Source organism: Streptomyces spirodelae, from assembly GCF_017676385.1.
Taxonomy (GTDB): domain Bacteria; phylum Actinomycetota; class Actinomycetes; order Streptomycetales; family Streptomycetaceae; genus Streptomyces; species Streptomyces spirodelae.
Window position 1 is genome coordinate 1 of record NZ_JAFFZN010000018.1, and the last position, 56,705, is coordinate 56,705.

At 71.2% G+C, this 56,705-nt stretch carries 48 protein-coding genes, 5 pseudogenes and 3 riboswitches (1 of these 56 running past the window's edge); of the genes and pseudogenes, 20 read left to right on the forward strand and 33 right to left on the reverse strand.

All coding sequences use genetic code 11. The annotated features are described in order from the left end of the window. A partial coding sequence (locus JW592_RS19420) for a Gfo/Idh/MocA family protein (protein ID WP_209266428.1) occupies positions 1-1,405 on the reverse strand: 1,405 nt, incomplete at its 3' end. A gap of 345 nt (positions 1,406-1,750) precedes the next feature. On the opposite strand from JW592_RS19420, the gene JW592_RS19425 reads away from it, so the two are divergent. Continuing rightward, a complete protein-coding gene (locus JW592_RS19425; protein WP_209266429.1) occupies positions 1,751-3,145 on the forward strand; it encodes an alpha-amylase in 1,395 nt (464 codons plus the stop codon). Between the two features lie 106 nt (positions 3,146-3,251). Here the strand turns inward: JW592_RS19425 and JW592_RS19430 are convergent, their stop codons facing one another. Next, positions 3,252-6,221 carry an FAD-binding and (Fe-S)-binding domain-containing protein gene (locus JW592_RS19430; protein WP_209266430.1) on the reverse strand — a complete coding sequence of 990 codons (2,970 nt, stop codon included), beginning with the start codon at positions 6,219-6,221 and terminating at the stop codon, positions 3,252-3,254. 148 nt (positions 6,222-6,369) lie between these two features. Beyond that, positions 6,370-6,816, reverse strand: coding sequence for a MarR family winged helix-turn-helix transcriptional regulator (locus JW592_RS19435; RefSeq protein WP_209266431.1), 447 nt, complete (start codon positions 6,814-6,816; stop codon positions 6,370-6,372). 139 nt (positions 6,817-6,955) lie between these two features. Here JW592_RS19435 and JW592_RS19440 point away from each other — a divergent pair, with 139 nt between their 5' ends. Continuing rightward, positions 6,956-8,818 carry an ABC transporter ATP-binding protein gene (locus tag JW592_RS19440; protein WP_372446543.1) on the forward strand — a complete coding sequence of 621 codons (1,863 nt, stop codon included), beginning with the start codon at positions 6,956-6,958 and terminating at the stop codon, positions 8,816-8,818. A gap of 18 nt (positions 8,819-8,836) precedes the next feature. Here the strand turns inward: JW592_RS19440 and JW592_RS19445 are convergent, their stop codons facing one another. Then, the gene (locus JW592_RS19445) at positions 8,837-10,138 is read right to left on the reverse strand and encodes an exo-beta-N-acetylmuramidase NamZ family protein (protein ID WP_209266432.1); all 1,302 of its coding nucleotides are present in this window, start codon (positions 10,136-10,138) and stop codon (positions 8,837-8,839) included. Between the two features lie 240 nt (positions 10,139-10,378). Between JW592_RS19445 and JW592_RS19450 the strand changes: the two genes are divergently transcribed. After that, the gene (locus JW592_RS19450) at positions 10,379-10,888 is read left to right on the forward strand and encodes an O-acetyl-ADP-ribose deacetylase (protein ID WP_209266433.1); all 510 of its coding nucleotides are present in this window, start codon (positions 10,379-10,381) and stop codon (positions 10,886-10,888) included. 55 nt (positions 10,889-10,943) lie between these two features. Here JW592_RS19450 and JW592_RS19455 read toward each other — a convergent pair whose 3' ends face one another. The 4 genes from JW592_RS19455 to JW592_RS19470 all read right to left on the reverse strand — a co-directional run bounded on the left by JW592_RS19455 (position 10,944) and on the right by JW592_RS19470 (position 14,575). Further along, complete coding sequence (locus JW592_RS19455) at positions 10,944-12,056, reverse strand: questin oxidase family protein (RefSeq protein WP_209266434.1); 1,113 nt, start codon at positions 12,054-12,056, stop codon at positions 10,944-10,946. A 130-nt stretch (positions 12,057-12,186) separates the two neighbouring features. Continuing rightward, positions 12,187-12,993 (reverse strand): ABC transporter ATP-binding protein, encoded by an 807-nt coding sequence (locus JW592_RS19460; RefSeq protein ID WP_209266435.1) that lies wholly within the window; start codon positions 12,991-12,993, stop codon positions 12,187-12,189. Between the two features lie 77 nt (positions 12,994-13,070). After that, positions 13,071-13,814: an MBL fold metallo-hydrolase gene (locus tag JW592_RS19465; protein WP_209266436.1), complete on the reverse strand. Its 744-nt coding sequence runs from the start codon at positions 13,812-13,814 to the stop codon at positions 13,071-13,073. Positions 13,815-13,984: 170 nt separating this feature from the next. Beyond that, on the reverse strand, positions 13,985-14,575 hold the full coding sequence (locus JW592_RS19470) for a hypothetical protein (RefSeq protein WP_209266437.1): 591 nt from the start codon (positions 14,573-14,575) through the stop codon (positions 13,985-13,987). A 189-nt stretch (positions 14,576-14,764) separates the two neighbouring features. Here JW592_RS19470 and JW592_RS19475 point away from each other — a divergent pair, with 189 nt between their 5' ends. Beyond that, complete coding sequence (locus JW592_RS19475; protein WP_229376425.1) at positions 14,765-15,880, forward strand: LysR family transcriptional regulator; 1,116 nt, start codon at positions 14,765-14,767, stop codon at positions 15,878-15,880. Positions 15,881-15,961: 81 nt separating this feature from the next. Here JW592_RS19475 and JW592_RS19480 read toward each other — a convergent pair. Beyond that, positions 15,962-16,225, reverse strand: a pseudogene (locus tag JW592_RS19480) (LUD domain-containing protein); the annotation flags it as partial. Then, positions 16,226-16,370: pseudogene (locus JW592_RS19485) on the reverse strand (L-rhamnose isomerase); the annotation flags it as partial. Between the two features lie 246 nt (positions 16,371-16,616). Between JW592_RS19485 and rhaS the strand changes: the two are divergent. Beyond that, positions 16,617-17,702 carry a rhamnose ABC transporter substrate-binding protein gene (gene rhaS, locus JW592_RS19490; protein WP_209266438.1) on the forward strand — a complete coding sequence of 362 codons (1,086 nt, stop codon included), beginning with the start codon at positions 16,617-16,619 and terminating at the stop codon, positions 17,700-17,702. A 139-nt stretch (positions 17,703-17,841) separates the two neighbouring features. Further along, the gene (locus JW592_RS19495) at positions 17,842-18,861 is read left to right on the forward strand and encodes a LacI family DNA-binding transcriptional regulator (protein WP_209266439.1); all 1,020 of its coding nucleotides are present in this window, start codon (positions 17,842-17,844) and stop codon (positions 18,859-18,861) included. A 155-nt stretch (positions 18,862-19,016) separates the two neighbouring features. Here the strand turns inward: JW592_RS19495 and JW592_RS19500 are convergent, their stop codons facing one another. Then, positions 19,017-20,183, reverse strand: a complete 1,167-nt coding sequence (locus tag JW592_RS19500; RefSeq protein WP_209266440.1) for an NAD(P)-binding domain-containing protein — start codon at positions 20,181-20,183, stop codon at positions 19,017-19,019. Positions 20,184-20,282: 99 nt separating this feature from the next. Here JW592_RS19500 and JW592_RS19505 point away from each other — a divergent pair, with 99 nt between their 5' ends. Together JW592_RS19505 and JW592_RS19510 are read left to right on the forward strand one after the other, a co-directional pair. Continuing rightward, positions 20,283-20,705, forward strand: coding sequence for a secondary thiamine-phosphate synthase enzyme YjbQ (locus tag JW592_RS19505; RefSeq protein ID WP_209266441.1), 423 nt, complete (start codon positions 20,283-20,285; stop codon positions 20,703-20,705). A 545-nt stretch (positions 20,706-21,250) separates the two neighbouring features. Then, entirely contained in the window at positions 21,251-21,793 is a 543-nt protein-coding gene (locus JW592_RS19510) for a class I SAM-dependent methyltransferase (RefSeq protein ID WP_209266442.1), read from the forward strand. Positions 21,794-22,796: 1,003 nt separating this feature from the next. On the opposite strand, the gene JW592_RS19515 is transcribed toward JW592_RS19510, so the two are convergent. The 8 genes from JW592_RS19515 to JW592_RS19550 all read right to left on the reverse strand — a co-directional run bounded on the left by JW592_RS19515 (position 22,797) and on the right by JW592_RS19550 (position 31,125). Further along, the gene (locus JW592_RS19515) at positions 22,797-23,597 is read right to left on the reverse strand and encodes an ABC transporter ATP-binding protein (protein WP_209266443.1); all 801 of its coding nucleotides are present in this window, start codon (positions 23,595-23,597) and stop codon (positions 22,797-22,799) included. Continuing rightward, complete coding sequence (locus tag JW592_RS19520; protein ID WP_209266444.1) at positions 23,594-24,709, reverse strand: FecCD family ABC transporter permease; 1,116 nt, start codon at positions 24,707-24,709, stop codon at positions 23,594-23,596. The genes JW592_RS19515 and JW592_RS19520 overlap by 4 nt, the downstream gene beginning before the upstream one ends. Further along, positions 24,706-25,749 carry an ABC transporter substrate-binding protein gene (locus JW592_RS19525; protein WP_209266445.1) on the reverse strand — a complete coding sequence of 348 codons (1,044 nt, stop codon included), beginning with the start codon at positions 25,747-25,749 and terminating at the stop codon, positions 24,706-24,708. Before JW592_RS19525 ends, JW592_RS19520 begins: the two co-directional genes overlap by 4 nt. 30 nt (positions 25,750-25,779) lie before the next feature. After that, a riboswitch (cobalamin riboswitch) is annotated at positions 25,780-25,980 on the reverse strand. Positions 25,981-26,019: 39 nt separating this feature from the next. Then, complete coding sequence (locus JW592_RS19530; RefSeq protein ID WP_209266446.1) at positions 26,020-26,769, reverse strand: class I SAM-dependent methyltransferase; 750 nt, start codon at positions 26,767-26,769, stop codon at positions 26,020-26,022. Next, entirely contained in the window at positions 26,738-28,006 is a 1,269-nt protein-coding gene (locus JW592_RS19535; RefSeq protein ID WP_209266447.1) for an MDR family MFS transporter, read from the reverse strand. Before JW592_RS19535 ends, JW592_RS19530 begins: the two co-directional genes overlap by 32 nt. Further along, positions 27,999-29,246, reverse strand: a complete 1,248-nt coding sequence (locus JW592_RS19540) for an ATP-grasp domain-containing protein (RefSeq protein ID WP_209266448.1) — start codon at positions 29,244-29,246, stop codon at positions 27,999-28,001. Before JW592_RS19540 ends, JW592_RS19535 begins: the two co-directional genes overlap by 8 nt. After that, on the reverse strand, positions 29,243-30,265 hold the full coding sequence (locus tag JW592_RS19545; RefSeq protein WP_209266449.1) for a cysteine synthase family protein: 1,023 nt from the start codon (positions 30,263-30,265) through the stop codon (positions 29,243-29,245). The genes JW592_RS19540 and JW592_RS19545 overlap by 4 nt, the downstream gene beginning before the upstream one ends. Beyond that, a complete protein-coding gene (locus JW592_RS19550; RefSeq protein ID WP_209266450.1) occupies positions 30,262-31,125 on the reverse strand; it encodes a GHMP family kinase ATP-binding protein in 864 nt (287 codons plus the stop codon). Before JW592_RS19550 ends, JW592_RS19545 begins: the two co-directional genes overlap by 4 nt. A 128-nt stretch (positions 31,126-31,253) precedes the next feature. Further along, a riboswitch (cobalamin riboswitch) is annotated at positions 31,254-31,499 on the reverse strand. 210 nt (positions 31,500-31,709) lie between these two features. Between JW592_RS19550 and JW592_RS19555 the strand changes: the two genes are divergently transcribed. Together JW592_RS19555 and JW592_RS19560 are read left to right on the forward strand one after the other, a co-directional pair. Next, positions 31,710-32,699, forward strand: a complete 990-nt coding sequence (locus JW592_RS19555; protein ID WP_209266451.1) for a ferric reductase-like transmembrane domain-containing protein — start codon at positions 31,710-31,712, stop codon at positions 32,697-32,699. Between the two features lie 70 nt (positions 32,700-32,769). Then, a riboswitch (cobalamin riboswitch) is annotated at positions 32,770-32,894 on the forward strand. Between the two features lie 125 nt (positions 32,895-33,019). Beyond that, positions 33,020-33,361: a (2Fe-2S) ferredoxin domain-containing protein gene (locus tag JW592_RS19560; protein WP_209266548.1), complete on the forward strand. Its 342-nt coding sequence runs from the start codon at positions 33,020-33,022 to the stop codon at positions 33,359-33,361. A gap of 87 nt (positions 33,362-33,448) precedes the next feature. On the opposite strand, the pseudogene JW592_RS19565 reads toward JW592_RS19560, so the two are convergent. Further along, positions 33,449-33,790 (reverse strand): annotated as a pseudogene (locus tag JW592_RS19565) (ATP-binding cassette domain-containing protein); the annotation flags it as partial. 446 nt (positions 33,791-34,236) lie between these two features. Here JW592_RS19565 and JW592_RS19570 point away from each other — a divergent pair. From JW592_RS19570 to JW592_RS19580, 4 genes and pseudogenes are all read left to right on the forward strand, one after another. Next, positions 34,237-34,653 (forward strand): PGPGW domain-containing protein, encoded by a 417-nt coding sequence (locus JW592_RS19570; protein WP_209266452.1) that lies wholly within the window; start codon positions 34,237-34,239, stop codon positions 34,651-34,653. 309 nt (positions 34,654-34,962) lie between these two features. Further along, positions 34,963-35,121: pseudogene (locus JW592_RS33410) on the forward strand (helix-turn-helix domain-containing protein); the annotation flags it as partial. A 9-nt stretch (positions 35,122-35,130) separates the two neighbouring features. Then, positions 35,131-35,613, forward strand: coding sequence for a hypothetical protein (locus tag JW592_RS19575; protein ID WP_307805478.1), 483 nt, complete (start codon positions 35,131-35,133; stop codon positions 35,611-35,613). Positions 35,614-35,739: 126 nt separating this feature from the next. Continuing rightward, entirely contained in the window at positions 35,740-37,227 is a 1,488-nt protein-coding gene (locus JW592_RS19580; protein ID WP_209266454.1) for an MFS transporter, read from the forward strand. Between the two features lie 266 nt (positions 37,228-37,493). Here the strand turns inward: JW592_RS19580 and JW592_RS19585 are convergent, their stop codons facing one another. Together JW592_RS19585 and JW592_RS19590 are read right to left on the reverse strand one after the other, a co-directional pair. Beyond that, positions 37,494-38,033 carry an HAD domain-containing protein gene (locus JW592_RS19585; protein WP_209266455.1) on the reverse strand — a complete coding sequence of 180 codons (540 nt, stop codon included), beginning with the start codon at positions 38,031-38,033 and terminating at the stop codon, positions 37,494-37,496. Positions 38,034-38,328: 295 nt separating this feature from the next. Continuing rightward, the gene (locus JW592_RS19590) at positions 38,329-39,027 is read right to left on the reverse strand and encodes an HAD family hydrolase (protein WP_209266456.1); all 699 of its coding nucleotides are present in this window, start codon (positions 39,025-39,027) and stop codon (positions 38,329-38,331) included. A gap of 80 nt (positions 39,028-39,107) precedes the next feature. Between JW592_RS19590 and JW592_RS19595 the strand changes: the two genes are divergently transcribed. Continuing rightward, positions 39,108-40,727 carry an FUSC family protein gene (locus JW592_RS19595; protein ID WP_209266457.1) on the forward strand — a complete coding sequence of 540 codons (1,620 nt, stop codon included), beginning with the start codon at positions 39,108-39,110 and terminating at the stop codon, positions 40,725-40,727. Between the two features lie 141 nt (positions 40,728-40,868). Next, on the forward strand, positions 40,869-41,966 hold the full coding sequence (locus JW592_RS19600) for a lactonase family protein (protein WP_209266458.1): 1,098 nt from the start codon (positions 40,869-40,871) through the stop codon (positions 41,964-41,966). A gap of 271 nt (positions 41,967-42,237) precedes the next feature. Here JW592_RS19600 and JW592_RS19605 read toward each other — a convergent pair whose 3' ends face one another. The 4 genes from JW592_RS19605 to JW592_RS19620 all read right to left on the reverse strand — a co-directional run bounded on the left by JW592_RS19605 (position 42,238) and on the right by JW592_RS19620 (position 46,321). Next, positions 42,238-43,221, reverse strand: coding sequence for a sirohydrochlorin chelatase (locus JW592_RS19605; protein WP_209266459.1), 984 nt, complete (start codon positions 43,219-43,221; stop codon positions 42,238-42,240). A 102-nt stretch (positions 43,222-43,323) separates the two neighbouring features. Beyond that, the gene (locus JW592_RS19610) at positions 43,324-44,478 is read right to left on the reverse strand and encodes an N-acetylglucosamine kinase (RefSeq protein WP_209266460.1); all 1,155 of its coding nucleotides are present in this window, start codon (positions 44,476-44,478) and stop codon (positions 43,324-43,326) included. After that, positions 44,475-45,152, reverse strand: coding sequence for a uracil-DNA glycosylase (locus JW592_RS19615; RefSeq protein WP_209266461.1), 678 nt, complete (start codon positions 45,150-45,152; stop codon positions 44,475-44,477). The genes JW592_RS19610 and JW592_RS19615 overlap by 4 nt, the downstream gene beginning before the upstream one ends. 59 nt (positions 45,153-45,211) lie before the next feature. Continuing rightward, positions 45,212-46,321, reverse strand: a complete 1,110-nt coding sequence (locus tag JW592_RS19620) for a WD40/YVTN/BNR-like repeat-containing protein (RefSeq protein WP_209266462.1) — start codon at positions 46,319-46,321, stop codon at positions 45,212-45,214. Between the two features lie 262 nt (positions 46,322-46,583). Between JW592_RS19620 and JW592_RS19625 the strand changes: the two genes are divergently transcribed. Next, on the forward strand, positions 46,584-47,342 hold the full coding sequence (locus JW592_RS19625) for a DUF6214 family protein (protein ID WP_209266561.1): 759 nt from the start codon (positions 46,584-46,586) through the stop codon (positions 47,340-47,342). Positions 47,343-47,686: 344 nt separating this feature from the next. On the opposite strand, the pseudogene JW592_RS32860 reads toward JW592_RS19625, so the two are convergent. The 6 genes and pseudogenes from JW592_RS32860 to JW592_RS19655 all read right to left on the reverse strand — a co-directional run. Further along, positions 47,687-47,806 (reverse strand): annotated as a pseudogene (locus tag JW592_RS32860) (DUF305 domain-containing protein); the annotation flags it as partial. An 83-nt stretch (positions 47,807-47,889) separates the two neighbouring features. Beyond that, a complete protein-coding gene (locus JW592_RS19635) occupies positions 47,890-48,597 on the reverse strand; it encodes a TetR/AcrR family transcriptional regulator (RefSeq protein WP_209266464.1) in 708 nt (235 codons plus the stop codon). A 325-nt stretch (positions 48,598-48,922) separates the two neighbouring features. Beyond that, on the reverse strand, positions 48,923-49,621 hold the full coding sequence (locus JW592_RS19640; protein WP_209266465.1) for a phosphatase PAP2 family protein: 699 nt from the start codon (positions 49,619-49,621) through the stop codon (positions 48,923-48,925). A gap of 58 nt (positions 49,622-49,679) precedes the next feature. Further along, a complete protein-coding gene (locus JW592_RS19645) occupies positions 49,680-50,618 on the reverse strand; it encodes a M56 family metallopeptidase (RefSeq protein ID WP_209266466.1) in 939 nt (312 codons plus the stop codon). 197 nt (positions 50,619-50,815) lie between these two features. Further along, complete coding sequence (locus tag JW592_RS19650) at positions 50,816-51,448, reverse strand: DUF5134 domain-containing protein (RefSeq protein ID WP_209266467.1); 633 nt, start codon at positions 51,446-51,448, stop codon at positions 50,816-50,818. Between the two features lie 94 nt (positions 51,449-51,542). Continuing rightward, the gene (locus JW592_RS19655; RefSeq protein WP_209266562.1) at positions 51,543-52,082 is read right to left on the reverse strand and encodes a hypothetical protein; all 540 of its coding nucleotides are present in this window, start codon (positions 52,080-52,082) and stop codon (positions 51,543-51,545) included. Positions 52,083-52,781: 699 nt separating this feature from the next. Between JW592_RS19655 and JW592_RS19660 the strand changes: the two genes are divergently transcribed. The 3 genes from JW592_RS19660 (at position 52,782) to JW592_RS19670 (ending at position 56,256) form a co-directional block, all read left to right on the forward strand. Next, entirely contained in the window at positions 52,782-54,407 is a 1,626-nt protein-coding gene (locus JW592_RS19660) for a hypothetical protein (RefSeq protein ID WP_209266468.1), read from the forward strand. Between the two features lie 161 nt (positions 54,408-54,568). Beyond that, on the forward strand, positions 54,569-54,754 hold the full coding sequence (locus JW592_RS19665; RefSeq protein ID WP_209266469.1) for a hypothetical protein: 186 nt from the start codon (positions 54,569-54,571) through the stop codon (positions 54,752-54,754). A gap of 257 nt (positions 54,755-55,011) precedes the next feature. After that, complete coding sequence (locus JW592_RS19670) at positions 55,012-56,256, forward strand: cytochrome P450 family protein (RefSeq protein WP_209266470.1); 1,245 nt, start codon at positions 55,012-55,014, stop codon at positions 56,254-56,256. Positions 56,257-56,278: 22 nt separating this feature from the next. Here the strand turns inward: JW592_RS19670 and JW592_RS19675 are convergent, their stop codons facing one another. Beyond that, positions 56,279-56,705 carry the end of a DUF4232 domain-containing protein gene (locus JW592_RS19675; protein ID WP_209266471.1) on the reverse strand. 461 nt of this gene lie beyond the right edge of the window, so 427 of the gene's 888 nt are visible here — the last part of the coding sequence; the start codon falls outside the window, past its right edge; it ends in the stop codon at positions 56,279-56,281.

Sequence of the window (56,705 nt, forward strand, 5' to 3'; positions counted from 1 at the left end):
GCTTCTCCGAGTCGACGCCCGGCCGCTTCTTCCGCCACAGGCCGCGGGTGAAGTCGGGGATCTCCTGCGGTGTGCCCTTGGCCTTGATCGAGGCGTGGCTGAGCGGCACAGGTGAGGTCCATGTGGCGGCGTCGTAGACGTCGAAGTCGGGCACGAGTCCCAGACGCATGCACTGCACCAGCCGGAACAGCATGATGTAGTCCATACCGCCGTGTCCGCCGGGCGGATCGGCGTGTTCCTTCCACAGCCAGTGGTCGTGGCTCTTGTACTTGTCGAAGTCGCCCCACTGGTCCCCGGACATGTCCGGCTCCAGGTAGATCCGCGGCGGGTAGTCCTCGAAGACGCCTTTGGTTCCGCCGAGGATGTTGAGGCGGGAGTAGGGGTGCGGATTGGAGACATCATGCTCCAGACGGACAACTCTGCCCTTGGCCGTCTGGACGAGGCTGATCGACATATCGCTTTCGATGTATGTCTCCTTCCAGCTCTCGTGGCCGGGCGGCATGTGCTCCTCACGGTAGGCGGCCAGGCCGAGCGCCGGTGAACCGAAGGTGGCGATGCGGACCGCGCGGTCGCCGCGGTTGATGTCCATGTAGTTGGCGGCCGGGCCGAATCCGTGATTCGGGTAGAGGTCACCCTTCAGCCGGGTGTGCCACTTCCGGCGCCAAGGCCCCTCGTAGTAGTCCGGATCGAACATCAGCCCGCGCAGGTCGTGAAGGTAGGCGCCCGCACTGTGCAGCAGGTCGCCGAAGAGCCCCTCGTGCGCCATCCGCAGCACGCGCATCTCGTTCCGCCCGTAGACGCAGTTCTCCAACTGCATACAGTGCTTGCGGGTCTGCTCGGAGAGGTCGACCAGTTCCCACAACTGATCCAACTCCATGGCGATGGGGCACTCGACGCCGACATGTTTTCCGCCCTTCATCGCGGCTTTGGCCATCTCGAAGTGCCAGTCCCACGGGGTGGCGACGTATACGAAGTCGAGATCACCGCGTCTGCACAGCTTCTCGAAGTCGTGGTCGCCCTTGGCGTAGAGGGCGGGCGCAGGCTGCCCGGCGTCGGTGACCTTCTTCGCGGCGCGTTCGGTCTTCTCCCGAACCGGATCGCACAGCGCGACAACGCGCACGCCCTCCAGCGCGAGGAACAGGTCGATCATGCTGCCGCCGCGTTGCCCCAGCCCGATCATGCCCACCCGGACGGTGCCGCGCTCCTCGAAGGGCACGCCGATCATCGTTCTGCCGCGGCGAGGTGGCGTCTTCGCGATGGCCCCGCTCTCCTGTGCTGCCGAGGCGGCACCGGGCTGTGCCGCCTCGGCTCCTGGGCCGCCCAGTGCGCCGATGCCCAGCCCGGCGCCCGCGACGCCGGCGGTCCGCAGGACCGAACGGCGGCTGAATCCTTGGTCGTCACTCATCGGGTCTCCCGCAGCTCTGTGCACGCCGGCTCGCAGCTCTGTGTGCACGTCGGATGGGTGAACTCGGCTCAGGACCTTCGTGGTTGAGACCTGTGGTGCGCAAGAGCGCGGACTTGGACTCTCGTTGCCCGTGGATGGACTTCCGTTCTCGCAAAGACTTGCTGCAACTCACTGGAAATTTTTGCGGCACCTCTTGACGGCGCCTCCGCGCGGCGGCAGGCTCCCGGCCGTAACCCCCATGAAGGTGCCGTATCCGGCGGCGCGTTCCCTCTCCCCCCACGGTGGCCCAGGCGCCTGGCTGCCTTCCCGGGCACTCCTGTGCCCGCACACCGAAGGAGCCGCACGATGAAGAAGCGACTGCTCAGCGCCAGTACGGCGGCAACGCTGGCGGCAAGCGGCCTGATCGCGGCGACGCCCTGGCACGCCCAGGCGGCCCCGCCCGGCGAAAAGAGCGTCACCGCAACGCTGTTCGAGCGACCGTTCACCTCGGTCGCGAAGGAGTGCACGAACACTCTTGGTCCGGCTGGATACGGCTACGTCGAGGTCTCGCCCGCCACCGAGCACATCCAGGGCGACCAGTGGTGGACGTCGTACCAGCCGGTCAGTTACAAGATCGCCAGTCGGCTCGGTGGTCGCGACGAGTTCGCGAAGATGGTCGAAACCTGTGAGGCGGCAGGTGTCAAGGTGATCGCCGACGCGGTCATCAACCACATGACCTCCGGCTCCGGCACCGGTACCGGGGGCACCCGGTACACCAAGTACGGCTATCCGGGCCTCTTCGAGGACGCCGACTTCCACGGCTGCCGCAAGGACATCACCGACTACACCAACCGCGACAACGTCCAGAACTGCGAACTCCTCGGCCTGGCCGACCTGGACACCGGCAGCGAGAAAGTGCGCGGCGCCATCGCCGGCTACCTCGACGACCTGCGCTCGCTCGGAGTGGCGGGCTTCCGTATCGACGCGGCCAAGCACATGGCCGCCGCCGATGTGGCGGCCATCAAGGCGAAGATGACCCAGGACCCCGGCTTCTGGGTCAGCGAGGTCATCCACGGCGACGGCGAGGCCGTGCAGCCCGGGGAGTACACCGGCATCGGCGACGTGGACGAGTTCCGCTACGGCCGCCGGCTCAAGAGCGCTTTCCAGAGCGGCGATCTCGGCTCACTTCGGACCATCGGCGACGGCATGCTGGGCAGCGGCGCAGCCCGTACGTTCGTCGACAACTGGGACACCGAACGCAACGGTTCCACTCTCACCTACAAGGACGGTGCGGCCTACACGCTCGCCAACGTCTTCAAACTGGCCCATCCCTACGGTTCACCGAACATCTTCTCCGGCTACACCTTCAGCGAGCCCGACGCCGGGCCGCCCAGCGGTGCCGAGGGATGGACCAACACCCATGCGAGGCCCGAGATCACCGGCATGGTCGGCTTCCGCAACGCGGTCGGTACGGCGGAGCTGACGAACTGGTGGTCCGAGGGACAGGCTCTCGCCTTCGGCCGCGGTGACAAGGGTTTCGTGGCCCTGAACAACGGCGACGGCGAGCTGAACAGGACCTTCCAGACCTCACTGGCCCCCGGTGCGTACTGCAACGTCGCCGCCGCGCAGGGCGGCTGCGCGCAGAAGGTCACCGTCGATGCCGACGGGAGGGCGCGGATGACGGTCCCCGCGCGCGGGGCAGTCGCCCTGCACGTGAACGCGACGGCGAAGACGACAGGCACGGCACACGGGAGGCGGTGACGCGCACGGGGCGGGCCGCTCCCGGCGGCCCGCCCACCGGTCACCGCAGACCGCCCGCCCCCGAGGCATCGCGGACGTGGTCGTGGGGGCCCGTCGGCCTGGCGGGCTACCGCGGCCGGGTGGCCGATTCCAGCTCCTGTAGCACCGAGTGGTAGCTCCGGTTGCCGGTCGCATGGTCGAGACCGATCTCGCACGTCCGGTTGGCTGACAGATAGGTGTCGTAGGAGCGTGCCGTCACCTCCGCCGCCTCACGGGCCGTCGCCGAGGCGGTGAGTTCCTGGTGCAGCAGCCCGCGGTCGCCCGCGAAGGCGCAACAGCCCGCGTCCAGCGGCACCACGACCTCTGCGGCGCACGCCTCGGCCACCTCGCGCAGTTCCGCTTCGTCCCCCAGATGACGCATGGAGCACGTCGGGTGGAGCACGGCCGAGCCGACACGTCGCTCGACCGTGAGGTGGGGCAGCAGCTCCCGGGCAGCCCATACGAGCGAGTCGAGGACGGTCAGCCCGTCGTGGAGTTTGCGATTGGCCTGTGTCAGGTAGGGCACCACCTCTTCCGCGATGCCCAGAGTGCAGGAGGAGGCGTCCACGACGAGGGGGAGTTCGCCGCCGCCCGTCCACCGCCACGCCGCCTCGACCATGCGGTTGGCCATCAGGGTGTTGCCCGCCTCGTACCCCTTGGAGTGCCAGATCGTCGCACAGCAGGTACCGGTGACATCCTCCGGGATCCACACCGGGCGGCCGGCCCGGGCTGAGACGGTGACCATGGCCTCCGGCAGTGACAGCCCCGCGTAATCGTCCGGGTCGCCGAAGATGCGGTTCACACACGCCGGGTAGTAGACGGCGACGGCCTGCTGTCTGCTCGTCGCCGGGAGCCGCTTGGCGGCGGGTGCGGGAATCTCCGGCAGCCACTCGGGCACCAGGTCAGGACGGATCGCTCTACGGGCAGCGCCGGTGGCCGCGCCCAGCAGCCGGTCCCCGAGGTCGCCACGGCGTCCCCTGAGCCGTCGGCGGAGCTGGTCCGCAGCGGCCACGGCGAGCCTTGCCGAACGTTCCACCTGTGCGAAGTGCCGTGCGGTGCGCTCCGCGTTGCGCTCCTCGCGGGGCGAGTGCCGGGCGTGCCGGAGCTTCTTCATCAGTGCGCCTGTGTCGATGCCGACGGGGCAGTCCAGCTTGCAGGTGGAGTCGCCCGCGCAGGTGTCCACGGCGTCGTAGCCGTAGCTGGCCAGCAGATTCTCGCCCACGAGTGAGCCGGGGGGCTGGCGTGTCATCTCGCGGCGCAGCACGATCCGCTGGCGCGGAGTGGTGGTCAGGTCCTCGCTCGGGCAGGTCGGCTCGCAAAAGCCGCACTCGATGCACGGGTCGGCGAGCGCTTCGACGGCCGGGATCGACTTCAGGCCGCGCAAGTGCGCCCGCGGGTCCCGGTCCAGCAGCACCCCTGGGGCCAGCACTCCGGTCGGGTCCAGCAGACGCTTGACGCGCCACATCAGCTCCGTGGCCTTGCTGCCCCACTCGAGCTCCAGGAAGGGCGCAATATTGCGCCCGGTGGCGTGCTCGGCCTTGAGGGACCCGTCGAAGCGCTGGACGGCCATCTGGCAGAACTCGTCCATGAAGGCCGCGTAGCGCTGTACGTCGCCCGGGTCGGCGGCGTCGAAGGCCAGCAGGAAGTGCAGGTTGCCGTGTGCCGCATGGCCCGCGACAGCTGCGTCGAAGCCGTGCCGCTCCTGGAGCTCCAGCAGGGCCTCGCACGCCTCGGCGAGCCGGGAGGGCGGTACGGCGAAGTCCTCGGTGATCAGCGTGGTGCCGGAGGGGCGGGAGCCGCCGACCGCGGTGACGAACGCCTTGCGGGCCTTCCAGTAGGAGGCGATCGTGGCGGGGTCGCGGGTCAGCTGGTTCGTGACCGAGGCAACGGGTGCCACCAGCTCCAGTTCGGCCAGCAGTTCGCATGCGGCCTGCTCACGCTCCGCGCGCGTGGCGTCGTCGGGGGAGCGGAACTCCACCAGCAGCGCCGTGGTTTCCTTCGGGAGCTGTGCCCAGTCCTGGGGTACTCCGGAGACGCTGACCGAGGCCCGCAGCGTGTTGCCGTCCATCAGCTCGACGGACATCGCACCGGCCTCGTTGAAACGTGGTACGGCGGCGGCCGCGGCTGACAGGGAGGGGAAGAAGAACAGCCCGGTGGAGGTGTGCCGGTGCAGCGGAAGGGTGTCGAAGACGAACTCGGCGAGGAAGCCGAGAGTGCCCTGGGAGCCCACCATCAGCCCGCGCAGGATCTCGACCGGGGTCGTGCCGTCCAGGAAGGCGTCCAGGCGGTAGCCGTTGGTGTTCTTCAACTCGTGCTTGGCCCGGATGCGGGCCACCAGCTCTCGGTCGGCCTCGATCTCCGCCTTGAGGGCCAGCAGCCCGGCACACAGCTCCGGTTCGGCGTGGGCCAGTTTCTCGTCCGCCTCGGGGTCGGCCGTGTCCACGACCGTGCCGCTGGGCAGCACGCAGGTGAGGGAGGCCACAGTGCGGTAGGAGTTCCGGGTGGTGCCTGCTGTCATCCCGGAGGCGTTGTTGGCGACCACTCCGCCGACCGTGCAGGCGATGGCGCTGGCCGGATCGGGGCCGAGCAGCCGCCCGTGTGCCGCGAGCGCGGCATTGGCACGGAAGACGGTGGTCCCCGGCCGGATCCGGGCCTGCCGACCCTGTGCCAGCACGTCGACGCCCGCCCAGTGCCGCCTGACGTCCACCAGGATGTCCTCACCCTGGGCCTGTCCGTTCAGCGACGTTCCCGCGGCGCGGAAGACGACGTCCCTGCCGTTCGCTCTGGCGTATCCGAGCACGGCTGCCACATCGGCCACGTCCTCGGCCAGTACCACGACTTGCGGGATGAAGCGGTACGGGCTCGCGTCGGAGGCGTAGCGCACCAGGTCGGAGACTTTGGTGAGCACCTTCTCGGCGCCCAGCAGCCGCTCCAGGTCACCGCGCAGCGGCTGCGGGGTTCCCTGCGCCCGCGCCTCGGGAACCCGGTCTGCGGCCGGGGAGTGGTCCTCGCCGGTCCGCGGACGCAGCGCGCCGGCCTTGGGTTCGAGCAGCGGCATGGCATCTCCAGGGGCGCCAGGGGGCACGGACGGGCGGGGAGGGAGTGCGGGTGTTTGTGGGCCACATGCTAGTTCGGCCCACCGACACCGGCCCCGAGGGTCGTCCTGGCCGGGTAATGCTCAGCCGGCGCAGTGGAGCGCCGCCGCCTCAGCAGTGGCCCTGGTGCGCGTCGAGCAGTGCCAGCAGTCTGCTGAGCTCCTCGCGCTGCCTCGGCGTCAGAGGTGCGAGGAGTTCTTCCGCCGCGCTCCTGCGGGCCTGCCGCAGCTCGGTGAGGGCCCGGGAGCCGTCCTCGGTCAGCTCGATGCGGATCACCCTGCGGTTCGTGGCGTCCGGGGTGCGCCGTACCAGCCCGCGTTCCTCCAGCGCGTCCACCAGGCTGGTGACCTGCCTGGGCACCACGCCGAGCCGGGTGGCGAGGTCCGCCATCCGGGGCGGCCGGGGGCTGTGCGCGACCGTACGCAGCATCCTGCCCTGTGCGGGCGTGACCCCGAGCGGTGCGAAGTTCTCCCGGTGCGCGTGATTGATCCGCTTGGTGAGGCGCAGTAGCTGGTCGGCGAGGTCGGAGGCGGTCTCGTCGGAGGGTGGGTGGACCATGCCGGCAGGCTATCAGGGGTTAATTCATTGTGAGTATAGGTAACGATGAACTATGCTCCGTAATCCGAACCGAAGCCTGCAACGATCCGAGCCGACCTGAGCCGCAGGTCTGCGCCGCAGAGCAACCCCGAGGAGTCTCTTGCATCGTGAAAGCCCCGGCTGGACGCCGCCGAAGGAACCGCTGAGCGCGGAGCGGTCAACCGGACAGCCCGCTGAGCAGCCCGCGCAGGTGCGCCGCATCGTGCGTCTCTTCCGCCCCTACCGCGGCCGTCTGGCCCTGGTCGGACTCCTGGTGGCCGCCTCCTCCCTGGTCTCGGTGGCCTCGCCGTTCCTGCTGCGCGAGATCCTGGACGTCGCCATCCCGCAGCAGCGCACCGGACTGCTGTCGCTGCTCGCCCTCGGCATGATCGTCACCGCCGTGGTGACCAGCGTCTTCGGCGTCCTCCAGACGCTCATCAGCACCACGGTCGGGCAGCGGGTCATGCACGATCTGCGCACCGCGGTCTACGCCAAGCTCCAGCGGATGCCGCTCGCCTTCTTCACCCGCACCCGGACCGGCGAGGTCCAGTCCCGCATCGCCAATGACATCGGCGGTATGCAGGCAACCGTCACCTCCACCGCCACCTCGCTGGTCTCCAATCTCACCAGTGTGGTGGCCACGATCGTCGCCATGCTCGCGCTGGACTGGCGGCTCACCCTCGCCTCGCTGGCGCTGCTGCCCTTCTTCGTGTGGGTGAGCCGCCGGGTGGGCCGGGAGCGCAAGCGCATCACCACACAGCGGCAGAAGCAGATGGCCGCCATGTCCGCCATCGTCACCGAGTCCCTGTCGGTCAGCGGCATCCTGCTCGGCCGCACCATGGGCCGGGCCGACTCGCTCACCCGGAACTTCGCGGACGAGTCCGAGCGACTGGTCGACCTGGAGATCCGCTCCAACATGGCCGGACGCTGGCGCATGGCCACCATCGGCATCGTCATGTCCGCCATCCCGGCGCTGCTCTACTGGACGGCGGGCATGCTGACCCACTTCGGCGGCCCGGCCTTCTCCATCGGCACGCTCGTCGCCTTCGTCACCCTCCAGCAGGGACTGCTGCGCCCCACCGTCTCGCTGCTCAGCACCGGTGTGGAGATGCAGACCTCACTGGCGCTTTTCCAGCGCATCTTCGAATACCTCGACCTGCCGGTGACCATCACCGAGCCGGCCCGCCCGGCGCAGCTGCCGAAGGTGCGCGGTGAGGTCCGCTTCGAGAGCGTCGACTTCACCTACGACACCCGCCCGCCGGGCAGCCCGGCGCACGACACCGGGTACACCCTGCGCGGCATCGACCTGACCGTCCCGGCGGGCAGCAGCCTCGCCGTGGTGGGAGCGACCGGCTCCGGCAAGAGCACCCTCAGCTATCTGGTGCCCCGCCTCTACGACGTGACAGGCGGCCGCGTCACCCTCGACGGTGTCGATGTGCGGGACCTCGACTTCGCGACGCTCAGCACGGCCGTCGGCGTCGTCTCCCAGGAGACCTACCTCTTCCACGCGACCGTCGCCGACAACCTCCGCTTCGCCAAGCCGGACGCCACGGAAGAGGAACTGCGCGAGGCAGCGCGGGCGGCCCAGATCCACGACCACATCGCCGCGCTCCCGGACGGCTACGACACGCTGGTCGGCGAGCGGGGCTACCGCTTCTCCGGTGGCGAGAAGCAGCGTCTCGCGCTGGCGCGCACCATCCTGCGCGACCCGCCCGTACTGATCCTGGACGAGGCCACCAGCGCCCTCGACACCCGCACCGAACGCGCCGTCCAGGAGGCCATCGACGCGCTGTCCCAAGGGCGCACCACGCTCACCATCGCGCACCGCCTCTCCACCATCCGGGACGCAGATCAGATCGTCGTACTGGACGGTGGCCGGATCGCCGAACGGGGTACCCATACCGAACTCCTGGCCGCCGACGGCAGATACGCGGCTCTGGTACGGCGCGACAGTGAGACGGCGGACGTGCCGGTCGGCGGCTGATCTGGTCGACTCCCTGGCTCACCGGTAGAGGAGATACTGGCGCCGCACCCGTTCGAAGTGGCGCACCTCCGAGCGCCACGCGTCGGTGATCTCCTCCAGGCCGTGCCCCGCGTCCAGCATCTCCCGTAGCCGTGAGGAGCCCGACAGCTTGTCGATCCAGTACGGCCGCTCGGGATCGGCGTCCTTGCGCCAGGCGAAGCCGTCATACCGCATCGCCTCGCGCAGCATGGCCACCGCCGTGGGCACGGCCTGGTAACGAACGGGGTCGGTCACCAGCAGCTGTACGCCAGCGCAGGTCCTGCCCTGATGCTTGCTGAAGGTGGGCACGAAATAGCCCTCCCGGAAGCGCACTCCCGGCAGCCGCAGTGCGTTGAGCCGGTCGCTGTAGTGGTGGTCCAGGAACGGTGCGCCGATGAACTGGAACGGCAGTGTGGTGCCACGCCCCTCCGACAGGTTCGTCCCCTCGAAGTACCCGGTGCCCGCATACGCGGTCGCCGTGTCGGGGGTGGGAACGTTCGGGGACGGCGGCACCCAGACCAGTCCCGTCTGGTGCGCCGTCGTACGGGGCGACCAGCCGCGCACCCGTACGACCTCCAGCTCCACCTGTCCGCCGTCGCCCTCGTCGGGCAGCAGTTCTCCGTTGAAGTAGCGGGCCAGCTCACCCACCGTCATACCGTGCTGCTGGATGATGGGCTTCAGCCCGACCCCGGAGGCGAACTCGCGGGTCAGCAGCGGGCCGTCCGCTCTGCGGCCGATCGGGTTCGGCCGGTCCAGGACGACGAAGGCCGCGCCGATCTCCCGCGCCGCGACCATGGCGTGGTACATGGTCCAGATGTACGTGTAGAAGCGGACCCCGACGTCCTGGATGTCGAAGACGACGGTGTCCACGCCGGCCTTGCGGAAGAGGGCGGCCATCTTCGCCCCGTCCGCACCGTACGCGTCATAGACCGTCAGACCGGTACGCGGGTCCTCGAATTCCGGCTCGGACTCACCCGCCTGCGCGCTGCCCCGGAAGCCGTGTTCCGGTCCGAAGACTCCCACGATTCGCAGCTCGCGCTGGGCCGCCATCGAATCCACCACGTGGCGCGCGTCCCGCAGCACACCTGTCGGGTTGCTGACGACCCCGACCTTCCGGCCCCGCAGCACGCGCCAGTCTCCCGTCGCCGCGACATCAGCGCCCGGGGTCACGGGGCGTGCGCCGCTCCGGCCGACGGTCTGTCCGGACGGTGCCGCCGCAGCGGAGGGGGAGAACAGCGGGGTGGCGACAGCGGCGGCCGTGCCACCGGCCAGTAGCGAACGGCGCGAGGGTGCAGCGGTCATGTGGGACCGTCCTTCCGGCGTCCAGGGACAGCAGGCGGTGGGGCAAGCTAATACGACCGCACGAGCCTCGACCAGAGGGCGCGCAGCAGTGGGCGCTCGTCCAAGGGCGCGTCCCCGCGCTGGACCACGCGGCGGAACGGTGGAACGACGAATGACGAACGGCAAAACAGCGTGACCACCGACGGGATCGCCCGCGGCAACCGGTGTGCGTGTCGTCCCCCGGCACGTCAGGATGGGGCCATGTCCACGAACATCACCCTGGTGCAAGGCGACATCACCGAACAGGACGTCGACGCCGTGGTCAACGCCGCCAACTCCTCGCTGATGGGCGGCGGAGGTGTGGACGGTGCCATTCACCGCAAGGGCGGCCCGGACATCGTCGCCGAGTGCCGCAAGCTGCGCGCCGAGCGCTACGGGCGCGGCCTGCCCACCGGACAAGCCGTCGCCACCACAGCGGGACGGCTGACGGCACGCTGGGTCATCCATACGGTGGGCCCGGTCTTCAGCCAGGAGGAGGACCGCTCGGAATTGCTGGCCTCCTGCCATCGTGAGTCGCTGCGGGTTGCGCGCGAGCTCGGGGCCCGTACGGTAGCGTTCCCCGCCATCTCCACGGGCGTCTATCGCTGGCCGCTCGACGATGCGGCACGCATCGCGGTGCGGACACTGCGGGAAGAGAGCGAGGGTTTCGCCGAGCTGCGCCTCGTCCTGTTCGACCAGCGCTCCTACGACGTCTTCCACGCCGCTGTCTGAACGCCGCTCAGGCCGGTTCGGGCTCGGCTCGATCCGCGTTCGGGCAGGCTCGGGCTCAGACCGGCTCGATCAGCTCCGTAGCGCGCAGCATCGCCGCTGTGACGAGCGGGTCACCGCCGTCCGTGCGGGCGACGACATCCAGCGCAGTGTCGGCGAACTTGATGGCGTGCTCGTCACCGTGCGCTGCCGCACGGGCGAAGGCCGCCTGCGGGGCAACCGGCGAGCTGGAGGGGGTCGGTCCGCCTTCAGCGGGGCTGTAGACGGCCGTGACGGCCGCGCTCGCGGCCCATGCGGCGTCCGCTCCGGCGGCCCACAGTGTGCGGGGGAGCGCGGGCAGGATGCGCAGCACAGCGTTGGGCGCGGTCGCGGCGTGCACCAGCATGACGGGTGAGCCGTGTGCGTGGGTGGCGTACCTCCGGGTGGCCGCACGCACGATCTCCTCCAGGTCGGCACGCGCTTCGTCGGGATCGGTACCGCCCGAACCGGCCTCCTGCGCTGTCGTACGTGCGGCCGGGACCGGCCGCTGCGGCAGGGCGGTGATACGGGCGAGTCGTGCGCGGATTCCGCCGCTCTGATCGGCGATCAGCGGCACCGCGTCGTAGCCCGCCTCGGCGGTCGCTTCCGCGGGCAGCAGCGTCACACCCGGCAGAGTGCTGTGCCGGGCCGCCCAGTACCCCAGCGCGTGCGCCAGTTCGGTACGGCGCGGTGTCGTCAGGCCGCCCTGTGTGAGCAGGGCCCGGACGGCGTGACCTGTCCGGATCACCGGGTGGGTGGCGCCTGCGGAGATTCCTGGCAGCAGCCGGGGCCACCACAGGGCGAGCACGTCCTGCCAGGGGTGCTCGTCGATCTGGTGGGTGAAGTGGTCGATCCAGTCGGCGAGCCGCCGGGGGTCGCCCAGCGCTTCGCGCCAGTTGGCCTCGGTGACGGGCGAGTCGGGGCTGGGCATGTCCTCCAGCTTGTCCCGGTAGGCGTCGATCCAGCGGTGCACGGAGCGGGCCTCCCCGTGCCGTACCAGGGCCTCCACGGCCATCGGCGCGTGATTGCTGAGCCAGCCCTCGTGCTCGGGCCCGCAGGCGTGCAGGCGCTCCAGTGCCTCGTCCAGTGTTCCGGTGCTGTCGGCTGTCCCGGCGCTGTCGGCGCGGCGGGCGCCCTGAGTGTCTGAGCCCATGCCGGGACGCTAAAGGGCACTGGGCCGGCCGATATCGGACGCGGGTCCGAATCCGCGTACTTCCAAAGACCTAGGCGGCCTCACAGGGCACGCCCGGCGCCTCCCGCGGCCGGCCCGGAGCCTCCCGCGGTCAGGCGCGGTTGCCCGAGCGGGCCAGCCACCGGCCGCCCTGGCGGGTGACCTCGATGGGGCGGCCGAAGCACTGCGTCATCAGTTCACCGGTCAGTACCTCGGAGACCGGGCCACCCGCGGTGATCCTGCCCTCGCGCAGCAGCAGCGCGTGACTGGTGCTCGGAGGCAACTCCTCCAGATGGTGGGTGACCGTCACGGTCGCCAGAGACGGGCGGTCGGCGGCCAGGCGGCGCAGCGCGTCGATCAGGTCCTCACGGGAGGGCAGATCGAGCGCGTTGAACGGCTCGTCCAGCAGCAGCAGCGACGGCGCGGGCATCAGGGCACGGGCGATGAGGATGCGGGCCCGCTGGCCGCCGGAGCAGACACCGAACGGCCGGTCTGCCAGCTCCTTGCACTGCAGTTCCGAGAGCAGTTCGCTCGCCAGCCGGCGGGTCTCCTCGTCGTACTTGCGCCACAGCGGCTGCACGGTGCCGGTCGCACCGGTCAGTACGACCGTGTGCGCGGTGGCCTCCTGCGGCACCCGCTGCGCTGTGGACACATGGCCGATATGGGCGCGCAGTTCGCGTACATCCACCCTGCCGAGCCTGTTGCCCAGCACCTCAACGGCGCCCGTCGTGGGGTGCATGACGGCGCCGAGCAGTTTCAGCAGTGTGGTCTTCCCCGCACCGTTGGACCCCAGGAGGGCCCAGTGCTCGCCGGCCTGTACCGACCAGTCGATCCCGTCGAGGATGAGCTGGTCGGAGGTCGTACGACGGACACCGACCCGCTCGATCGAGGCGACCTGGCGGGGTGCGGGCTGGTTCATCGGGGCCTCCCGTACCTGCTGCGCGGTGGGCGGAGCAACGGAACACCGGGCTCCGCGCCGCTGTGCGGACGCCCAGGTTAGCTGTGGGCTGCAGCGGCCTGCGCGAGTGTCTCGCCGCCGCCGGTGGCCAGCGGCGCGCCGTGTCCAAAGCAGACGGTCTCCACGCTCTCGCGAGCGCTCAGTGCGCACAGCCGCTGGAACGCCGTCATGGTGCGAGCCCTGTCCTGGTTGAAGACACCGGGTGCGGGAGCGTCCTCGATCCACGCGACGGTGTCCCCGGTGAACAGCGTGCGGTGCTCGGGCAGCAGCAGCGCGAGGCTGCCCTGCGTGTGGCCGGGAACGGACAGCACGGTGGCGCCGCCGCCGAACTCCAGCACATCGCCTTCGTCCACCTCCCGGTCCACCCGGCAGGGCGGCGCGGGCGGTACTGCGGGGGCGTCCGCTGTGATGCCGAACGGGGCGTGCACCTGATCGAAGACGGCGCGCTCCCACTCCGGCGCGCCGGCCATGTCCGGCGGCGGCGCCGGCGCCCGGCCCCGGACCACCGGCGCGTCCGCGCGGTGAGCCACCACCTCGGCACCATGGCGGGTGGCCAACTCGGCTGCCGAACCGGTGTGGTCGAGGTGGAAGTGGGTGAGCACGATCCGCCGGAGCGCGGCGGGCTCGGCGCCGCAGTGCCGGATGGCGTCCTCCACCGCGTCGGCGCCGCCGGGCGGGCCGGTGTCGATGAGTGAGATCTCCTCACCGTCCCGCCACAGGTACGCCTGTCCGACAGCGAACGGGATCACATGCAGAAAGGGCCGCACCGGCTGAGGTTCCATGCCCGGACCGTACGCGGTCTCCCGGCCCGGCTGTCAGCGCTTTACGCCGGGCGCGTAGTGGCTGCGCGTTCGGCGAACTCCCGCCCGGCGCCGCCGGGAAGTCGCCGGACTCGCGCGCAGGGTGCGGGCGCGTGCGGGTGTGGACGCGAACGGGGTGCCAATGTGTACGGTCAGCTGCCTCGCAGCGCCTTACCGTAGCGCCCCACAGGTGGCAGCCAGCACAGCACCACTGCGAGCAGCCCGAGGACGATGGCGCCGAGGCTGGTCGCGTACAGCCCGGTCGGGGCGGCGTCGCGCAGGACGAGCATGTGCGGGAAGACGGCCGCCAGCACCGCGAAGACGCTGAGCAGCACGCGCGCCCAGATCGCCCCCGTACGGGCGAAGAGTGCGAACAGCGCCACGGCGACGGCGAGGACCAGGGCGATCGTCGCCCGCGCCGACATGGTGCTCTCCCAGTCGGTGACGATGCCGTCCCACGCGGTGCCGGTGAGCTGTTTGACATCGGCCGCTGTCGTACCGGCGGGCAGGCCGACCGCGGCCGGGTCGCTGTCCACGGCATTGCGCACGTTCTCGTCGGCGAGGTCCTTGCCGCCGACGTAGACCAGTAGTGCGCCGACAGCGCCGGAGAGGGCGGACAGTACGGTGACCGCCAGCATGGCGACCACGAGGCCCGGTCTCCTCACCGGTCCGACGGCCGGGTGGCCAGTGCCCGGAAGGCCGGAGGGCATGCCGGTGTGGGGGGCGGTCTGGGGGTGGCTCACGTGCACCGAACTCCTTGCGGAACTGCAGGGGAAAGAACGAACGGTTCGACCTTTACACGGGAACACCCGGCCGAACCACCGGTTCCGCTAAGGAACCTGGAGAACATCGCGCCTGAACTCGCGGACAAGGCACGGCAGTTAGGCTGCTGTACCCGAAACCGCCCGGACCGAGGAGAGTGACCAGCACATATGCCCCTGCCAGGCACCGCCGACTACCCACCGGGGTTGCTCGACGTCACCATGGACCAACTGCGGACCCTGCTCGCCGTGTACGAGGAGGGCACGGCTCTGGGCGCCGCTCGCCGGCTGGGCCGCGAGCAGTCCAGCATTCAGAAGCAGCTCGACACGATGAACCGCAAGCTGGGCGACCACTGCGGCGAGCCCCTGTTGCGCAAACGCGGACGAGGCGAGCGGGTGCACTTCACCCGCACCGGCGAGGAGCTGGCCCGGCTGGCGCGCGGCACACTCGACGGCTGGCGCGAAGGGCTGGACACCGCCCGCAGACGCCGCGGCCGCAGTCTGCGCGTCGGCTCCACCCGCTACACGCTCGGCTACCTCCTGAACGCGGTGGAACAGGTCAACGACAGGTTCACCCGAGAGGGAGTGGAGCTGACGATGGCGCACGTCCGCAGCGGGGCGGTACTGGAGAAGCTCCGCTCCCATGAACTCGACCTGGTGTGCGGCAGCATCCTCGTCTCGGCGTCCGCGGGGGCCGCCGAGACGACAGCCGCTGTCGGCCACGACGTCGCCCTGGGCGGCTACGAGGTCATGGAATGGCGGCGCGGCGGCTTCTGCCTGGCCACCAACCAGCCGGACGGAGATCTCACGCAGGACGGCAGACCGGACGGTGTGGGAGTGGGTGTGCGGGCGCTGCCGAGGCTGCCGCTCGTGGTGTCCACCGACGGGCTGATTCCCGGTGTGCTGCGCGGATGGTTCGGGCCCGAATACCGCCGCCGGATGCGGATTGCGGCCGAAATCGACTCCGCACACTACGGCTTCGAACTCCTCAGCTCCCGGGTGCTCTACGGCAGCATGCTCGTCACCCAGGGCATCGGGGAGGCGATTACCGAAGGCAGGCTCCCCGAGGCGCAAGGGCTGCGCACTCTGCCGCTGGTGGAGGACATGGGAAGCGAACAACGGGTGCTCGTCGGGGCGTTCCGCCGCCGTGAGCCGGAGAACCGTGACCCGGACCATCCGGTGAGCCTGCTGTGGGAGGAACTGGCCCGTCGGCACGCCCGTATCCGCGCCGAGAAACGGGTATCGGCCGACCGCGAGCCCGTACCGGCGGTCGCGCCCGTCTGCTGACGCCAACCGACCGCCGCCCACTGCCGCCGCCCACTGCCGCCGCCCGCTGCCGGCGCCCGGCAGCGGGTCTCCGGGCGGTGGTCAGGCCGTGGATGGCGGTCGGTCCCCGGGCAGTGGTGGGTGTCCGGCCACCTCACCGGAGACCAGCACCACATCGAGCGTGCGCGGCCCGTGCACGCCCTCCACCCGGTCGAGTTCGATGTCGCTGGTGGCCGACGGGCCGGAGATCCACGTCAGTGGCCGGGCCGGGTCCAGCCGTTCCAGGGCGTGCGGCACCGAGTGGACGACCTGCTCAGGCACCCGCACCACGCAGATGTGGTGGTCCGGGACGAGGGTGATGCGCCGGAGCTTCTCGTGGACCGTACGCGGAACCCCCGGGCTGAGTGAACACCTTGAAGCGGGTACCGGAGTTCCCGTACGCCCACGACGGCGTTTAGATCCGCTGGGCGCGCAGGGCGGATTTCACGCGCGCGAGGTACTGCTCGGGCATACGGCGCGAGTGGGCGCGGGGTTCGGGCAGCTGCCGAGCACCTGGCGTCCGCTGAGCACGTGTGCCTGAAGGCCGTACGGGCTAAAAACGATTCACCACTCGGCGTGGGGAACCTGGAGGTCTTCGCCAAACCCCCTGAAACGGCGGCCGATGAGCGGCCCTGCATGTCATGCCGATCGGCCTCCGCGGCCCCCTCCAACGGCAGCCCCCCACCCTCCCTGAAGGCCAACCCGAAAGGGCAAGCTCATGCGATCCCACAACCGCCACCGCTCACGCCTCCTCGCCGTCACGGCGGCGGCCTGCGCCCTGACCGTCGCGCTCGCGGGCTGTTCGGGTACGACCAAGAGCGACGCGAAAGACGACGCCAAGGACAAGGCGCAGAACGCCAAGGCCGATCCGGACGTGCCGCTGAAGAAGAACCTGGAGATCGCCTTTCTGCCCAAGCAGATCAACAACCCGTACATGACGGTCGTCGACAAGGGAGGCATCAAGGCCGTCAAGGAGTTCGGCGGTGAGGGCAAGGAGGTGGGCCCGTCCGACGCCAAGGCATCCTCCCAGGTCAGCTACCTCAACACGCTCACACAGCAGCGGCAGGACGCCATCCTGCTCGCCGCGAACGACCCCAACGCGGTGTGCGGACCGCTGAAGGCCGCCATGCAGCAGGACATCAAAATCGTCACCTATGACTCGGACGCGGGCAAGGACTGTCGTCACCTGTTCATCAACCAGGCGTCCTCCGAGGACATCGGCCGCGGCCTGGTCAAGGACATGGCCGAACAGCTCGGCTACAGGGGCGACATCGCGATCCTCTCGGCGACCCAGAACGCCACCAACCAGAACACCTGGATAAAAATCATGAAGGACGAGCTGAAGAAGCCCAAGTACAAGGGCATGAAGCTCGTCAAGACCGCCTACGGCGACGACGTCGACCAGAAGTCTTTCCAGGAGACCCAGGGGCTCCTCAAGGCGTACCCGGATCTGAAGGGCATCATCTCGCCCACCACGGTCGGCCTGGCGGCCGCGGCCCGCTACGTCAGCGGCTCCAAGTACCAGGGCGAGGTCACCCTCGGCGGGCTGGGCACGCCCAACCAGATGCGCAAGTACATCAAGGACGGCACGATCGACCAGTTCTCCCTGTGGGACGCCTCCAAGCTCGGCTACCTCGGCGCCTACGCCGCCGCTGCCCTCTCCTCCGGACAGATCACCGGCAAGGAGGGCGAAGACTTCAGGGCGGGCAAGCTCGGGGAGTACACAGTCGGCAAGGACGGCGAAGTCGTCCTCGGCCCGCCCACGGTTTTCACCAGCAAGAACATCGACGACTTCGACTTCTGAGATCCGTCCGGCCTCTGCGAAACTTAAGCCTGCACGACGTCGAACGTCGGTTCAGAAGAGGCCGGGCGGCCGGCAGGGAGGGGCTGAGCAGGGTGCGGCGGAAGCGGGGCGGGCGGCCGGAAGCCACTGGGGCGCACGGGTGAGCCGAACGGTCGGGATCAAGGAGGTCGCCCGCGCGGCCGGAGTCTCCGTCGGCACGGTCTCCAACGTCATCAACCGGCCCGCGATGGTGGCCGAGGAGACCCGTCTGCGCGTGCAGTCCGCCATCGAACGGCTCGGCTATGTGCGCAGCGAGGCCGCCCGCCACCTACGCGCCGGACGCAGCCGCATCATCGCCCTGCTGGTCCTCGACATGGCGAACCCGTTCTTCGTCGACGTCGCAGCGGGCGCTGAACGGGCAGCGCGTGCCGCAGGGCTGGGCGTCATGCTCTGCAACAGCGCACAGAGCCCCAGTGAAGAGGCCGACTATCTCGCCCTCTTCGCCGAACAACGCGTCCGCGGCGTCCTGATCACTCCGACGGAGACGACAGGGGAGAACCTGACCGCCTTCCAGCGACACGGCATCCCGTTCGTCTCCGTCGACCGAGTGGTGCCAAGCGCGGAAGGGTGCTCGGTCTCCGTGGACGACGTCGAGGGCGCCGGGCTCGCCGTACGCCATCTGCTGGAGGGCGGTCACCGCGACATCGTCTACGTCAGCGGTCCCATGCAGCTGAACCAGTGCCGCGACCGGCACACCGGCGCGGTCGAGGTCCTGCGCGCCTCCGGCTCCGGCGCCCAGCTGCGGCACATCGAGGGCTCCCGGATGGACGTGGCGGCCGGCCGCGACGCGGGCGCCCGGCTGCTGGGCATGTCACCGCGCCCCACGGCCGTCTTCTGCGCCAACGACCTGATGGCCCTCGGCGTGCTGCAGGCCCTGTACGGGGCCGGTGTCGCGGTCCCCGAGGAAGTCGCCCTGGTGGGCTACGACGACATCGAGTTCGCCGCTGCCGCGGCCGTCCCCCTCACCTCCGTACGGCAGCCCGCCTACCGTATGGGCCGGGCGGCCGCCGACCTGCTCATCGAGGAGACCGGCGACGACGCTGCCCACCACGCGCACCAGCGCATCGTGCTCCAGCCAGAACTCGTCGTCAGAGCCTCCACACTGCCGTCACGGGGCTGACGGGCGGCTGACGCCGACCTCTGTGCCCCGGGGCCGACGCGTCTGACCTGGACCGAGGCAGGGTCTGACGCAGGCTGAGGCGGGGACTGAGGCGCATCGCCCGCGTGACGGGGACCGGCGCGGCGGACTGAGGGGGACCGACGCGAGGCAGACCGTCACGCGGCGGCGGGAACCGGCGCCGCAGCCCACTCCTCGTCCCTCGCCCGCTCCCGTTCCCGCTCCTCGTCCCCGGCCTGCTCTTCGTCCTCCGTCTGCCGGCCCGAGGCGGCCAGCAGCGCCCGTATGTCGCGGACGGCCGACCTCCCTGCCCGGTTGGCGCCGATCGTGCTGGCAGAGGGCCCGTAGCCGACCAGATGGACCCGTGGGTCGCGGGCCGCTCGCGTACCCTCCAGCCGGATGCCGCCGCCCGACTCGCGCAGTCGCAGCGGCGCCAGATGGCCGGTGACCGGGCGGAAACCGGTGGCCCACACGATGGTGTCCGCCGGTGCCCACCTGCCGTCGGCCCACTCGACACCCTCTTCGGTGAGCCGGGCGAACATCGGGTGCCGCATCAGGACCCCGCTCTCCCTGGCGCGGCGCACCTCCTCGGTCATCGGCAGGCCCGTCACCGACACCACGCTGCGGGGCGGCAGTCCCTCCCGCACCCGCTCCTCGACCAGCGCCACGGCGGCCCGGCCCTCCTCCTGGCCGAAGGGGCCGGTACGGAAGAGCGGCGGCCGCCGCGTCACCCACAGCGTCTCCCGTGCGACCTCGGCGATCTCCATGAGGTGCTGCACCGCCGAGGTCCCGCCCCCGACGACGACCACCCGCTTTCCCACGAAGGCGTCCGACCTGGGGCCCGGGTACTGCGCCGTATGGAGCTGCTGACCGCGGAAGGTCTCCTGGCCCGGCACCCGGGGCCAGAACGGCCGGTCCCAGGTGCCCGTCGCGTTGATCACGGCCTGAGCCGTCCAGTCACCCTCCGAGGTCCGCACCAGCAGCCGGCCGCCCCAGCCGGCTTCCCGCACCTCACGCACATGCACGGGCCGCCGCACCCGCAGGCCGAAGGCGCGCTCGTAGGCGGCGAAGTACTCCCCGATCACCTCCGCCGAAGGGCGCTCCGGATCGGCCCCGGTCAGCTCCATACCGGGCAGCGCGTGCATCCCGTGGGCACGGCCGTACGTCAGCGTGGGCCACCGGAACTGCCACGCACCGCCCGGAGCGGGTGAATGATCCAGCACCACGAAGTCCACACCGGGCTCGAACCCGGACCGCCGCAGGTGATACGCGCTGGAGAGCCCCGCCTGCCCGGCGCCGACGACCACGACCGCCACATTGTTCATGCCCGTACCAACCGTCCGGAGCCCGGGAACCTTCCCGTCCGGCCGTTCGCCGGCACTTCCTGCCGGTGATCGCGGGATGTTCTTTGAGAGGATCGCCCCATGGCTGAGCGTTTCACCACACGCGAGATCGACGTCAGGACCGGCTCACGTGAGACGGTCCACGACGTCACCCGGGAGTGCGCCTCCTTCCTGCGGGACGTCGCCCAGGGCCGGGACGGCCTGCTGAACGTCTTCGCACCCCACGCAACCATGGGGGTGGCCCTCCTGGAGACCGGAGCGGGAAGCGACGAGGACCTGCTGTCCGCCCTCCAAGACCTCCTCCCGGCGGACGACCGCTGGCGCCACAAACACGGCAGCCCCGGCCACGGCCGCGACCACGTGCTCCCCGCCCTGGTACCACCACACGCCACCCTGCCCGTGATCGGCGGAGAACTGGCCCTGGGCACCTGGCAGTCCGTCTGCCTGGTGGACACCAACGGCGACAACCCGCAGCGGAGGGTCCGGTTGAGCTTCCTGGGGTGAGCCTGGGCTGACCAGGATCGCCCTGGGTGTGGCCGACATTCCGTACCCGGCCGGGTTCGAGATCGGTACGGCAGCAGCCACTCGGGCGGGCTTGCCCGAGGCGACAGAGGGTAGGAACTCGTGTGCGGTCCTTCGCGCGCAGATGAGTGCTCCGGTGCAGAAGGAGGCCCGTTACCTCCTGCGGCGCCGTCGGCTGCGGAGAGTACTGCGATGACGCTGCCGCGGGTCTGGTGGGCGGCGTCCGCGCCCAGGGGCGCGGAGGTCGTCACGGGCCTTCGATCAGGATGTGGATCTGCTCGCCGACGGTCTGCGGATCGGGCGGCCACACCCTGCTGGAAGAGGCTCATGGAGGGGCAGATGTCCGACCGACGGAAGGCTGGAGCCGTCATCAACGCGGTCATCGCCGGCAGGCGATGACCGACCTGATCGGTCGGTCCTACGCCTTGTACACATGATCCACGCCAACGCCCCCGTGGCCGAGGTCATCGCACGAGGGGACCCGGGGCGAGTGCGATGGCGGAGATCTGATGTGCCAGGGTGCTCGTATGGCGTGGAATGGCGAGGAGTACCAGGCTCGGTTCGACAGGATCGCCGCAGAAGGCGGGGATGTGCACGGCGAAGCCGCGTTGGTGCGTTCCTTGGGGCCGTCCAGCGTCCTCGACGCGGGGTGCGGCACGGGCAGGGTGGCGATCGAGTTGGCGCGGCACGGGATCGACGTGGTGGGGGTGGACCTCGACTCCTCGATGCTGGCCACGGCCCGACACCTCGCCCCCGACATTCCCTGGCATTTGAGCGACCTGGCCGGCCTCGACCTTGGGAGGTCCTTCGACGTGGTGGTGATGGCGGGAAACGTCCCCCTGTTCACCCCGCCGGGAACGGAACCGGCCTTGGTCGCCGGAGTGGCGGCACACGTAAAGCCGGGAGGCCGCCTGGTGGCAGGCTTCTCCCTGGACCGGGGTTACACCCTGGACGATTACGACGCACACTGCGTCGCGGCGGGCCTGACGCCTGAGACGCGCTACGCGACGTGGTCCCGTGAGCCCTACGCTGGTGGGGCGTACGCGGTCTCGGTCCACCGCAGGCCCTGACCGTCGGTCACGCCTCGGGCTTGGCGCCTCACGGCATGTGAGGTCGTGGAGGCGCAGGCTCGGAACCGCGCGCTCGGGAGGTGGCCCACCCAGTCCTGGCTGTCGCCCCGCAGTCGGTGGAGCGGACGTCCGCGTGGCGAGGTCGACCACGGACAGCGCGACGAACGCTGCCGCCACCACTGCGAGCCCTCCGTGCACCTGGCACAGCGCCGCACTGGTGACCGCTCCTACGACGATGAGCGCGGCGCGCTGTCGACTCCGCCGCAGCCGGTGCTACCAAACCGGTTCGCCAGGTGCGCCGCGCGGAGCCGATCCGTGCGGTTCGTACCGTCGGTTCCCGTACTGCTCAGCGGGTGGGGTGCGAGTTCCCAAGCGCCGCATTCGGCGACCAGCCACAGCCGGGAGTCGCCGCCGCTCGGGTCGGTGGCGGCCATGGCGCCTGCGCCCGGGACGAGGTCCAGCCCCTCGGTCGGAAGTGCTCGATCGTTGCTCCTCGTGGAACCTACCCCTGTCTGCCGCCACGAGCGGCGGCGAGCCTGCCGTGGTGCCGAGCATGGTGACGAGAGCACCGTCCGCCCCGTTGAGGCGGGGTTCGGCCACGTGCAGCACAAGGGCGTCCGTCGGGCCGCGCCGTGATGAACGGCAGGTCGTCGACTACGTGGAACTGCACCCGCACGCGGGCTCCGTCAACAGGGACGTGGCACGGTGCAGCATCGCCGATCCAGCGAATGTGACAGTAGCGAGGCGGCTCGGCTGAATCGCATTGGCGAGTTGGCTCCTGCTGACCACGCAGACGTGATGTACGGCAAGTCGGCCCGGGGCGGTGGTGGTATCCGACGAGCTTGAAGAACACCCTTCTCCCGGAGGCTGCCCTGGGCTACCTCATGCACTCCGTGGCAAGCCGGTCGACGAGGAGAGCAAACCTGCCCGGCTCTGCGAAGGTCTGCGAAACGGAAGGCGTCACGGAACCGGCCGTCGCCCCGCTGGACCCACCTCTGGGCGTTCAACCACAGGACGTGGGTGTTCGTGGCTCCCCGGGGAGGAAGGTCACCTGCGGTGCGCCCGTGCGTGGATGGAGGGTGACCTCGCTTGTCACGCCGTAGACCCTGGCCAGAAGTTGGGGCGTGAGGACCTCAGCGGGCGGGCCCGAGGCGGTGACCGTGCCGTCGCACAAGACGTAGAGGCGGTCGCAGTAGTAGGCGGCAAGGTTGAGGTCGTGCAGGGCCACCAGGACGGTCGCGGGCAGACGGCGCAGGGTGCCGAGAACGTCCAACTGGTGCCGGATGTCGAGGTGGTTGGTCGGTTCGTCCATGACGAGGAGGGATGGCTGCTGGGCCAGGGCGCGGGCGACGAGTGCGCGTTGGCGTTCCCCGCCGGAGAGGCGGTCGAAGGGCCGGTGGGCCAAGTCCGTGGCGTCCACGACGGCCAGGGCCGTCTCGATCAGGTCGGCGTCCTCGGGGGTGTCGCCGTCGAGCAGCCGCTTGTGCGGGGTGCGCCCCATTGCGACGACCTCGCGGACCGTGAGGTCGAAGTCGGCGTCCGACTCCTGCACCACCGCCGCCACGGTTTGGGCCAGTCTCCGCACGGGCAACGACCAGGCGTCCGTGCCGTCGACGCTGACCTGGCCGGTCGCGGGGCGCAGGACACGGTAGACGGCGCGCAGCAGACTGGACTTGCCGCTGCCGTTGGGGCCGACCAGTCCGATGACCTCGCCGGGGCAGGCGGTCAGGGAGACGTCCTCGACGAGGCGGTGCGCGCCGGCGGTGAGGGTGACCGTGTCGATGACGAGTTCGGTGCCGGTCATGACCCTCCTCGGTCGGTGCTGCGCCGGGCGTCGCGGCGCATCAGCCACAGGAAGAACGGGCCGCCGCACAGGGCCGTGAGCACGCCGACGGGGATTTCCATGGGCGCGGCGACGACCCGTGCGGCGATGTCGGCCCAGATGAGGAAGACGGCGCCGCCGAGCGCGGCTGTCGGCAGGACACGGCGGTGGTCGCCGCCGACGGCGAGGCGGACGGTGTGCGGCAGCATCAGGCCGACGAAGCCGATCGGTCCGCACGCCGCGACCAGGATGCCGGTGACGAGGGAGAGCAGGACGAACATGCGGGCACGGAAGCGGGCCACGTCCAGCCCCATCGTGGTCGCGGCCTCCTCACCGGCGAGCAGGAGGTTGAGGTTGCGGGCCTGGACCATGAGGACGGCTGTGCCCAGGAGCAGGGCCGCGCTGGGCAGCCAGAGCGTGCCCCAGTTGACGCCACCGAGGCCGCCCAGGGTCCAGGCGAGGACTGCGCGGGCCTCATTGCCCCGGTCGGTGGTGAGCAGCAGCAGGTCCAGTACGGCGGTGAGCACCGCGGCGATGGCCACACCGGACAGGACCAGCCGTGCGGAGGTGATCCGGCCGCCGGTGCGAGCGGTGGCGTAGACGAGCAGCAGCGCCCCGAGCGCCCCCGCGAATGCGGCGGCCGACAGCGACGCCGGCCCGAACAGGGTCACTCCGAACACGATCACCACGACAGCGCCGAGGGATGCGCCGGAGGAGACGCCGAGCAGGTAGGGCTCGGCGAGCGGGTTACGGATCAGGGCCTGCAGGGCGGTGCCCACGACCGCCAGTCCGGCGCCTGCCACCGCGCCGAGGAGCACGCGGGGCGCGCGTACGTCGAGCACGATGGTCTCCCGCGCCCGCGACCAGTCCGGTTCCGCCCAGTCGGCGCCCAGCGCGTGCGTCACGATGCCCCACACCTGGCCGGGCGGCACCTGGACCGAACCGATCGCCAGGCCCGCCGTGGCGGAGACCACCAGCAGGACGGCCAGGACGACGAGAGTGATGGTGAGACCGGCCGGCCCGGCCCGCCTGGTGTCCTGTTTCCCTGGTCTCACGGCCCGCCCGGTGGCGGCGTCGGTGACCGGGGCCGTCACGCGAAGCTCTCGGGGTGGATGCCGCGTGCCAGGTCCTCCACCGCGTACGCGGACCGCACTCCAACCAGGGTCGCGGTCAGCGGCAGCACGACGAACCGCTTGTTCTTGATGGCGGGCACGTCCTTCAGGGCGGGCTGGGCGAGCAGGAACTTCTTCTTCTGCTCCACGCTTCCGGCGCCCGCGTAGTCGTAGATCGCGATGACCTCCGGCTTGCGTTCGACGACCTGCTCCCAGGAGACGTCACCGAAGACGTCGTCGAGGTCGGCGAAGACGTTCTCGCCGCCGGCCAGCCGGATCAGTTCGGTGCCGAGGCTCTTGCCGCCTGCGGTGAAGGCGGTCTTGTCGCCGCTGTCGTACACGAAGACGGGTACCCGGGGCTTGCCCTTGACGGCGGTGGAGGCTTTTCCGACCCGCGCCCGGAGGTCGGAGACGAGCTTGTCCGCGCGGTCGGACACGCCGAAGATCTTGCCGACGGTGCGCACCTCGTCGTAGGTGTCCTTCATCGTCACGCGCTTCTTGCCGCAGTACTCGCGGTTGAGGTGGGTGTCGATGCCGGCGTCCGTGTACGCCTTGCGGGAGCGGCCCTCGTTCTTGGCGAAGGCACTGCCGTAGCCGCCGTAGACGAGATCCGGCTCGGCCTCCAGGACGGTCTCGAAGGACGGTTCCTTCTTCGCCAGTTCCGGGATCGACTCGTAGTCCTTCTTGAGTTCGGGCAGGACGGCGGAGTCGGGAAAGGCGGTGCCGACCATGCGGTCCTTCAGGCCGAGGGAGAGCATGAGTTCCGCCGGGTGCTGATGGATGGTGACGACACGCGCTGGCGCCTTGTCGTACGTCGTCTTCACGCCGCAGTTGTCGATCGTGACGGGGAAGCCGTCGGCCGACGAGGCCGTGGCTTTCGCGTCCTGGGCGGTGTCTCCGGACGATCCGCAGCCGGCGGTCAGCAGGGCTGCCGACAGGGCAACGGCCGCGGCCGTGGCTCGCAGGCCACGGCTGCGGCGGGCAGGGGTGGGCAGGGGGGGACGGGACGTGCCGTCGTACACGTGAAGCCTCCTGGGGAGTCCGCGCTCCTCGGAACGGGCCCGCGACAGGCCAGTGTCCTGACTCCCGGATCGACGCTCCTCCCCTGGCCTTCCCGCGCGGCGCGCAGTGGCGTGTCGAAAGGGTGCACTCCCCGGTCACAGTGGCGGGACCGTGCCGGACTCGCACCGGCTTCCTGTCTCCCGTCGCGGTGATGACCCGGTGATACTACGATCCGTCCAGCTCAGGGCAAAAGGGCGTGCGGATCGGCTCGCACGCCTCCGCGCCCCTTGTCACGCCCCACGGACCGCCCGCAGCACCAGCCGCTCGGCGTTCTCGTCGTAGGGGCGGCCGTCGAAACCGCCGAAGATCTCCACCCGGCTGAATCCCGCCTCCTCAACCATTCGTCGCAGCTCCACCGCGCTGTACACGAACCACACCAGGGTGGCCCGCGTCACCTGCTCGCCCCGGACCAGGACCCAGTCACTGCGCAGCCGGGCCCACTCGTCCAGCACGGTGTCGGTCTGCACCATCAGGTCTTCACCCCGCCGCACCACCTTCGGCGGGGTGACCTTGCGGGCCAGCAACTCCTTGCCGGCCACATCCAGGACCAGGGTGCCGCCGGGGGTCAGGCAGGCGTACATCCTGTGCAGTACGCGGGCGTTGTCGGCGGGGTCCTCGAAGTAGCCGAACGAGGTGAACATGTTGAGGACGACATCGAAGGCGCCCGGTGCCTCGAATACGCGTGCGTCGGCCCGTACGTACGTGACCTGGGCGTCCGCGTCGGCCGCTCGCTTGCGCGCCCGGTCCAGCATGGCGGGGCTCAGGTCGACCCCGGTGACGTCGTGGCCGCGGCGGGCGAGCGGAACCGTGAACACACCGGGGCCGCAGCACAGGTCCAGCACCCGGGCACCGGCGGGGAAGGTCAGCAGGGGAGAGGTGTCGAGCAGTTCCTCGGTCTGCGCGTGGCGCTGTTCGGAGAAGAGGAAGTCGTGGAACTCGGTCCAGAAGTCATCGTCCTGGAACCCGCCCGTCCGTGTCATGTGGTGTCAGTGCTCCTTCGTCGTGGTCGGCGTGCGGGTGAGGGTGATCTGCCTTGCGGGCGCGCAGCGCCGCCAGCAGGGGCGGCAGCAGCAGGCACTGCGCCGCGGCCAGCAGCCAGAACCAGCCGGTGCCCCCGGCGTGTGCGGTGAGGTCGTACAACTGTCCGCCGAGTACTCCGCTGGCGCAGGCGCCGAGTCCCGCGGCCAGCCGCTGCTGGCCGAAGACGACGGCGTCCGAGCGTGGGCTGCGGCGCAGGGCCTCCAGGTCGTTCTTCAGGAACAGGACGATGTCGCCCAAGGTGATCAGGGCTCCGCCCGCCAGCAGGGCCGGCCGGGTTCCGCCCGCCAGGACGGCCAGCCCGGCCGCCAGGCTCGTGAAGCCGACCGTGAGGGCCGTCGCGTAGGGCATGCGCCCTATGAGAGCGGACGCGAGCGGCTGGACGACGATGACCAGGGCGAAGCAGAGCAGCAGGACCAGGCTGTAGAAGGCGCTGGACGCCCGCTCGACCGCGTACACCGCCAGGAAGTGCTGGAAATGGAAGTAGAGGTAGAAGGCGAGCGCGTTGGCGGCGAACGGCAACACCGACAGCCCTGCGAGCAGACCCCGTCCTCCTGCCTCCGGACCCGGCTCCCGCTCGCCCTTCGCGTCGGGGAGCCGGGCGTGGCCCGCCGTGACCAGGACGAACAGCGCCGTGACGGCCACGAAAAGCCACCCCGGCGAGGACAGCACGAAGGGCCCCGCGACCAGCGGTCCCACCGCCATCCCCGCGTTGAGCGCCGCGTTGCCCACCGACAGGAACGCGGGACGGCGCATCTCGTCCACACCGTGCACGAGATACGCCTTGTTGGCGGGCAGATACAGCGCGGCGCCGCAGCACGTCAGGACGAGTGCTACGACAGCCAGGGACGGCCGGCGCAGCGCGAGCAGGAGGCCGACGAATCCGGCCGTGCGGATGATCAGCGCCCCCAGCATCGTGCGGCGCAGCCCGATCCGGTCCGCCAGGGCCCCGCCCACGATCCCGCCGGAGAACTGCACGAGGGAGGCCACGGCCAGTACGACGCCGACGGTGCCGAGCCCCATTCCGAGCCGTTCGTGCAGGAACACCGACATGAACGGCAGCACCATGAAGCTGCCGAGCGGGATCAGGAACGAGCTGAGCAGCAGGAAGCGCGGCGGGCCGTCGAGCGTGGACAGCGCGGCCCGCAAGCCCTTCACGCCCGTTGCCTGGTCAGCCACCGGCGTCCCCGGTCCCCCCGGTCCCCGGGAACGGCTCCGTGAGCACCGTCAAGGCGTTGGCGGCGGCCACCGCGTGGTGCGTGGCGAGTTCGGCGGTCTCGGCCTCCGCGTAGACGATGCCCGCGTAACCGCGGCTGTCAGCGAGGTGCTCGACGGGGTCGCCGATGGACCTGATCGGGAACCAGACCGGTGACCCCGGCAGCTCCGCGAGCCGCTCCAGCCCCGCGACGCCCGTGAACACCCCTGGTGCGGCCGGGTAGCCCAGGACGAAGGCGACCGCCGGGCCGCCGGGCAGATCCGCGTCCAGGAGGCGGGGACGGCGGCCGAGCGCGGCCTCGATCATCGCCTCGTACACGTTGACGCCGAGCGCCCGGCACATGCCCTCGCCGACCAGGGCACCGCCGATCCGGGGATTGATCTCCACGACCTCCGGGCCGCCGGTGGTCAGAACGAACTCCACGTGCGCGAAGCGGTCGGTGTAACCGACCGCCGCGAGCACCTCACCGAGCCACCGCTCCAGCCCGGCCCGCCGCGCCTCCGGAAAGGCCACGGGGAACGCGGTGATCTCCTCCCGGAAATACGGCTCCGGTGACATCAGCCGACTGGAGACGCCCAGCAGCCGGGTCAGGCCCGCCCAGGTGAGGGTCTCGGCGCTGTACACCGGCCCGCTGAAGTACGGCTCCGCGAACAGCCGCCCTTTCAGCTCCCGCCCGGCCGCCTCGTCGAGAGCCGCCTCCAACTCCTGGTCGTCGCGGACCAGCCAGACGTTCTGGCTTCCGGTGCCCGCCGTGTCCTTCAGCACGGCGGGCAGACCGGTCTCCTTGAGCAGCACGTCCCTCAGCTCCGCCCCGGGAGCCTCCACGGCACGCCCTCGCGTCAGACCGGCGCCGTGCAACCGGTCGCGTACGGCCGCCTTGTCCCGGGTCAGCCGCAGCACGGCCGGATCGAGCCCGGGCAGGCAGAGGCGCTCGGTGAGTTCGGCGCCGGCCAGGGCCCAGGTGTCGGTGGAGCTGATCAGGCCGCGCAGCTCCGGAGTCCGGTGCAGGAGAACCGTGAGCCCTTCCACGTCGAAGGTGTCGGTGACGACGATGTCGAGGGCGTCCGCCGGAAGCCTCTCCAGGTCATGGGCGTAGTAGGAGCGGTCGCGGGTGAGCAGGGTGAGCCGTTCGCCGAGTGCGTCGGCGGCGCGCACCAGGTGTCCGAGGCCGAAGGTGAGTGACTCCAGGCAGACGACGGTCATGCCGCTCGCTCCTTCCAGCTGTCCGGGCGGGCGGTGCGCCGCCACGCCATCCTGGACCAGGGCATGGACATCTCCTCGGGAGCGGAGACCTCGACCGGCTTCAGCGCAGCGGGGTCCAGGGCTTCGGTGTGCCGGGCGAAGACACGCTCGACGTAGCGGTGTCCGGTGTCGGCGCCGATCACCAGGTGCAGTCGGTCGGGATGGCGGTGGGCCTCGTACGCCGCGGTCAGGTATCCGGCGCCGGTGGACAGCCCGGCGAAGACGGCGTGGTCGCGCAGCAGGGCCACCGTGCCGGACATGGCGTGGTTGAAGTCCAGCCAGTGCATGGCGTCGTAGAGGTGGTGGCGGACGTTGTCGAAGACGATCGACGACCCGATGCCGGCGATGATCGCCTCCGGGTCGTGGTGGTCCTGGCTGCCGAAGGTGACGCTGCCGAACGGCTGGACGCCGACCAGCCGCACCGAGGGGTCCGTGGCACGCAGGCGCTCCACGAGGCCGCCCGTGGAGGCTCCCGAGCCCACTCCTCCGACGACGGTCAGCGCGGTCGCAGGGAACGCGGCGGTGATCCGGTCGGCGACCTCGTGGTAGCCGAGGTAGTGGACTTCGTCGTGGTACTGGCGCATCCAGTGCCAGTCGGGACGGTCGGCGAGGAGCTCCCGCACCCGCCGCACCCGCAACTCCTGGTCCAGCTTGAGGTTCTTGGAGGGCGGGACCTGTTCCACGGTGGCGCCGAGGATCTCCAGTTGGGTGCGGGTGGTGGTGTCCACGGTGGTGGACGCGACGACGTGGCAGCGCATGCCGTAGCGGTGGCAGGCGAGGGCAAGGGCGTAGGCGTAGATGCCGCTGGAGCTGTCGATCAGGGTCTGTCCCGGGCGGATCGTGCCCCGCTCCAGCAGGTGGCGGACGGCGGCGAGCGCGGAGTAGATCTTCATCGACTCGAACCGGATCAGGACGAGGGTGTCGGAGAGCCGGACGAGATCGGGGACCTTCAGAGCATCGGCGATATGGGGGTGGATCACCCGTAGCCTCCTGGGGCGAAGGAACACTGGTGGCCGAGCGAGTGAAAGAAGGCGGACAGTTCGGACTTCAGGTCGGCGTCCAGGCGGCCCGGAAAGAGGTAGCCGATGAGGCAGCCGGTGTGGGCGACGAAGACGCCGTCGGCGCCGAACCGCTCCTGGTGGGCGAGCATGCTGTCGAAGGACGCCTTGGGCAGCACGCTCTGCGACAGGGCGGCGCTGGCGGTGGCAGCGCGTGCGACGGCGGCCGGGTCGCCGGAGGCGAAGCCCTTCAGCAGGTCGGTCAGGCACCGCTCGTACTCCTCCCCGTGCCGCCGGTAGTGCGCCAGCAGCAGGCTGGTGACGGCGGCGGTGTCCACCGTCCCGGGCTCGGTGATGTACGCGGTGTGGAAGCCGATGTCCGTGCCCAGACGCCGCACCACCCGGTGCCGGCCGCTGAGGTACAGCGCGAACTCGTCGAGGAAGACGCTGTCTGCCCGTTCGATCGCCGCCAGGACACCGAGGACCACGTCCGCGTCGTACGGCAGGGTGAAGAGCCGGAACAGACAGCGCAGGGTCGCCACGATGTCGGCGGTCGAACTCGCCATCCCAACGCCCATCCGCAGGTCGGAGTGGGCGCTCCAACGGCCTGGCGGCAGGGTGAGCCCGAAGTGCTCCAGGAAGAGCCGGGCCGCTGTCGCGGACTTCTCCCCGAGCGGCAACGGGTTCGGCGGATCCGTCCCGTGGGTGAAGTGCACCCAGGAGTGGCGGTCCACGGGAAACGACACGACGGCGATGTCGGGATCGGGGCCTGCTCGCAGCGGGCCCTGGTACAGCTCGCCCAGGGTGCCGTGGCAGACGCCGGAGACGGTACAGCCCGTCACGAACCCCTCCTCCTGTCCGCGTCCTGGAATGCGACCGGGGAGGAGGCACCGCGCGGGGGTGTGCCCCGCAGGTATCCCGTCCGTACCGCCGACCCAGTCCTCGAGGTCACCGTGCACCACCCGTACAACGCGTACGGGCGCAGTGGCAGGTCTTCGGACTCGTGGGCTCGCTCACCGGGGACATCGGCCACCGGCAGGCACCTATCGGCCGTCGCTTCCCCGGCCCCAACTCGACTCGGGCCCAGTGCTGTTGACGGCTTTCGTTCCCACTCACCGCTGCGGGACAGTCCCGGATTCCCACCGGGTTCCCTCTTGCGTCGCGCCACCCGGACCCGGACGGGCAGGAGGCGCGAACCGACTGCGGACAACAGAGTAGGGTGGATCACGCCGCTGCGGCAGAGGCTGCAGCGTCAGTTGTCCGGATGCGATCGGTCGGGTGGCGCGTCGGGGTCTGCGAGACACATCGCCCGCTCGGGACAACACTCTGGCCGAATGAGTCCTCCGACTTTCCGGCCACCCCCGTCACACTGGTACGTCGACGTGACCCGCCGCTCCCCTCGGAGTACCGAGCCCGGAAGGCCCAGATGCTGCCAGAGGCGACCCCGGAGGACGACGGCACGACGGCCCCGCCGCCCGCCCGTGACAAGCGTCCACCCGATCGCGTCGTCCTGCGCGCCGACCTGCGCGCCGCGCTTCCCGACGCGGGTGCCGCCGTCCTGGTCACGGCGGCGGTCTTCGCGTTCCTGTATGCCCGTATGGAGTCGGGGGATTCGGCGACGGTCGCGGTCATGCCGTTCATGGACGATGCCGGAACGTACTGGATGTACCTGTTCAGCCAGGCGTTCGGCTGGTCGGGCCTGCTGTGGGCCTGGGGTACGGTCATGCTCGGTCTGCTGCTGTCGGGGCCGCGTCCCGCCCGGCTGCCGGTGTCCCGGCACACGCTGGAACGCTGGCACCGCACCACGAGCCTGACCACGATGGCCCTGATGTCCGCGCACGCGCTGATGTTCGCGGCCGAACTCGTTCGCCATGAGGCACAGTTGGCGTGGGCTGATCGGTTGTGGGCGGGGTTCGCCGACACGTTCGTGCCCGGCTGGTACGACTCAGGCACCGGCCGGATCGCCATTCCGCTGGGGCAGGGGGCTCTGTATCTGGCCATCCCCCTGGGCCTGTTGTTCTACGCCCGGCACCGTATGGGCGCCAACACCTGGCGCCGACTGCACCGCTTCGTCATCGTCGTGTACGTGCTGAGTGTGTGGCACACCCTGCTGTACGGCACCAACGTCTGGTACGGCGAGTGGCCGCGTACCGTCCTTTGGCTGCTGCAACTCCCGGTCGCGCTGCTGCTGTTGCTGCGCCTGCTGCGGCCCGCCCGGCGGGCGGAGCGGCTGCATATGCCGACGCGGCGTGGAGGCGCTTCACTGCCGGGCTGGGTGGTGCGGTCCACCGGCCGGGTGGTCGCCGCTGCCGTCGTGGTGGGCGTCGTCATCGTGGTGGTGTCCGGCCATGACGGTGGCCGGGAACGCCCGGCCGAGCAGCCGGCGACGAGCCCGCACGAGCACGAGCCCGAATGATCCACGGCCGGGCACCTGGGAGCGGGGGCCGGTCGATGGGATGATGGCGGCGACAGGGCGACGACGGTCCGAGGAAGCCGGTGCGAATCCGGCGCGGTCCCGCCACTGTGATCGGTGAGCGGATCCCGAGCAGGCCACTGCCCCGCGGAGGGCGGGAAGGCCGGGACGAGCTGTGACCCGAGAGCCAGGAGACTCACGTCGTCGCCTCCTCGACGGAGCCCGGGGCGGATCTCCCCGGAAGAGAGGGGTGTTTCGGCGTGTCCGAGACGACGGACGGCGAGGCGTACGGCGCCGAGGCCACGGCACGACAGGTCGGTGGTGTGCCGTGCCGGGTCGTCGTGTGCCGGGACTGCTGCTGCGGCACAGCGAAGGTGGCCGGCGTCGATCACGCGGGCCAGACCGCACGCCTGCGCTCCGAGGTGCCCGTACGCATCTCTGCCTGCCTCGACGTGTGCGACCAGGCCAACGTGGTCGTCGTGCAGCCCTCGTCCGCCGGGCGTGCGGCCGGAGCGCGACCGGTGTGGTTCGGCCTGGTGAACGCCCCGGACGCGACGGAGGACATCGCCGCCTGGGTCCGGGCGGGCGGGCCCGGCGTGGCACCCCGGCCGGAGATCCTCGACCTGTACACCTTCAGTCCATCCCGCCGTCGTACGGCTTCCTGAGCGGCACCGACCGCCACGCACAGGTACTCGCGCTTCGCGCCTTTCCCGCCCCACCGCCGGGACCCTCACCCCCGCCGTGCGGGCCGCTCAGCCCGCGTCCTGACAGTCCCTCGTGCCCAGGAAGCGGATGTGCGGCCGGTGGCCCGGCCCGGGGCGGGTGACCGTGGCGCGCACGCCGTAGACGTCGGCGATCAAGGACTCGGTCAGGGTCTCGCCCGGGGTGCCGACGGCGACCACCCGGCCCTGCTCGAGCACGACGACCTGGTCGCAGTACATGGCGGCCAGGTTGAGGTCGTGCAGGGCGACGACGCTGGTGACGGGCAGTTCGGCGACGAGGTTCAGCAGGTCGAGCTGGTGCAGGATGTCGAGGTGGTTGGTCGGTTCGTCGAGGAGCAGCTCGCGGGGTTCCTGGGCGAGGGCGCGGGCGATCGGGTGCCAGCAGGTCTTCGGACTCCGGGTCACCCCGGCGGGACGCCTTCCCGGACCCGGTCGTGATCGTCGTCCAGTGGCCTGCTGCCCGTGACAGTTCGTCGATTGGGTCGATGTACCCCGCCTGACCTCCACTTCTTCTGTCGTCCTTCTGGCGCGACATGTTTTCGACGACACATCGCATGGTGGGCGCAGTCAGATACCGTGACCGTTGACTCAGCGGAGCCTGGTGGGCACCAATGGGGACAACCCGAGCCGGAAGGTGCGGCTGAGCTTCCTTGGGTGAGGTTCCTCTGTGGCGTTCAGCTGGGGGCCTCCGCCGGAGCCGCGGCTGTCCATCACGGTCCTGGACCTGCCGACAGCTCAGTGCCTGAGCCAGTCGGGTGAGCGGTGGGCGTGGTAACCGGCCCTGAGCCACACTGCGAGCGACGGGAACGGGAGACGACGTGGCGGACAACAACCTGCATCCGGTGCTGCGGGTCGTATGGGCCATCGCCGGCGGGGTGCTGGTGGGAGTGGGCATCGCCTTGCTCGTCCTCCCCGGCCCCGGCTTGCTGCTGGTGTTCGCGGGCATGGTGCTGCTCGCCCGCGCCGTCCCTGCCCTGCACCGCCACCTGGAACCGGTGCGGTTCCGCGCCATGCAGGCCGCCGAGGAGAGTGTCTCGTCCAAGTGGCGGATCGCCGGATCGACGCTGGTCGGCCTCGGGTTGATCGGCGCCGGCATCGCATGGGGACTGGTGTCGCAGTTGCCGTTCAGCGGCTGGAGTACCGGCGGAAGCCTGATCGTCTCCGGCGTCGTACTCTTCGTGCTCCTCGGCTGGAGCCACCGTCGGCTGCAACGTCTGCGGGCGGCCCACCAGTAGCCAGTAGTTGGCCTTCGGTGCGCGCCCGGCCGCAATTGGCCGGGCGGCCGCGGTGGTTGGGTTCGCCGGAGCGCGACGCTCATGTGGTGCGGCCGGATGAGGTACTGCTAGGCACTCCGCAGACCGCCCCCGTCCGTGCCGGCCGCGATCCGTGCTGATGCGGAGGGTTCCGGTGGCAATCACTCTCAGTTCCCCCGCGAGGTGAAGGAAAAGCCTCCACATCGCTCTATCGTGGCAGTGGAAAGAGCGGGAACGGGTGACGGGCGATCAGCCCGGTGCAGGGCCCGGTGGAGCAGGAGGGGCGGTGCTGTGCGTTCGGATGCCAAGCGTAATCGAGAGCAGATTCTCGACGCCGCGCGTGAAATCTTTGTGAACGAAGGCCCTGACGCGCCACTGGAAACCGTTGCCCGGCGTGCCGGAGTGGGAATCGCCACGCTCTACCGTCGCTTTCCCAGCCGGGAAGACCTGATTCGGGCGGTGGCGGCCGAGACAGTGGAGGCGCTCTACAAGGCCGTGCGCCGGGCGAGGGAGCAGGAGCCCGACCCTTTCGAGGCGCTGCGCCGCTTCATGCACGCCGCCGTCGAGATGAAGATCGGCGCGGTGCTGCCCTCCCTCTTCGGTCTTCCTGTGATGGAGCGGACCATCCGGGAAGTACGCGATCCGGCCCACCCGCTCGAAGAGTTGCTGGGGGAGTGCAAGGCGGCGGGAGTCCTGCGGCCCGACGCGGTGGCGGGCGACGTCATCTTCATGATCGTTCGGCTCACGAGGCCGCTGCCCGGGGGACGGTTCGCCGAGGATGTGCCGCTCGCGCACCGGCAGCTGGAGATCTACCTCGGCGGTCTGCGGGTGTCGCCCGGCGCGGGGCGGCGAAAACGGCTGCCCGGTCCGGTGATCGACGCCGCCTGGTTCAGACGTCTCCGCAGCCGCATGGTCGCGGGCAGGGCGCCCCGCGACAACTGACCATCCCCCGGGGATCGCTCTCCTTATCCCGGCTTCCGATTCCTCTCTCCTGATTCTTTCTCCCCCTTCTTTTCAATGGCCTCCCGGCCTGAAGTGCGTCTGTTTCATTACCTGAAAGGGACTGTCATGTCTGAATTCGCCCAGTCAGCAGAAAAAGAAAACCCCCGCCGGCGCTGGATCGGATTGGTTTTCATCTGTCTCGCCCAATTGATGATCGTCCTCGACATCACGATCGTGAATATCGCTCTGCCGTCGGCGCAGCGGGACCTCGGCGTCTCGAACGGCGACCGGCAGTGGATCATCACCGCCTATACGCTCGCATTCGGCAGCCTGCTGCTGCTCGGTGGCCGTATCGCCGACTTCACCGGCCGTAAGCGTGCCTTCCTCATCGGCCTGTTCGGCTTCGCGGGCGCCTCGGCGCTCGGCGGTGCGGCCGTCGGGTTCGGCATGCTGCTGGCGGCTCGGGCGCTGCAGGGCGCGTTCGCCGCCGTACTCGCGCCCGCGGCACTGTCGCTGTTGTCCGTCAGTTTCACGGGGCGGAGCGAACGGGCCAAAGCGTTCGGTGTCTTCGGCGCCATCGCGGCCGGCGGCGGGGCCGTCGGTCTGGTGCTCGGCGGGCTGCTCACGGAGTATCTCGACTGGCGCTGGTGCCTGTACGTGAATGTGCCGATCGCCGTCATCGCCGCCGCCGGCTGGTACGTGCTGCCCAGGGACGTACGCGACGGAGACCGGCCGCGGCTGGACCTGCCCGGAGTGCTGTTCGCCGTCACCGGCCTGGTGGCACTCGTCTACGGATGCAGCGAGGCCGAATCCGACGGCTGGAGCTCCCGGCGTGTCCTTTTCCTGCTGACGCTCGGCGTGGTCCTGCTCACCGCCTTCGCTTTCGTCGAGCGCCGGGTGGCCAAGCCGCTGCTGCCGCCGCGGGTGGTCAGCGACCGGACCCGGGCGGGCGCCTATCTCGCTGTTGCCCTGGCGGTGGTCGGCATGTTCGGGATGTTCCTGTTCCTCACGTACTACCTGCAGGCCGTCAAGGACTACTCGGCGCTGCTGACCGGAGTGGCGTTCCTGCCCCTGACCGCCGGAGTCCTGGTCGCCGCCGGAGGTGTCGCCTCGCGACTGCTTCCCCGGGTGGCACCCAGGGCGCTGGTCGTCCCAGGGCTGCTGCTCGCGGCCTGCGGCACGGCCTGGCTGACCACCCTGGAAACCGACACCTCCTACGCGGCCGGCGTCCTGCCCGGCGAGCTCCTCGTGGGGTTCGGCATGGGACTCGTGATGGCGACGTCCATGAACTACGCCACCCACGGGGTCGGTGCACAGGACGCGGGCATCGCCTCGGCGACCGTCAACACCTCGCAGCAGATCGGCGCCTCCATCGGCACCGCCCTGCTCAACACCGTCGCGACGGACGCCACAAAGGACTACCTCTCCGGCCGCCGCCCCACCCCCGCTCTCCTCAAGGAGGGACTCACCGACGGTTTCGCCACCGCGTACGTGGTGGCCACCGCGATCCTGCTCGGCGCGGCCGTCCTGGTCGGCGCCCTGATGAACGCTCGCAGGCCGCAACGGGTCGCGGACCGCGCCGAGGCCACGCACGCGGCCCCGCACCTTGGCTGAGCCGCAGTCAAACCTCCCGCGGTGTTGCGGCGGTCAGGGCGGCCGAGAACCGACGCGCTGACCGGCTCCTCGACGACCTGCACGCCCAGATGTTCCTCGAGGCGGCCAGCGCTGACGCGGTCTGGACAGGGGCAACGGACGGCCGCCCGTCGGAGTGCCTGCGCCTGATGGCCATCAGGTGGCCGCTGGACGAACCTGGTGCCACCCCACCGCCCCCGGAGAGCGGCCGCTCGACGGTCGGTGCGGCAGGGGGCGGAGGAATGCCCTCACCAGCCGCTCAGCCAGTCACTCAGAACGGCGAAGTCCGCGTCGGTCACTCCGACCTGGGGGTCGACCCGGTGGAGCAGGGCACGCTCGCCGTGACGGGCGGCCACCCAGGCCCGGTCTCTGTCGGTGATCTCATCGTCAGTCCAGGCGAACGCCCGTCCCCCTGCCCAGGCGGAGAGCGTGCGGGTCTTCCAGTGCAGGCCCGCGCGCACATCGCGCTCCTCCTCCTCGGACGGCTCCGGCCAGTCCACCATGGGCAGCTCCGGCAGGCCGAGCCGGGGCGCGACGCACTCGTTCGCGTCGGCCATCCACGTGGTTGCCCAGACCAGCTCGCACGGAAGCGCCGCCAGCTTGCGTCCGTGCCCGGGATCGAGCCTGTCGAGAAGCGGATTCTGCCCCGGAGGCGGCGACTCGCGCTCCCCTTGGAACGCCGGAGCCGGACCTGAACCCGGGCCGCCACCGGGTGCGGGCGCGCCGAAAGGGATGAGCGGTCCATCGATGTCGAGGAAGAGAACGGGAAGCTCCGCAAAACCAGTCACTGCCGCAACATAGCGAGCCGGCGACGGCACCGAGAACTCCCGCCCACTACGACAACGAAGTTGACCGGTGAGGAGGTTGTCCCACTGCGTCTGCAGTGATCGGAGCGATATCCAGCAGGCGGCTCGCGGAGGTCACGTTGTGCACCACCAGCAGCACCTGGTGGGACCGCCCCCGTGTGGCCCACCGAGCCGCGTCGTCACCGATCGGAACGCATGTCGGGTCCGGTGCGGCTGACCCGGTCGCGGGCGCCGTGCCGTGCGCAGGCGGACGGCGGGTGGTGAGTGCCGAATGGGCTCACAGACCGGCCCGCAGACCGGTGATCCAGTCGTGCGCCTTCTGGGCGTCGAACTCGCGCTGTCCGCCGGGGAACAACAGGTCCGCACCGGTGCAAGCCGGGTCCGTGGCGTGGGCCGGTACGTAGGGGACGGCGACGCAGCGCATGCCGGCGCGTCGGGCCGCTTCCGCGCCGGGCGGGGCGTCCTCGATGACGACGCAGTCGGCGGGGGAGACGCCGAGCCTCCGGGCCGCTTCCAGGAAGACGTCCGGCTCGGGCTTGCCGTGCGGCACCTCCTCCGCCGACACTCTGAGCGGCAGCAGTTCATCCAGGCTGGTCGCACCGAGTACGGCGTCGATGGCGGCGCGTGAGGAACCAGAGGCGACGGCCAGTGGGTGTCCGGCCGCGTGGAGACGTTCGACCAGCTTGCGCATCTGGGGGAATACCTCTGTGCCGGAGCGCGCCAGCTCCAGATAGAAATGGTTCTTCTCCGCCAGGAGCGTCTCCACGGGTGCCGTGAGGCCGTGCTCACGGCGGAGCGTCTCAAGCGTCTCCCGGGTGCTGATCCCGATGAACCGCAAATGGTCCTCCCAGGTGAAGCCGGGAACGCCGTGCGCGGTCAGCAGGCGCCTGCCCGCCTCGTAGTAGTGGGGCTCGCTGTCGACGAGGGTGCCGTCGAGGTCGAAGACGACCGCGGGACCTGCGGGAGCACTGATCATGCGCTCCAGCATGCCAAACGCGTGCGATTTGGCCGCAGGTGGGAAGGGGTGCTTTCCTCTTCGTACCAGCATGTGGACACATGGCCGCCCAGGTCAGCCGGATTGGAGGGGTTTTGGAGAAGTCGCTTCGGAAGCCCGGGGGAAGGACCCCAGCACATCTCCTCCGTCGCACCGTCGCGACACTCGGTCCAGAACGCTCCCTCAGGGCGCGCACTTCGTCACGTGCCGTCATCGGCATAGGACTCACCGTTACGGTCTGTGCGCTCGTCGGCCTCCCGTTGCAGGCATGCGTCGCAGGTGGGCTGGTGGCGTTGCTCGCCCTGTTCACGGTGGCCGACCCCACAGTGCGGGGGCAGGCCGTCACCACGGCGCTGCTGCCGATCGCCGGTTTTCCCGTACTGGCGCTGGCGGCCTTTCTGCACGAGCTGCCGCTCGTCCGGGACGCTGCCTTCCTGGCGGTCGTCTTCGCCGGGGTCTACGCCCGGCGCTGGGGGCCGCGCGGAAACGCGGTCGGCATCTTCGCGTTCATGGAGTTCTTCGCCGCGCAGTTCCTGCGCACGGTCCCCGACCAGCTGCCGGAGATCTTCGCGGCCGGTCTCCTGGCCCTCTTCGCCGCCGCGCTCACCCGGTTCGTGCTGTGGCCCATCGAGCGGGATGCGCGGCCGCAGCCCGCGATCGCGCCGATCGGTGGCCGCGGGCTGAGCCGCCCCACCACCCGCCAAGCCTTCCAGGCGCTGTTCGCCTGCGGTTTCGCATTGGCTGCGGGGCAGGCGCTCTCCCTGGACCGCTGGTACTGGGCGGTCGGCGCGGCGTGGTGGATCTTCGTGAACACCGCCTCGCGGGGTGAGACTCTCGTCCGCGGCTTCCGCCGGGTTCTCGGCACCGTCACCGGTCTCGCCGCCGGGCTGCTCATCGCGGTGCCCACGGACGGTGCTGTCGCGCCCACGCTCGCGGTCGTCGCCTGCTGCGTCTTCGGGATCTTCTACACGGCACCGCTGTCCTACTCCTGGATGATGTTCTTCGTCACGCTGATGGTCGGCATGCTCTACGGCCTGCTCGGTGTGCTCCACCCGGGCCTGCTCGGCCTGCGGCTGGAGGAGACTGCTGTGGGCGCCCTGGGCGCCGCGCTCGCTGTCGCGCTGGTGCTTCCCGTCACCACGCACGCCGCGACCGAGGTGTGGATACGGCGGGCGGTGCACTGCGTCCATGAGTGCGCCCTGGACGCCGCGCGACGCCTCGCGGGTGCGGCAACCGAGGACGAGGGCGGGCCCGGGCCCAGGATCGCCGAGCTGGAGCTGCTTCTGGGGCGCGTACGGCTCTCGGTTGCGCCCCTCGTCCACCCACTCAGTCCGCTGCGCGCCCGCAAGGCCAGGGCACGCCAGGTGCTGGCGCTGCTGGACGACTGCGCCCGGCAGGTCCATGGCCTGGCCGAGGCCGCAGCAGACCCGGCCGCCTCGCACGACGCGCGGCTGACGGCGGCCTGTGAGCGGGTGGAAGCCGCCGTGCGTCGCCTCGCGGCCCCGGGGCCGGCCCCCGTCGGAGCGGCGCCGAGCGCGCATGCTCCGGCTGGTGCCGCCGCCCACGCGACTGCCGAGCCGCCGGCGCCGGGCGACCGCGCCCTGGAGCACCTGCACGCCTTGGAGGACGCCCTCCACCAGCTCGCCACCCCGCTGCACACGCCTCCGAGGGCGACCGCCTGAGGGCGCGTCCTACGGATCTCGTCCCGGTGACGAGGTGCCCCTGGGGGCAGGCGGTCGTCAGCCGTGAGTCGTGGTCCAGACCAACTGCCTGTTCCCTGCTACCGTCGTGCCCCCGCATGGAGCGGCGAAGGGAGCGGCACGATGGCTGACGGCACGGAACGGCAGCCGCGCGCTTACATCGGGTCGTTCACCTCCGCTGGAGGGCGAGGGATCACCACGGCGGCGCTCGACCCCGACACCGGCGCACTCACCGCGCTGCACCACACCGAAGACGCCGTCACAAACCCCTCGTTCCTGGCCCTGTCGCCGGGGGGCGGCGTCCTCTACGCCGTCAGCGAGACCGACCAGGGCGCAGCCGCGGCCTTCTCCCTCGACGGACCCGCACGGACCGGACCCGACGGCCCCGTACCGCTCGGGCAGACCGTTTCCGTGGCGGGTGCCGGGCCCACCCACCTCGCCGTGGCCGGGCGTCGGCTCTACACCGCCAACTACACCTCGGGCAGCGTCACCGCGCTCCCGCTCCGTGCCGACGGAAGCCTGGGCACCCGCGCGCTGACCCACCAGCACCACGGCCGGGGACCGGTGGCCGAGCGGCAGGAGGGACCTCATGCGCACGCCGTGGTCCCGGATCCGTCCGGTCAGTGGCTGCTCTGCACCGACCTGGGAACCGACTCGGTGTGGATCTACGACCTGAGGGCACCGGAAGCCGGTCTGCGGCTGCACCGGGAGGTCCCGTTGCGTGCCGGAACCGGCCCCCGGCACTTGGCTTTCCTGGCCGACAGCCGGGAAGGCGGGGACGCCGCCCGGGCTGATGTCATCCATGTCGTCAACGAGCTCGAATCGACCGTGACGACCTGCCGCTGGCACCCCGGCCAAGGAGAACTCGAACCGCTGGGCGAGACCTTCCTTCTGCCCCCGGAACGCGCGGCAGTCGAGAACCACCCCTCCGCGCCGGCACTGTCGCCGGACGGCCGGTTCGCCTGGGTCGCCAATCGGGGCGACGACAGTGTGACCGTTCTGGACCTGACCTCGGGAGAACTCCCGGAGCTGGTCACCACCGTGCCCTGCGGCGGTCACTGGCCTCGCGACCTGGCTGCGCACCCGACGGGACGGTGGCTCTACGCGGCCAACGAGCGCTCGGGTGACGTCAGCTGGTTCGAGGTCGACCAGGGCACCGGGACCCCGGCCCTGACCGGCTCCCTGACGGCTCCGGCCGCCTCCTGCGTGGTCTTCGCGTAGCGGGCGGTCGCCGGGCCCCAGCCGAGCCGAGCGACCGGGCGCCGGAAATGCGCCCTCGCCGACCCGCGACGATGCCGCTCCGGCCGGCCGTCCCGCAGTAGGTCTGGGGCTGTCCAGCCGGTCTGCGGCTGTTCCTCGGCCCGTCTGTCGACCAGCCGGCTTGTCGACAGCCCGCCCGGCCCGGTGCCCACCGGCCGGGCGGCTTGGACGGCTCGTCCAGGGATCCGTCGAACGGCCCGTCGAAGGACCGCCGACAGCGTTCCCTGGGCGCTCAGCGCACCGGCGCGCCCTGCTGCGCTTGCGGCTGGGCGATGCCGGCCTTGGCCGCGTACGTGGAGGCGACCAGCTTGCCCAGCGCCGGGTAGGCGCCCAGCGGCTCGGCAGCCGAGCAGCCTGCCTCCTCGGCTGCCGCCTCCAGCAGCCCTTCGGCGATCTCGGGGCCGATCAGGCACGGCGCGATGGCCAGCTGCTGCGAACCGGAGGTGCGCAGCTGCTCGGCGGTCTGCTGGACGGCCCCCTCGTCGTCGAGCGCCGCGGCGAGCACGGGTACCGCCAGCCGGGCCGCCAGCAGCATGCCGGTGATCCCGGCCGCCTGTACGGCTTCCTCACCGCCGATGGTCGCCAGGATGATGCCGTCCGCAGCCGTCGCCACGGTGAAGAGCCGCGCCCGGTCGGCGCGCGCCAGACCGGCCTCGGAGAGCCGCACATGCACGGCTTCGGCGAGCAGCGGGTGAGGGCCCAGCACATCGGTCAGCTCGGCGCCCGAGCCGCTGTTGAGGACCTCCTGCCGGATGCGCCGCAGCTGCGCGGCGTCCGGGCCGGCCAGCAGGGGCACCACCACGGCGGGCAGGCCGTCGTCGGCGGGCTCCCGTGCCGGTGCCGCCGCCCCTCGCTCGCCGCTCTCCTGCGCGGCCGTCTCCTCCGCCATGGCAGCGGCCTCGCGCGCGTACCGGCGGCGGGTCGCACGGTCGGTCACCGCCTGCGTGAGAGCGGTGCGGATGGTCGGGAACTCCTCGCCGTCACCCTCGGCGAAACCGACGCGCGCGTCGAGGCCGGGCAGCTCCGAACGCGCGATGCTCAGCGTCTCCTCCGCTAGACCGCGCGTGGCACTGGAGGGCGCGCCAGGTACAGCCAGAACCAGTGCCGGCGCGCCCTCGGGGGCGACGACGGGCTCCGGTCGGCGGTGCCGTCCGGGCTGGCGGGGACGTGGCATTCGTACGGGCAGGCCATGGTCCGGTCCTGTGGGGGAGCTCATGCGCCCGCATGCTAATGCCTTCATGCGCTTGGCTGTTCAGCCGGGGGAGACCGATGGGTTTATGTCCCGATTAATCCACTCGGAGCAGTGGCGGTCGCCTGCTCACCCCACGTATTGTCGCCCCTGGTCCGCGAGTGACAACAGTGCGGGGTCGGAAGGAAGCGCCAGCCTGCCCGCCGCCAGCCTTGCGGCGACCAGCAGTGCCCCGTCCAGCGGTCCGCCCGCCGCCTCCACGACCCGGGCTCCGGGGAGCAGCCGCGCCAACTCCGCACGCAGGGGCGCGGTCAGCACTTCACCGAGTTTGAACAGCCCGCCGGTGAGGGCGACCCGAGCCCCTTCGTCCTCGTCCGTGGCGCCGATGCCGGGGCCGCCGCGAGGGCACACGGCGACGGCGGCAGCGGCGATCTCCCGAGCCGCCGCCCGCACGATCTCCGCCGCGACAGGGTCCACCTCCGCGCACCGTGCCACCTCCGGAGCGAACGAGGCCAGGACGGCGGCCCGGTCCGTACGCGGATACAGCTGACCCGGCAGCGCGCTGAGCGGTGCACCGAACCGCGCCTCAGCACTCGCTCGCAGGGCCGCCGAGCCGCCCGAGCGGCCGTCGAAGGCCCGCAGCGCAGCCTCCAGGCCCGCGCGGCCGATCCAGGTTCCGCTGCCGCAGTCGCCCAGCAGGTGTCCCCAGCCGTCGGCACGCCGCCAGGTCGCCAGATCGGTGCCCATGGCGATCATTCCGGTCCCGGCGGCCACCACGGCGCCGGGCCGTTCGCCCAGCGCACCGGCGTACGCCGTCACCGCGTCAGCCGCCAGCGCCAGTCGGCGTACCCCGAAGGTCTGCGCGAGCATCCCCGGGAGCTCGGCCCGCAGCCCGTCGCCGAGGGTCGCCATCCCGGCGGCGCCCACACACGCTGCCGTGATGTGCCCAGGGGTGCCCTCGTCCCCGTCCGCTCCGGCTTCCGCCAGCAGCGAGCGCACCGCGGGCACCAACTGCTCCGCCATGTGCGCGGCGTCGATGCCGGAGGCCCCCGTACGCACCGGCTCGGCGCATACGACGGAACCGACGACCTCCGGGAAACCGCCGGGGACCGGCGAAGCGGCCTCCCCCGCAGGCGAAGCGGTCGCCCGCGCGCCGGGCGTCACCGAGCCGGGGTGCTGTCGGGCCAGCGCGACCCGCAACCCGGACCCGCCCGAGTCGACGCCGAGCAGCCACCCGTCCACGGCGGGTGGCGCCGCGCTCCCGGCCGCTGCCGCCCGGCTCACGGCAGACGCCAGTCCACGGGCTCGGCCTCCTGCTGGGCCAGCAGCTCGTTGACCCGGCTGAACGGACGCGAGCCGAAGAACCCGCGGTCGGCGGACATGGGGGAGGGGTGCGCGGACTCGACCGCTGGCAGGCTGCCCAGCAGCGGCCGCAGATTCCGCGCGTCCCGGCCCCACAGCACCGACACCATCGGGCGCCCGCGGGCCACCAGCGCGCGGATCGCCTGCTCGGTGACCTCCTCCCAGCCTTTCCCGCGGTGCGCGGCGGGCTGCCGTGGTGCTGTTGTCAGCGCCCTGTTGAGGAGCAGGACGCCCTGCTTCGTCCAGGGCGTCAGATCGCCGCTCGACGGGCGGGGGAGCCCCAGATCGCTGTGCATCTCCCGGAAGATGTTCTCGAGACTGCCCGGCAGCCGCCGGACTTCAGGTGCCACGGAGAAGGACAACCCGACCGCGTGCCCCGGGGTGGGATACGGATCCTGGCCCACGATGAGGACGCGCACCTCGTCGAAGGGCTGCTGGAACGCCCGTAGGACGTTAGCCCCCGACGGGAGGTAGGTTCTCCCCGCGGCGATCTCGGCGCGGAGGAAGTCGCCCATCGCGGCGATCCGTTCGGCGACCGGCTCCAGCGCCTTCGCCCAGCCTGGTTCGACAATCTCGTTCAACGGTCGTGCTGCCACGGGCCGTCACTCTACTGGCTCAGCGGCCCCGTCCGGCCCGCCCTCCGGGAAACGTCCGGTCAGTCGATCACCGCCGCCCGTACACACAGCACATCCGGCAGGTGCGAGGCCAACTGCTGCCAGCTCTCGCCCTCGTCCGCGCTGGCGAAGACCTCGCCGTTGCGGTTGCCGAAGTAGACCCCGGCCGGGTCCGCGTCGTCCGTGCACAGCGCGTCCCGCAGCACCGGCCCGTAGTGCGCCGCCTCGGGCAGACCGGTGCCCAGTGCCTCCCAGCTCTCACCGGCGTCCTGGGTGCGGTGGACCCGGCAGCGGTGCCCGGCGGGCACCCGGTCCGCGTCCGCGTTCAGCGGGAAGAGGTAGGCCACGCCGCCCCGGCGCGGATGGGTGGCGACGGGGAAGCCGAAATCCGAGGGGAGCGAGTCGCCGATCGACCGCCAACTCGTCGCGTTGTCGTCGCTGCGGAAGACGCCCCAGTGGTTCTGCAGGTAGAACCGCTCGGGGTTCCCGGCGTCCCTGGCGATCTTGTGCACGCACTGCCCGTACTCCGGGTACTGCCGGCCTTCGGGCATGAAGACCGCCGATACGCCCCGGTTGCACGGCTCCCAGCTCGCGCCCCCGTCAGCCGTGCGGTAGGCGCCGCCCGTCGAGACGGCGACCGTCACCCGCCGGGCGTCCCGGGGGTCGACCAGGATCGTGTGGAGCCCCAGCCCACCGCCGCCGGGCACCCACTCCTCGCGTGTGGGGTGCTCCCACAGCGGGCGGACGAGCTCGAAGGACTGCCCGCCGTCCACCGAGCGGAACAGCCCGCCGGGCTCCGTCCCCGCGTACACCACGCCCGGCTCGCTCTCCCCTCCCGGCTGGAGCTGCCACACCCGCTCCAGGGAGGTGCCGGTGTCCTGGGGGAATCTGACCGGAGGCTGTTCGGGCTCCGTCCAGGTCCTGCCCAGGTCGTCGGAGTGGAAGACCGACGGGCCCCAGTGCGCGCTGTCCCCTCCCGCCAGCAGCCTGGGCGGCCCGGAGCCGCGCCGGTCGAGGCAGAAGGAATAGATGGCTTGTGCGTTGAAATACGGGCCGGTGAACTCCCAGCCCGCCGAGCCCCTCCGGCCCGCCTCCTGCCGGGCGAGGAACAGGCCCTTTCTCGTCCCTACCGCGAGTAGTACGTCCGCCATGGCGGCACCGCCTTCAGACGTCGTTGTCCCAAGTACGGAACAGTCTGCACCGGCCCACTGACAATGCCGCCCGGCCTGCGCGGACTCCCGGTCAAAGGCGCCCGCCACCCCCGGACGGCGGCATGCCGGTGCGCCGTTCGGGCTTCCGCCGGCTCCGTCGTCAGGGTTGCCCTCCGACCGGCCGAGCGCGCCGTGTGGCCGCCGCCCGGGCTGCCGGGTCTACGGTGCCGACGTGTCGGAGAGATCCCCTTGCTCTTGCTACTTGTCGGATCACTCGTACGAATGGGACTGCGGTCCGCCCGAGCGCGCCTCGCCCTCGCCGCCGCGTACGGCCTGGAAGCTGCGCGGTTACGGCACCGGAGCGGGGCCCTCGCACGGCGTCGGCGCCCGGCCGCCCTGGTACGCCGTCGGCGTCCGCCGCGCCGATGGCACCCAGGTGGAGGTCGTGGCCGCCGTGGTGGACGGGCGGGTCCGCCTGGAGGAGGTGCGTGCCGACCCGCCACTGACCTCTCAGGAGTTCGCCCGGCTCGCTCCCTGCCTCGGGGAGCCGCTCGCCAGAGCGTGCCCGCCCGCCATCCGGCCGCCCGAGGCGGCCCCCACCGCCCGGGCCACAGGCGTCTGCGTACTGCGGCCCGTCCGCCGCCCCGCCGCTCAGCCACCTGCGCCCTCTCAGCCGCCTGCGGCCTCGGTGCCGTCGGTGGCCTCGGAGCCCCTGGCGGCCCCGTGCTCGCCCGCACCAGCGCATCCGGCACCCCCACCACCGCACCGCACCCAGGCGCCGGCCGCGCCCCTGGTGACGCCGCCGTCCGCGCCTGTCCGGTGCCGGAGGCGGCCACCGGGGCCTCGCGGCAGGGACGCCCTCCGTGCGGCGGCCGACGCCTACACCGCAGCCCGGGAGCGAGGCCAGGATCCCGTGCTGGCTGTCATGCGGCTCACCGGGCGCAGCAGGCGGAAGTCGTTGCGCGTCATCGCCAGAGCCCGCGACGCGGGGCTGCTGAGCCCACGCCATGCCCGCCGGTGAGCGGCTGACGACCCCCAGCGCGCCGAGCGCCGTACGCGCCCGCCCGCCGCGCTGCACGCCGCCCCCTTCCATCGGGCGCGCCGGGCGCCACCCGCCGGGCGCACATCGCGCGGTGGTTCGAGGGTGCCGCGCGCCAGGCGCCCGCCGCGCCAAGGCCGTCGGGGCGCTCACCGCGCCGTGGTCCGCCGGTGCCGTACGCGGAGCGCGCCGCAGGGAACGCGGCGGCCTGCCGCCCGGAGCGCGGGGCATGCCCCTCCCGGGGGCGCGGCGTGTGGCCGGAAGGGCGAGGCAGGACGTCCAGGCCGCGGGGCCTGGAGCACAGAGCGCGGGTCCGCTCGGCGTCGTAGCTGCTTCATGCGCGTGATCTCGGACCGCTGCTGGGCGATGACCTCTGTCGCCATCTCCTCCACCCGTACGTCGTTGCCGTCCTTCAGCGCTTGGACGGCCATGGTGGTGGCGGCCCGCTCCGGTGCCAGATTCGACATCACCGTACCGACAGCGCCGGAAGGGTCCGGTTGCGCGAGCTCAACGCACAGACACAGCGCGACTACCGCTGATCCCGCGCGCCGTGCGGTCGGGGGGAGACCTCCCAGCCGCACGGCCGCAGCCGCCGGATGCGCAGCGCGGGTGAGACCGCACCGCCCGTCGGGGTCGTCTCAGGCGGCATCCCCTGCTCCCACTTGAGCCCGTACCGGGCGAACAACTCACCGCGCAGCCGTTCCAGCGGCATCGGCGCACCGGGCAGCAGGGCCGCGACGACGGCTCCCATCAGATTCGCCCGCAGCAGCGGATAGTCGGTGTCCGGGTCGGAGGAGCCGTAGCGGACCATGGCGGCACGCAGCAGTGAGGCCAGACGCTGCTGCTCGTCACACTGGACGAACCCCTCCTGCTGCAGTATGCCCGCCATATGGGCGCGCATCAGCACCGGCTGTTCACGCGCCAGTCCCAGCACGGCGTCGATGGCCCGTGCCAGCATCTCCAGCCCGCCGTCCGGACCTTCGGGCAGCGGGCCGGCATCCAGGGCCTCGGTGAGCGTGAGATGCATCAGGCGGTGCACCGCAGACTGGAACAGCTGCCGCTTGCCGGGGAAGTAATACGAGATCAGCCCGCGTGCCGAGCCCGCCCGGTCGGCGATCGCACCGAGCGTCGAGGCTTCGTACCCGCGTTCGGCGACCAGCTCGACGGTCGCCTGAAGCAGACGTTCGCGCGAGCGTCGGCGCAACTCTTCATTGACCGATGCGCTCCGGGGGGACATGCTGTAACTCCTGCGTTGACTGGCTGGCAGCCAATATACTCAGCACGACTTCGGGTGTTCGTGGCCCCCGTATACGGAGGACGGACGTCCGGTACAGCGGCCGATATCGGGGCGACGCGGGGGATCGCCCCGGTATCGGCGTCGACCAGGCAGCCGGGCGAGCGGACCAGCGAGAGCGGGTCCGGCTTCCCGACGGCGGCAGCTGCCGGCCCGACTCCAGAGGACGGGCGGCCCGTCAACATCCCTCCCGCAGCCCTCACTTTCTCCCGCCGGGCCCGAAGCGCGCCTCGCAGGTGGCTCTGCAGGCGCCGCTGGAGGCCGCGCGCTACGGCACCTGGTCCACGGGTCCGGGCAGCCGCTCCCCGGGCCGCAGAACGGCCCAGATCGCCGTGGACGCCACCGCCACCCCTGTGCCCAGCAGCGCCCCCACAACCGTGTCCGACAGCCAGTGCACCCCCAGCCACACCCGGGTGAACGCCACACCGAGTACGGACACCACCGCCGCGACCACCGCCGACCGCCACCACACGTCGGTGACCGTCGTCCCGCGCTCGTGCAACAGCCACAGCAGCACCACACACGCCAGCGCGGCCGTCATCACGTGCCCCGAGGGCATGGCGGCGTACTCCGCGGAATCGACCGGCTCACGCCAGCGTGGCCGCTCCCTTCCGAGCGCCGCTTTCATCCCCTGCTGCACCGCTGCACCGACCAGTACGGTCCCGGCAGTCCAGTACGCCGTCAGCCGCTCCCCGCGCCACATCAGCCGGATGAAAACCGCCGCCAGCAGCAGCCGGAACGTCCATGGGTCCCACACCCAGTCGGTGAGAATCCGCATCGTCCTGGTCACCGCCGGGCGCTCCAGCGCGGCCGTGTGCAGCCCGGAGGCGACCTGCTGGTCGAGCGCGGCGAACGGCTGCCACGGCAGCAGCGCGAGAACGGTCACCAGGGCCGCGGCCGCTCCGAGTACCGCAGCCACCCGGGCCTGCCATGCGCCGGGCGGTCCCGGACGGGTCGCACCACTCATGTGCCGATCATCACCTGCTACCCCCGTGTCGGCACAACTCCCGGTGCGGCACGCGCCACTAGCGCAGCGCGGACAACCCTGGGGCGAACGCCACGAGCACCGGGATCACCGGCACGAGTGATGCCACGGCCGTCATCCGCAGTCTGCGGCTGACCGACAGCCGAGGGGTGGGGGTGAGCAGCCGGTGCACCCGCTGCGGCACCTCCGCCACCGGAGCCGGGCAGGGCCCGAAGACACCCCGGCCCTCGTTGAGTTCCACCAGTGCAAGCGCGATCGTCAGCCTGCCGTAGCGGCGGGAGGCGACGTCGTCGGCGGCCAGTTCCACCAGCCGGTGCACCTGATCGCGGAAGCCGGCGAAGACCGGTACCCGCGAGAAGCCGGTGGCCAGCGCCGAGGAGCAGTGCAGCAGCCAGTCGTGGCGGGCTCGCGCGTGCCCCTGCTCGTGCTCCAGAACCGCGTCCAACTGGCGTCCCTTGAGCCGTCGCAGCGCGCCCGTGGTGATGACCAGCTGCGGCGTGGTGCCCGGTAGCCACCAGGCGTCCGGCTTGTCGTCCTCCAGGACCACCAGCCGCTCGCTCGACGAGGCGTCCTCGCCCGGCAGTTGCGGTGCCCGCTCCCGTAGCTCCGCACGCCGCCTGCGGCGCCTGGCCCGCGCGTCCCTGATCTCGCGCAGCAGCATGGCGCCCGTCCAGGCGCCGCCGCAGGCCAGCAGTACGCTCAGGGTCCCGGCCCAGGGGGTGTAGGCGCTGGAGGCGTATGCCTCGGCCACCCCGTGCGGTGCCCCGGCGAAGACATGGCTGCGCACCACGGCGAAGGCGGCCGCACCCGAGAGCGCCATGGCCAGCAGGCAGCACAGCAGCACCGCGCCGACCACGCACTGCCACACCCACAGGGCGAGCACCGGCTCGCGGTCGGGCCATGAGCAGCGGGTCAGTACGCGCGGTGCGAGACCCGCGGCGAGCAGGGCGAGCACCATCAGCGCGAGCGGGACCGTCATGCCGTTCAGCCTAAGAGGCTGTTACGAGACAGTGATATGCCCGACAGCGCAGAAGTGACGCGGCTCACTGTGCTGCCGGGTTTGCCCACCGCCGTGCCACTCGCGCGCATCGGGTGCCGTACCACGCCCCAGCAGCGGAGACCGGTTGCGCCCCAGCAGCGGTGGCCGATTTCGCCCGAGCAGTCGTGGCCCGGCCCTCATACCGTCAGCAGCATGGCGAACATCGCCGCTCCCATCGCCACTTCGCAACCGGCGGCGACCTGCGCGTGCTGTACCGCGCTCGGGCTCCTGGTGCCCTCCAGCTGGCCGGGGCCGCCCGCCGGGACCGGACCGCCCGCTTCCGTCGGCAGGAGGCGCGCTCCCGTCCACAGCACGTATCCGGCGAAGTACGCCAGCAGCACGCCCGTCACCACGGGCACGCCCCCGGGGGCGGAGTGATGCCCTCCGGTCCCGGCGGGATGAGTTCCCGCAGGGGCGCCGAGTGCCATGGCGAGCGCCATGTAGGTCATCGCCGCACTGCCCAGCAGGTGGTGCAGCTTTGCCGGCGGGGAAGCGGTCCCGTGCCGGTCGGCCGTCAGCAGCCACAGCTCCCGCGCCAGCAGCGCGGCGAAGACAGCGGTGAAGACCCAGGCCGACGCCCTGTGCAGCACAGGAGACCCACCCCACAGCAGGGGGACGGACATGGCCGCCATGGCGAACCCCATCGCCGCCTCGCTCTGTGCGCCCACGCGCTGCCCGCAGCCGGGGCCGCGCGACCGCAGTACGCACACCAGACCCGTCACCGCGCAGAGCGCCACCAGCAGCCACCCGACCGTGGCAGGGCCGTGCATCCGCCCACCCCCTCGATCGCGGGCAGGCTGCCCCGCCCCCGATTGAATACGGGAGCGCACAGGCGCACCGAGGGCGCGTCGGCGGCCGGTCGGCTCAGCGGGGCCGGGGAGCGGTGTGTCCCATCATCTCAGTGGCCTCCAGCAGCGGCATGCCCAGGTCCTGGTGGAGGATGCGGGCGTCGTCCGTGTGGTCGGGCAGGAAGGAGCGGCCGCCGTGGTGGGGCGGTGGGGAGCTCTCGCAGTGCTCAGCGGGGCGGCTCCCGGCCTCCTCCTGCTGTTCCTCCTCCCGCCTGTCCTTCTCGTGCCGGTCCTTCTCCTGTCGGGCCTTTTCATGTCGGACCCTCTCCTCCCCGTCCCCGTCCCCGTTCCCGTCCTGCCCGTTGCGCTCCTGGGGCGTCGGCGGGTGTGCGTGGGCGCGGATGTGCTGGGTGAGGACCCGCCAGGCGTAGGCGTTGGTGTGCGGGCTGCGCAGCGCTTGATCCCACTGCTCGGCCAGTTCGGCGAGGGCCTGCCGCACGGCGCTGTCCGCCCGGCGCGCATCGGACAGGCGACTGTGCGCGTACTCCAGATACCGTTGCCGGTACAGAGCACAGAAAGCGGCGAACTCGACCGGCACTTCACGTTCGGTTTCCATGGCGTTCGGTCGTCGGTCGGTCTCCGTCCGCGCCGTATCCACGGCCCGGTGGTGTTCGCACGGCAAGGGCATACGAACGCTCAACGTTCTCTTCCCCTCCCATTCCCTCCGTTACGGTCCCCCTCCAGCCGGAAGCTACAGCTCCAAGTGGGCCGGACGCTACGTGCGTCTGCAGCGTGCAAATTCATCGGTAATTGCACGCGCATCCGTCAGGAACGTGAGATGTCTGCGCGTCGAACGATCGGACGAGGAATAGCCCTATTTTCTTTCCTCTGTGATCGAAGGTGGCCGTCCACGTCGATACCGTGACCGTTCTCGACGTCTCATCTGTTCACTCGCCACGATCGCGGCCGTGGGGGCGGTGCGGGAAACCCTCACGGCTCCAGGGGTGGATTTCACCCGTCGGGGTGGCGAACCGTTACGGCGTCCGAATCCACCGCAATGTCCGCTGTCGGCCGCCCGCCCCACCGCAGGCGGATCGCCGACCTGGACGCGGTCGTGTTGAATTGGACTCCGCCGTCGGAGGGTTGGAGGTCGCTTGTCGGAAGGGCTCGGCTGCCAGGCCAGAAGGGGCGTGCGACTGCCGGGTCCCGGTTGGCCGGGCACGGGTACCTGAGACCCGGGCGGCGGCGACGGCCCGCCGGGGCCTTGGGCTGTAACTGTCCGTGTTCTGATCGGTTTGGTGTGTGGGGGGTTCTGGTGTCGGTTCCGGGTGTGGGCTCCGAGGGCGCGGGCGACGGTGTGCTGGTGATGGCGGGCGTCGGCGGGGGACTGATGGACGTCGGGGTCGTGGTGGCCGGCCTCGGCGGGGTCTCCTGGCCCGGGGCGCTGGCCGGTACGGGCGGTGACGCCGCCGGCAGCCGGGGCGGTGTGGGAGTCGTGGAGCTGGTGGGCCCGGTCGACCCGCAGATGGTGCTGGCACGCGTACGTCTGGTGGCGGGGGTGTCCGGGCAGCTGCTGGTCGTCATCGTCGGAGAGCTGCGCAAGGACCCACGCAAAGGCGGACTGCACATCGGACTGGGGGCGCCCGGACAGCACTCGGCGGCGGTGCGGTACAGCGGACTTCCCTGGGAGTGGCTGATAGGCGAGTTGGCCATGAGGCCCCCGAGGGCGACGACCGTCATGCTCGACGTGGCCACGGAGCCCGGCACCTGGGAGTCGATTCAGACGGGCGGCCTGCCGGAGGCCCCCGGTGTGTCGGTCTTCGGCCGGGTAGTGCGGCAGGGGCGCGGGCCGAGATGGCGCCGGCTGCGCGGCGGCAGCGTACCGGTGGAACCCACCTACCTCCAGGAGTGCGTACGAGTGTGGCGTGCGGGCGGCCGCCTGCCCTTCGCCGAGCTGCACGAGCGGGCCGCTGCCGTCTCCGGTACGACGGAGAGCGAGCAGGCGCTGTTCGTGTCCTCGGCATCCGCCGCCTTCCCCGCCCCCTCGCAGTATCCGGCAGCGGCGCCGGTACCGGCGGCCGGAACGCAGCCGGTCCCGCAGGCGGCGCTCGCCCAGCACAACGGCTGGGAGCACCAGCCCCAGCCGGACCTCCCGGCGGACTGGCAGCGCGAGAACCACCACCCGCCGCACCACGCACAGGCGCCCGACCAGTACGCGCCGCACGCGCCTGCCCCGGCCTCGTACGCACCGCAGACGCAAGCGCAGGCGTCGGCGGCGGCCGTCCCCGAGAACGGTGCTGCCGCCCCGCACCAGCCCGCCTCGCCGCCCCACGCTGTCCGACCGCCCGCAGCCGGCGCCGCCCCAGCCGACGCCTCCCCGACCGCCCCCGCCACAGCCGCCTCCTCCGCGGTCGCCTCCCTCTCCGCCGAGCCCTCCGCCGCCCCCGCCCCGGCGGCCAGACCCCCGGCGGAACAGCCCCCTGCGCCCCGGACTTCACACGCCCAGCCCGCGGAGGACCCGCACGAGACGATCATGGCCGCCGCGCGTGCGGGCCGCCATGAGGAGGCCGAGGCGCTGGCTGCAGCCTGGGAGGACGCCGCCGAGCGCGCCGAGGGGCCCGACTCGGAGGGAGCGCTGCACTGGGTGGAGGTCCGCGCCGACCTCGCCCGCCTGGCCGGAGATCCGGCCCGCAGCTGTGAACTGTGGCTGCGGGTGGCCCGGGGCCGCCTCGAACGCGGCGAGGCGGAGAACGCCATGGAGGTGGAAGGCGCCGTCGACCGTGCCCATCACCAGTGGCAGTGCCTGGAGGACGGGGAGACGGCCCGCGAGCTGGCCCCGGAGCTGGTGCTCCTGCGCCGCCGGGTACCGGGCCGCCAGCCCGGCGCCGTACGGCTGGTGGAGGAGCGCGCGGAGCGGCTTCTCGGCGGCGTCGAACAATAGGCAGGCAGTACAGCGGAGTCGAACAGCAGGCGGGCAGGACAGCCGCAGGAGTGGCGCGGATTGGTCCTTTCGCAGCATCAGCGGACCGGCCGTGCGCCCGCTCGGTGGCACATCTCGGACGCTGGATCGCGCACTGTCCGAGACACCCTTGAGGAGCACCCATGTTCCGTCGATCCGCACCGGTCCTGGCCACGCTCGTGGCGACAACCGCGCTCGCCGTCGCGCCCGCCGAAGCAGCCGAGCAGGGGCGGGGCAAGATGACGCCCCGTGAGCAGGTCGCCCTCGAGGTCGCGGAGCAGGTGCTGGGCAAGGTGTTGGGCGGTGCCGTCACCCTGGGCGGCGACTGACAGCAGACCCGGGCCGGGGCGCCCTGTGGCCCGGCAAACCGCGCCGGGCGTGCAGCCGGGAGTCCGGGGCCGGGAGCCCGGGCCGGGGCTCCGGCTCCGCGCCCGGTCCGCGACGGCTGTGTTTCCGTGGCCGTGAGCCGATTCACCGTGAGATGATCTTGTGTGTTCCGCCCTCTACACGGACGCTTGATCCGCTCGTACTGTTGGCAGTTGTCACCGCGTCAACTAACCGCCCCGAACGGAGATTGCAACTCACCGTGTCTGTTTCCGAGCCTCTGACTCTCGACCCCACCGGCAGTGACCCGCACGGTGAGCACAAGGCCCTGCACGAGCGGGGCCCGGCAACCCGTGTCGACCTCCTCGGCGTCACCGCCTGGTCGGTGAGCGACCCCGCCCTCCTCAAGAAGCTGCTGACCGGGCCGGACGTCTCCAAGGACGCGCGGCAGCACTGGCCGCAGTTCGCCGAGACCGTCCCCACCTGGCCGTTGGCGCTGTGGGTCGCGGTGGAGAACATGTTCACCTCCTACGGCAGTGATCACCGCAGACTGCGCCGCATGGTGGCACCGTCCTTCAGTGCCCGGCGTATCGCCGCGCTCGGCGAGCGGGTCGAGAGCATCGTCGACGACCTGCTGGACGTGCTGGAGCGCACCCCCGAGGGTGAGGCGGCGGACGTGCGCGAGCTGTTCGCCTACCCGCTCCCCATCCAGGTGATCTGTCATCTGATGGGCGTTCCTGAGGAGCGCCGCGAGGGCTTCCGCGAACTGGTCGACAACGTCTTCGCCACCACCCTCAGCCCCGACGAGGCCGCCGCCAACACAGCCGCCCTCTACGCGGTCCTGGACGACCTCATAGCCGAGAAGCGGGAGCGGCCGGGCGAGGACATGACCTCGCTCCTCATCGACACGCGGGACGAGGAGGGGGACGGCTCCGCGCTCTCGGAGGCGGAACTGCGCGACACCCTGCTGCTGATGATCAGCGCGGGCTACGAGACCACCGTCAACCTTCTCGACCAGGCCATCACCGTCCTGCTGACCCACCCCGAGCAGCTGGCACTGGTGCGGGAGGGCAGGGCCGGCTGGTCCGACGTGGTCGAGGAGACGCTCCGCTTCGAACCTGCCGTCAAGCACCTGCCGTTGCGTTTCGCGGTGAACGACATTCCGCTGCCCGACGGACAGGTGATCGCCAAGGGCGAGCCGATCCTGGCCTCTTACGCGGCCGCCAACCGGCACCCCGACTGGCACGGCGAGACGGCAGACGTCTTCGATATGACCCGCACAGCGCCAGGACCCGAGCACCTCGCCTTCGGCCACGGTGTCCACTTCTGCCTCGGTGCCCCGCTGGCCCGCCTGGAGGCCACCACCGCGCTGGAGAAGTTCTTCGCCCGCTTCCCCGACGCCCGGCTGGGCGTCCCGGCCGAGGAACTGCGCCCCGTCCCCTCGCTGATCAGCAACGGCCACGAGACCCTGCCGGTGGTGCTGCGCCCGGAGCCGGGCGCCCGCTGATCCCCGCGGCCTGACGGCCCCCTCAGTTGCCGTTACCCGGTCTGAGGGGGCCGATCTTCGGCACCGACGCGTCGCCGTCGGCCGTGACGGGACCGCCCGTCCAGTCGACCCGGAGGGATGCCCGCTGGTCCGGCGGGGTGAGCAGGGCGGCGTCCGGGGTGACGGTCCGAGTGCCGGTCATCGCCGGGTTGGCGTACGACAGCGGAGCCCAGGCGCTCGCTCCCGAGGAGAGCTCGACCGGCTGCGAAGCGCTGCCCTCGCGTTTTGGGGGCACCGACACCTGGTCACCGGAAGCGTTGATGAAGGCGAACCCCGGGAAGCCGCTCACCGTGCAGGTCCTGCCCGACTTGTTGGTGAAGACGAGGGCGTAGTGGTTCTGCCCGGCGCCCGGCCTGTTGGGGCCTATGGAAGCGCTCAGATCGGTGGTGGTGCACACAGAACCCGCTCCG

Bases quoted from the DNA above. Each gene is read 5' to 3' on its own strand.
- JW592_RS19460 (WP_209266435.1), bottom strand. From the start codon at position 12,993: ATGAACCAGCCCGCACCCCGCCAGGTCGCCTCGATCGAGCGGGTCGGT.
- JW592_RS19600 (WP_209266458.1), top strand. From the start codon at position 40,869: ATGGCTGACGGCACGGAACGGCAGCCGCGCGCTTACATCGGGTCGTTC.
- JW592_RS19595 (WP_209266457.1), top strand. From the start codon at position 39,108: ATGGCCGCCCAGGTCAGCCGGATTGGAGGGGTTTTGGAGAAGTCGCTT.
- JW592_RS19540 (WP_209266448.1), bottom strand. From the start codon at position 29,246: ATGACCGTCGTCTGCCTGGAGTCACTCACCTTCGGCCTCGGACACCTG.
- JW592_RS19500 (WP_209266440.1), bottom strand. From the start codon at position 20,183: ATGAACAATGTGGCGGTCGTGGTCGTCGGCGCCGGGCAGGCGGGGCTC.
- JW592_RS19555 (WP_209266451.1), top strand. From the start codon at position 31,710: ATGCTGCCAGAGGCGACCCCGGAGGACGACGGCACGACGGCCCCGCCG.
- JW592_RS19620 (WP_209266462.1), bottom strand. From the start codon at position 46,321: ATGGCGGACGTACTACTCGCGGTAGGGACGAGAAAGGGCCTGTTCCTC.
- JW592_RS19665 (WP_209266469.1), top strand. From the start codon at position 54,569: ATGTTCCGTCGATCCGCACCGGTCCTGGCCACGCTCGTGGCGACAACC.
- JW592_RS19430 (WP_209266430.1), bottom strand. From the start codon at position 6,221: ATGCCGCTGCTCGAACCCAAGGCCGGCGCGCTGCGTCCGCGGACCGGC.
- JW592_RS19580 (WP_209266454.1), top strand. From the start codon at position 35,740: ATGTCTGAATTCGCCCAGTCAGCAGAAAAAGAAAACCCCCGCCGGCGC.
- rhaS (WP_209266438.1), top strand. From the start codon at position 16,617: ATGCGATCCCACAACCGCCACCGCTCACGCCTCCTCGCCGTCACGGCG.
- JW592_RS19435 (WP_209266431.1), bottom strand. From the start codon at position 6,816: ATGGTCCACCCACCCTCCGACGAGACCGCCTCCGACCTCGCCGACCAG.
- JW592_RS19650 (WP_209266467.1), bottom strand. From the start codon at position 51,448: ATGCACGGCCCTGCCACGGTCGGGTGGCTGCTGGTGGCGCTCTGCGCG.
- JW592_RS19590 (WP_209266456.1), bottom strand. From the start codon at position 39,027: ATGATCAGTGCTCCCGCAGGTCCCGCGGTCGTCTTCGACCTCGACGGC.
- JW592_RS19465 (WP_209266436.1), bottom strand. From the start codon at position 13,814: ATGGAACCTCAGCCGGTGCGGCCCTTTCTGCATGTGATCCCGTTCGCT.
- JW592_RS19645 (WP_209266466.1), bottom strand. From the start codon at position 50,618: ATGACGGTCCCGCTCGCGCTGATGGTGCTCGCCCTGCTCGCCGCGGGT.
- JW592_RS19515 (WP_209266443.1), bottom strand. From the start codon at position 23,597: ATGACCGGCACCGAACTCGTCATCGACACGGTCACCCTCACCGCCGGC.
- JW592_RS19510 (WP_209266442.1), top strand. From the start codon at position 21,251: ATGGCGTGGAATGGCGAGGAGTACCAGGCTCGGTTCGACAGGATCGCC.
- JW592_RS19530 (WP_209266446.1), bottom strand. From the start codon at position 26,769: ATGACACGGACGGGCGGGTTCCAGGACGATGACTTCTGGACCGAGTTC.
- JW592_RS19445 (WP_209266432.1), bottom strand. From the start codon at position 10,138: ATGACCGCTGCACCCTCGCGCCGTTCGCTACTGGCCGGTGGCACGGCC.
- JW592_RS19505 (WP_209266441.1), top strand. From the start codon at position 20,283: ATGGCTGAGCGTTTCACCACACGCGAGATCGACGTCAGGACCGGCTCA.
- JW592_RS19450 (WP_209266433.1), top strand. From the start codon at position 10,379: ATGTCCACGAACATCACCCTGGTGCAAGGCGACATCACCGAACAGGAC.
- JW592_RS19635 (WP_209266464.1), bottom strand. From the start codon at position 48,597: ATGTCCCCCCGGAGCGCATCGGTCAATGAAGAGTTGCGCCGACGCTCG.
- JW592_RS19475 (WP_229376425.1), top strand. From the start codon at position 14,765: ATGCCCCTGCCAGGCACCGCCGACTACCCACCGGGGTTGCTCGACGTC.
- JW592_RS19605 (WP_209266459.1), bottom strand. From the start codon at position 43,221: ATGAGCTCCCCCACAGGACCGGACCATGGCCTGCCCGTACGAATGCCA.
- JW592_RS19655 (WP_209266562.1), bottom strand. From the start codon at position 52,082: ATGGAAACCGAACGTGAAGTGCCGGTCGAGTTCGCCGCTTTCTGTGCT.
- JW592_RS19640 (WP_209266465.1), bottom strand. From the start codon at position 49,621: ATGAGTGGTGCGACCCGTCCGGGACCGCCCGGCGCATGGCAGGCCCGG.
- JW592_RS19455 (WP_209266434.1), bottom strand. From the start codon at position 12,056: ATGGGCTCAGACACTCAGGGCGCCCGCCGCGCCGACAGCGCCGGGACA.
- JW592_RS19425 (WP_209266429.1), top strand. From the start codon at position 1,751: ATGAAGAAGCGACTGCTCAGCGCCAGTACGGCGGCAACGCTGGCGGCA.